The following is a 55,470-nucleotide window of genomic DNA, read 5'->3' as shown; positions in this document are numbered from 1 at the left end:
TGGATCATGCGGGGTTTCGGACCGCGCATTACGCGGCCGCCGCGTTCCGGGCGGTGCTGGCCGAGCTCAAGCGCGTGCGCGGCTTGTCCTCGGCCGGGATCGTGGATTTCGCCTGCGGCTACGGGATCGGCGGGGCCCTGACGCGACATGACCTGTCACTGGATGACGTGCTTCTGCGGTATCGCGACAGCTGGTTCGACGCGGCAAGCCCCGAGGCCGTGATCGCCGCCGACCGGGACTGGTTTCGCCCGCAGCGCCGTGCCGGGCAGGATGACCGCTATTACGGAATCGACATCGCGGACCAGGCGCTGACCTATGCCCGCGGGGTTGGAATCTTTGATGAGGTCTTTGCCGAGAACCTGCAGGCGGATGATCCTGGTCATGCCCTGCAACAGGTGCTGGCGATGACCGATCTGGTGATCGAATGTGGCAGCGTCGCCCATATGCTGCCTGCAGCGCTGGATCGTGTGCTGCGCGGCGCCGGCGGGCGGACGCCCTGGGTGATAACGGCACCGATCCGGGGCAATGACAGTGCCGAGGCGATCGAGATCATGGCGGATCACGGTCTGACGGTCGAGGCGCTGGAAGTGCCGCCGTTCCGCCATCGACGGTTCGCCGACGCGGATGAACAGGCCCGCGCCATCGCCAACGCCCGGGCGCGCGGGCATGACACGGACGGGTACGAGAGCACCGGCTATTTCCACGCTCAGCTGTTCCTGGCCCGCCCCGCAAGCGAGGTCACGCCGGTTGCCAACTGGCCGGTGTCGCCGGTGGCCGCTGCGTGACCTGTTGTTTCACAAGCGATAGACTGCGCGAACAAGACCGGGAGGGCGGATCATGCCGGACATCACCATTCTGACCGAAGCGGAGCTGCGGGCGCTGGTGCCTTTGGACCTGGCCGCAGTCGATTGTGTCGAACAGGGTTTTGCCGCGCTGGCAGGCGGGACTGTCGCAATGCCGCCGATCATGTCGATGGCCATCCCCGAAAACAACGGTGAGGTCGACGTCAAGACCGCCCATATCACCGGGGCGGAAAGTTTCGCCATCAAGGTGTCGCCGGGGTTTTTCGACAACCCCAAGCTTGGCCTGCCAACGACCAGCGGGCTGATGGTGGTGTTCTCCGCCCGCACCGGCCAGGTCGAGGCGGTATTGCTGGACAATGGCTATCTGACCGATATCCGCACCGCCGCTGCCGGGGCCGTGGCGGCGCGTCACCTGGCGCGCAAGGACGCCTCGACGGTGGCGGTCATCGGGGCGGGTATGCAGGCCCGGCTGCAGCTCAGGGCGCTGACGCTGGTGCGGCCGATCTCGCGCGCGGTGATCTGGGCGCGCGACGCCGACAAGGCCCGCGCAGCGGCGGACGCGCTTTGCCAGGAGTTGGGGATTGAGGTGCGCGCAGGCTCGGACGCGGCCGGGGCGGTAAGCCGCGCTGATATCGTGGTGACAACCACGCCCGCAACCGCACCGGTCCTGATGGCGGATTGGCTGCAGCCCGGACAGCATGTTACCGCGATGGGGTCCGATCAGGAGCACAAGAACGAGCTTGAGCCCGCCTGCCTGTCGCGTGCCACCCTCTATGTCCCGGACCGCCGCTCGCAGACCGAATTGCTGGGCGAATTGCGCGCCGCCCTGCAATGCGGCGTCTGCGCGCCAGAGCAGAGTTTCCCCGAGCTGGGCGATATCGTCACCGGCAGCCTGCCCGGGCGGCAGGCTGACAGTGACATCACCATCGCCGACCTGACCGGCACCGGGGTGCAGGATACCGCCATCGCAACCCTTGCCCGTCAGCGCGCCCAAGACCGCGGCAGCGGTGCGGTCATTTCCGCGTGAGTTAACCCGTCACGCCGGCAAGAGGCGTTCACCGACACCGGAATTCCGGCATTTCCGAAAATCCCGGGCAAGGGCCCGCCTTTGTATTGGCGTCATTCCAGCCAGCAACCGGTTCTATTCGTCGACATCGTCCATATCCGCCTGTCCCGAGAGATTGCGGCGCACGTGGCTCCAGCTTAGGCCGACGCCGAGCACCAGTGACAGCGCGGTGATCCCCAGCCACAGGTTGACGGAACGGTTTTCCAGTTTGAGCCAGCCCAGATCGTAGAGCACCCAAAGCAGCGCGGCGACGATGGCCAGCACCAGGCCCATGCCGAACGCCCCGATCGAGCGCAGCGTGGCGCGCAAGTAGATTATGTAGTCCACCAGCAGCAGAAGCCCCATCAACACCGCGACCGGCATCTGTTCGGCCCAGTTGGCGCGGGCCCAGCGGACATAGTTCCACTCGGTCGGGTTGAAGGTGGCCGCCAGCAGCACGAAGGCCACCAGCCAGCGCAGCACGAATCCCATCGGTGTCTCCCACGTAACTTTTGTCCACAACCTCTTCCAATCACATGGCCTCTGTCCAGTGCCTGCGGCGAATTAGCTGTTTCACATAACCGCCTGCACCGCTATACGGGCGCGGGTTCACCAGCATCGGAAGAGGAACAGCCGTGGCAAATGTCGTCGTCGTGGGCGCCCAATGGGGGGATGAGGGTAAAGGCAAGATCGTGGATTGGCTGAGCGAGCGCGCCGATGTGATCGCACGCTTTCAGGGCGGTCACAATGCCGGGCACACGCTGGTAATCGACGGCAAGGTCTACAAGCTGCACGCGCTGCCCTCGGGCGTTGTACGCGGCGGCAAGCTGAGCGTGATCGGCAATGGCGTGGTGCTGGACCCCTGGCACCTGATGGGCGAGATCGAGACCATTCGCGGGCAGGGGGTCGACATCACCCCCGACACGCTGATGATTGCCGAGAACACGCCGCTGATCCTGCCGATTCACGGTGAACTGGACCGCGCCCGCGAAGAGGCCGCCAGCAAGGGCACCAAGATCGGCACCACCGGGCGCGGCATCGGCCCGGCCTACGAGGACAAGGTCGGGCGCCGATCAGTCCGGGTGGCGGATCTGGCGGATGACGCGACGCTTGAGGCGCGGGTGGACCGCGCGCTGCAGCACCATGATCCGCTGCGCAAGGGCCTGGGGATCGACCCGGTGGACCGCGATGCACTGGTCGCACAGCTGCGCGAGATTGCGCCGCAGATCCTGCCCTTCGCGGCGCCGGTCTGGCAGGTGCTGAACGAAAAGCGCAAATCGGGCAGGCGGATCCTGTTCGAAGGCGCCCAAGGCGCGCTGCTGGATATTGATTTCGGCACTTATCCCTTTGTCACCTCCTCGAACGTCATTGCCGGGCAGGCGGCGACGGGCGTGGGCATCGGCCCCGGCGCCGTGGATTACGTGCTGGGCATCGTCAAGGCGTATACCACCCGCGTGGGCGAGGGGCCGTTCCCGACCGAGCTGCACGACGCGGACGGCCAGCGCCTGGGCGAGCGTGGCCACGAGTTTGGCACCACGACCGGCCGCCAGCGCCGTTGCGGCTGGTTCGATGCCTGCCTGCTGCGCCAGACCTGCGCCACCAGCGGTGTCAACGGCATTGCCCTGACCAAGCTGGATGTTCTGGACGGTTTCGAGACGCTCAAGGTTTGTGTCGGCTATGATCTGGACGGCAAGCGGCTGGATTACCTGCCGACCGCCGCCGACAATCAGGCCCGCTGCACGCCGATCTACGAGGAGCTTCCTGGCTGGAGCGAAAGCACCGAAGGCGCGCGCAGTTGGGCCGATCTGCCGGCCAATGCGATCAAATACGTGCGCCGGGTCGAGGAACTGATCGATTGCCCCGTCGCGATGGTGTCGACCTCGCCCGAACGCGAAGACACGATCCTTGTGACCGACCCGTTTGCGGATTGAGCACATGCCGCTCAGCTATAAATCCCGCCGGCGGTGGTCGCTTTTCATCCTGCTGATCGGATTGCCGGTCTATATCGTGGTGGCGGTCAGCGTGGTGAACATGCTGGACCGTCCGCCTATCTGGGCGGAACTGCTGGTCTATATCGGGCTGGGGTTTCTCTGGGCGCTGCCATTCAGGTTCATCTTCAAGGGTGTCGGGCAAGCCGACCCCCAGGAGAATGGCGAAGACCGCAACGGCTGAACTTTGACGATACGGGGTTCGGCGTTGCGCGAAAGGTGTTGAAGGCACCCGCTTTGCCGCTCTTGCCCTGCACCAAAGCGGCAGTGTCTGCCGCTGCCGCGGTCGAAACCAATCACTAGAGCGTTTGATACTTGGTCGTGATCCGGCTGCCGGCTGCCTTGGCGGGCTCGGCGACTGATGATCGTCCGGCCTTCGATGTTTGAGGCGTTGACTCACGAGTGGTGAACGGTTAAACAAACATTTGTTAGGTTAATAGTGAACACGGGAAACGAATGCGATGAAATCCGCCTTGCGAAGGTCAAACAACCGCAATGACATGCTGCTTGATGCCGCGGCCGAGCTGTTTGCCACGCAGGGGTTCCGCAACACGACGATGCGCGATATCGCCAAGAAATCCGGGATGCTGCCCGGGTCGATCTACTATCACTATCCTTCCAAGGAAGATCTTCTTCTTGCCGTCTACGAATCCGGCGTCGCGCAGATCGTCGAGGCCTTGGAAACGGCCATCGCACAAGCCGAAGACCCCTGGGAGCGCCTTGGCCTTGCGATTTCTACCCATATCGAGGCGATTACCCGCGACAGCCATTACATGCGCGTGATCAATCGCGTGTTGCCCGAACAGGTTCCCAATCACAGGGATATGCTGACCGATTTGCGCGGGAAGTACGAAAGATGCCTTCAGGCGCTTATCGAAGACCTGCCCGTAGCCCCGTCGGTTGACCGGAAACTGCTGAGGCTGATGGTTCTCGGGGCGGTAAACCATACGCAGTTCTGGTTTGATTCCGCCGGTCCGCTGACACCGGCTGAGGTCGGCCAGGCCTTTACCAGATTCCTGATCGAACCGGTTGGTTCGGACCAGGCTACAGCGAGATCTTCACGAAAGGAGGGCAGCAATGCAAGCTGAACAGCTACGTGTGCTGGTGACAAAGATCGGTTTTGATGGCCATGATCGCGGCAGCCGTGTCGTGGCGGCCTATCTGCGCGACGCCGGGATGGAGGTGATCTATACGCCGCCCTGGCAGGAGGTGGCCGCGGTCGTTGCACTGGCGATGCAGGAGGATGTCGATGTCATCGGCATTTCCAGCCTCGCGACCGATCATCTGATCATTCCCGAGCTGATGGACGCGCTGCGAGAGGCCGGTCTGGGGCATGTCACCGTCATCGTCGGCGGCATCGTCCCGGAAACCGAGATCCGGACGCTCAGCGAGGCGGGCGTCGCCCGGGTGTTCGGTCCGGGGGCATCCCGTGAGGACATTGTCGAGCAGGTCACCGCACTGGGCTCCGAGAGCCGGAAATCAAAACTTTCATCGGATGAGTTCGCAATATGACCCAGGTTCAGTTCAAGACACCCAATGATCCGCAAGAACAGCTGATGCTGCCCGGCTTTGACGAAGCACAGGCGGACTGGCGCCGCGACTATGACGGGCAAATCGGCAAAGATCGCCGGATCACCAACCGTTCGGGCATCGAGATCGCGCCCATTTATACGCCGCAGGACTGGAACGCGGACCGTCATATGGCCGATCTCGGGTTTCCGGGGCAGGCGCCGTATACGCGCGGCATCTATCCGACGATGCACCGGGGCAGAACCTGGAGCCAGCGACAGCTGATCGGGCTGGGAACACCGGCTGATTACAACAAGCGCGTGCGCAACATTCTTGAGCTTGGCGCGTCCGCGATCAGCCTGTTGCCGTGCAATTCCGGGTTCCGCGGGATCGATTGCGACGAGTCGCCGCTGGCACTGCTTGGCACCTGCGGCACGGTGGTCAATACCGTGGATCACATGGATCAGGCGCTGGACCAGGTACCCCTGGATGAAATCTCGACCGCGATGAACGACCCGTCGCCGTTCACGCTGTTTGCATTCCTTCTGGGGGTGGCGAAACGGCGCGGAATCCCCTGGACCAAGATCACCGGCACGTCGAACCAGTCGGACTATATCTCGCATTACGTGGCCAATCACATGTTCTACCGGTTGTCGCAGCCCGGATCGCGGCGGGTGCTTGTCGATCATGTCGCGTTCTGCCGCGCGAATGTGCCGAACTGGAACCCGGTTTCCGTGGTCGGCCAGCACATGCAGCAGGCCGGCGCGACCCCTGCCGAAACCATGGGTTTCGCCCTGTCGACGGCGATCCAATATGCCGAAGACTGCATGGCCAGGGGGATGGACCCAGATACGATCCTGCCGCGCTTTACGTTCTTCTTCGACATCTCGATTTCCTTTTTCGAGGAAGTGGCGAAATTCAGGGCTGGCCGTCGCATCTGGGCGCGTATCGCCAAGGAGAGGCTGGGCGCCAAGGATCCGCGTTCGTGGCGGTTCAAGTTCCACGGCCAGACATCGGGCGTTGACCTGACCGCGCAGCAGCCGCTCAACAACATCGCGCGTGTCGCCGTGCAGGCGACGGCCGGTATTTTCTCGGGCCTGCAATCGATGCATACCGATGCCTATGACGAGGCGATCAGCTGCCCGACCGAGGAAGCCGCCCGGATTGCCGTGGCAACCCAGAACATCCTGCGCGAAGAGGCGCATCTGTGCGATGTGATCGACCCCCTGGGCGGGTCGTATTATGTCGAGACCCTGACCAATCAGATGGAAGAGGATATTCTGAAGGTCATGGATCAGATCGACGCCGCTGGCGGGATGTACGAAGCGGTCGGCTCGGGTCTGGTGCAGACCATGATCGGCCAATCCGCACTTGCCGCGCAGGAAAAGATCGAGGACGGCACGGAAAAGATCGTCGGGGTCAATTGCTATCGCGAAGATGACGGCACTGTCGAACAGCCGCTGCCCTACCGGCCCGATGCCGGCGCGATGAAAGCCCATGTCAAGGCCTTCAGGAAATTCAAGCGAGAGCGCAGCCAACAGGAGGTCGACACGGCAATCTCCGAACTGCGCCGTGCATCCGACAATGAAGAGATCAACGTCTTTGAGAAAGTTGTCGATGCAGCCAGCGTCGGTGTCACCCACGGCGAAATCATCTCGACGCTGCGCGAAGAGCTCGGGTTCGGCCATCCGCTGATGGTGGCCTGACCGGATGCGCGGCGAGGCGATGGAAATGCCCAAGGTGTCGGCCTTTCAACGTCTTCTTGACGGCGATGTGGCGGCGTTGGCGCGGGCGATATCGCTCCTTGAAACGGGCGGGCCGGTTGGGGACGCTTTGGCTGACCGGCTGCGCGACCATGTGGGCTCGGCCGGAGTGGTGGCGTTCACCGGCCCACCGGGCGCGGGCAAGTCGACCCTGATCAATGCCTATGTAAGTGAACTGCGTCAGCGCGGCGAAAGCGTTGCCGTTCTGGCTGTCGATCCATCGAGCCCGCTTTCGGGGGGCGCGGTCCTGGGGGATCGTACCCGCATGGGAGAGCATAGCGCCGATGCCCGTGTGTTCATCCGTTCGGTCGCATCGCGTGGCCACCTTGGTGGGTTGGCGTTGTCGATCCCCGCAATCGTTGACGCGGTTGATGCCGCGGGCTGGTCGAACATCGTGCTGGAAACCGTCGGGGCAGGGCAGTCCGAAACCGAGATCGCTGAAATCGCGGACGTGAATATCGTGCTGAACGCACCGGGTCTGGGTGATGATGTTCAGGCGATCAAGGCCGGTATCCTGGAGATTGCGGACATTCTTGTCGTGAACAAATGCGACCTGCCGCTTGCGGATCGCACCATCCGCCAGCTCAAGGCGATGCTGCAGCTGCGCCGGGCCGAGGGGCGCAATGTGCCCATCCTGCCCACATCGGCGGAGCGCGGCGAAGGGATCGGGGCGCTGGCGGATGCAATCGCGGCCAAGATGGATGGCGCCAGGACCTGGATGGCCGATGCCGGCACGTCCCGGCGACTGCCCGGCCTGCTGCGCCTCCGGGCCGAGGCCGCGTTTCACCAGCAGCTCCATGCCCTTCCCGAAAGCGACATGGAATCGATCGTGGCCAAAATGACGATGGAAGGGCTGTCCGTGGAAAGCGCGACCAATATGCTTACCGCCAGGGCGGTTGCAGCAGGCCTTCACCGGCCCTTGCTGTCGGCTGTCGCGAACAGCGAGCGTGACCACTGGCATTGCGGGTTCTGAAACGGCCGTTGGTTACGCGCGGTCGCCAGCAACAGACATTGCCAGATCAGTCAGCATCGCCGCCGTTTCCTCGATCTGAAGCGGCAGTGACCGCGCCGTAATCGAATACCCCTCGAAAAACGGGACGAGCAATGATTTGAGCTTGTCGCGGCTGGCCTCGTCGATGTCCTGCTGAAACGCGAAGTCGATCATTACGTCCGAGAAGGTGCGGTAATATGCCATCAGGCACGCGTCGATCACCGCGTTTCTGCTGGAGATTGCCCAGATCTCCCGGAAGGCGCGACACATGTCCGAGATTTCCAGGCCGTGGGAAAGACCCGATAGAACCAGGAAATGGACCCGTTCGCGTGTTGTCCTGACCTCGCTCTCCTGGGTCAGGCGCACAAGGCTTGCGGTGCAGTCTTCGAAATACCGCCCAACCATGGCGGTCAGGATGTCGTCTCGGGACTTGAAGTAATATTGCACATTGCTGAGCCGCATCCCCGCGCAATCCGCAATCTTGCGCAGGGTCAGCCCGGCATCACCCGTTTCGATCAGCAGCTTCAATGCGCAATCAAGGATGAGCGTTTCCTTCGGAGATGGGGATTGATCGTTAATTGCCTGTTCCTCTTCGGTTTTTCGCATCTTGGCGGGTCTTCGGCCGCCGTTTCGCCAACAGCAATCATCATAGGGGCTTGACGGAATTGGTCAAGCGACCTAATTGTTGGTCAAGTGACCAAAACAAGATGAAGGACGCCACTTTGATAGACGCGCTGCGCACCCCGGACTCTCGTTTCGAAGGAATGTCAGAATATCCCTTTGCCTCCCATTACGTCGAAGATCTACAAGGCTATGAAGGGCTTCGCGGTCATTACGTCGACGAGGGCGATCCAGACGCTGACGAGGTTTTCCTGCTGCTGCACGGCGAACCCAGCTGGAGCTATCTCTATCGCAAGATGATCCCGGTTTTTGCCGATGCCGGCGCGCGGGTGATTGCCCCCGACTGGCTGGGATTCGGCAAATCCGACAAACCCGTCGATGACGGGGTCTATTCCTTCGACTTCCACCGCAACTACATGCTGGCGCTGATCAAGCGGCTTGATCTGCAGAACATCACCCTGGTGGTGCAGGACTGGGGCGGCGTGCTGGGCCTGACCTTGCCGATGGAGATGCCCGACCGGTTCAAGCGTTTGCTGATCATGAATACCGGTCTGATGGCCGGACCGGTCAACAGCCCCGCCTTCGATGCCTGGAAGGCCGATATCGATTCCAGCCCGGACGTGCCGATCCCGTTCATCATGCAAAAGAACGAACCGGTGATATCGGACGCCGAGGCCCTGGCCTACGAAGCACCCTTCCCGGATCAGCGCTACAAGGCAGGCGTCCGCAGGTTTCCCCACCTGATCGCGACGACTGCGGATGCGCCCGGTGTCGCAATCTCACAGCGCGCGGCACAGTTCTGGTCACACGACTGGGCGGGCGAAAGCTTCATGGCCATCGGCATGAAAGACAAGATGCTGGGCCCGGAGGTGATGAACTTCATGCGGACCGTCATCAAGGGCTGCCCAGAGCCGCTGGAAATCCCCGAGGGCGGGCATTTCGTGCAGGAATCCGGTGGTGCGCTGATTGCCGAGAAAGCGTTGGCGCATTTCGGCCTGACCAAAGGCTGAGTTCGGAAATAACCCGTCCATTTCGAAACCAAAACCCAAGGAAATCAACATGCAATCCGAAATTCTTGTCATCGGTGCCACCGGCAAGACCGGTAGACGTGTCGCCAAACGGCTCGCTGCCCGCGGCGTGCCGGTGCGGCCGGGCACGCGGCGCAGCGCCATCCCGTTTGACTGGGAAAGTCCCGAAACCTGGGGCGCGTCCCTCAAGGACATCAAGACGGCCTATGTCGCCTATTCGCCTGACCTCGCGGTGCCCTCCGCCCACGGTGTCATCGCGGCCTTTGTCGCGGCTGCGGAGCAGGCGGGCCTGCGCCGTGTCGTCCTGCTGTCCGAGCGCAACGAAGCGCGCGCGCAGGCCTGTGAAAAGCTGCTCATGGACTCCTCGCTGGACTGGACGATCCTACGGCCAAGCTGGTTCATGCAGAATTTCAGCGAAGGCGGCTTTCTTGAGAATGTCCTGGCGGGCGAGGTATCCGCCCCCGATTCAGGCGCGCCGGAGCCCTGGGTCGACCTCGATGATGTTGCCGATGTCGCGGTGGCGGCCCTGTTGGAAGATGGCCACACAGGCCAGGTCTATGAGATCACCGGTTCCGACCTGCTGACCTGGGACGAAGCCGTGGCCCGGATTGCAGCTGTCACGGGACGGGATGTGAGTTACCGGACGGCAACGCCGCAAGAGTTCGAAAACACGCTCGTCGCCGCAGGCTTTGCCAAGTCGGACGCCGAAACCGTCGCCACGCTTGTCGCCGAAATCCTCGATGGCAAGAATGCAAGCACCTCGGATGGCCTGCAGCGCGCCCTTGGACGACAGCCGAGATCCTTCGCGCAATTTGCCGGGGACGCCCACGCGCAGGGCTGCTGGCAGTAAGGTGAAAAGGTTGTGGGACGGGTGCGTCCCGCATCCGGTCCGTGCCGGGGCGAAACAGGCCAGCGCGTCACGCGGGCGGTGTCAGTCAGACCCCGATATACCGTTCGACGATCGAATGGTCCTGTCTCAGGGTTTCGGCATCCACCACCGCGCCGCCCTGGCCGTTTTCGATGAACGCGACCCGGTCCGCAACCGCAATCACCGCGTCGACGCGCTGTTCCACCAGCAATACGGCCACCCCTTGCGCGCGCATCCTGACGATCACCTGCCGGATCGCCTCGATCATCGAGGGTTGCAGCCCTTCGGTCGGCTCATCCAGCAACAGCGCCTTGGGCCGCAGGCAGAGCGCCCGCGCGGTGGCCAGCATCTGCTGTTCCCCGCCCGAGAGGGTCTCGGCCCGCTGGCGGAAGCGTTCGCGCAGGCGCGGGAACAGCTCCAGCACCTCGTCCAGCGTGTCCTGACCGTGGTTGCGGGCGCGCAGCCCGATCTCGAGATTCTGCGCCACGCTGAGCCCGGTGAACAGCCGCCGCCCCTGCGGCACATAGCCGATCCCGGCGCGCGGTACCTGGTGGGCGGGCAATGCGCCCACGTCCAGCCCGTCCAGCGTGATCCGGCCCGACATCAGTGGCAGCAGGCCCATGATCGTCTGCATCACCGTGGTCTTGCCCGCGCCGTTGCGGCCCAGAAGACAGAGGATTTCGCCGCTGTTCACGGTCAGCGACAGATCCCGCAGGATCTGTGCGCGGCCATAGCCCGAGTTGATCCGCTCCAGCACCAGCATCAGCCCGTCCCCAGATAGGCGGCCTGCACGCCCCTGTCGGCGCGGATTTCATCTGGTGTGCCTTCGGCCAGCACTTCTCCGAAATTCAGCACCGTGACCCGGTCGGCGGTTTCCATGACCACGCTCATGTTGTGTTCGATCAGCAGGATCGTGGTGTCGCCGGCCAGTTCGCGCACCAGCTGTTTGAAATTGCCGATCTCGCTGTCGGTCAGGCCCTGTGTCGGTTCGTCCAGGATCAGCAGTCGCGGGCGCTGCACCAGGCCCATCGCGATCTCCAACAGCCGCTGGTGGCCATAGGACAGATCGCCCGCCTCGTGATCCTTCAGCGCCAGCAGGCCGACACGGTCCAGCGCCTGCGCGGTGGCCTCGGCGACCTCGGCGCCCGTGAGGCGGCGGCGCGCGGCAAGGGCCACGTTTTCCCCGGCCGGCAGGCGTTCGAACACCGAGGTGATCTGGAAAGTGTAGGCTATGCCGCGCAGGATGCGTTTATGGGCGGGCAGGGCGGTCACATCTGCGCCGTCGAAATGCACCTGTCCCGAGGAGGGCGGGATGCGGCCGCTGATCATTCCCACCAGCGTCGTCTTGCCCGCGCCATTGGGGCCGATCAGCGCGCGCACCTGCCCGCGCGGCACCTCGATGCAGACATCCCGGGTGGCCTGAAGCCCGCCGAAATTCTTCGACAGGTCGCGGGTGGACAAGAGGCTCATGGCAGCCACCGCCAGAGGCGGTTGCGCAGCTCTCCGATCAGGCCCTGGGGTGCAAACAACGTCAGCAGCACCAGCACCACGCCAGCGATCAGCATGTAGGCGGTGGTGATGCCGGAACTGAGATCGATCAGGTAGAACATGAAAAGCGTGCCCACGAAGGGCCCCAGCACCGTGCCCGCGCCGCCCAGCAACACCCACAAGAGCGGAAAGATCGAGTATTGCACCGAGGCGAAGCTGGCCCCGGCATAGCCGAACAGCAGGCCATAACCCGCCCCTGCCGCGGCCGAGATCGTGCCCGAGATGACCATCGCCGCCAGCTTGAGCGCAAAGGTGTCATAGCCCAGCATCCGCACCCGCTCCTCGTTCTCGCGGATGGCCACCAGGGCCTTGCCGAAGGGCGCACGCACCAGCCAGAGCGAGGCCAGCAGGCTGGCGGCGAAAAGGGCAAGCGCCGCGAAATAGCGGTTGGTCGGGTCCGAAAGGTCGATGCCCCAAAGCATCCGCTGCGCCTGCTGGATCACGAAACCCTCGTCGCCACGGGTGAACTCTCCGAAATAGAGCACGGTCAGGTAGCCGGCCTGCGCAAACATCAGCGTGACGATCATGAAGGCCACGCCGGTGGTGCGCAGCGCGAGCAGCGCCAGCGCCAGGGATACGAGGGCCCCCGCCGCCACCCCGGCCAGCAGCGCGGGCGCGACCGACAGGCCCAGATGCTGGATGCCCAGCCCCATCCCGTACATGCCCGCGGCGAAGAACAGCGCATGGCCGAGGCTGAGAAGGCCGGTATAGCCGAACAGGATGTTGTAGCCGATGGCGTAGCTGGCCAGCACCATGATCCGCGCCAGGTTGCCGTGGTGATAGGCGGGCAGGATGAATTGCAGCGCAAACAGCATCAGCAGAACCGCGCCATGCAGCGCAATGACCTTCGCCCCGGCACTCATGCGCCGCGTTTCCCAGCCAGTCCTTCGGGGCGGAAGACCAGCACCAATCCGACCAGCAGCGTCGCCAGTATCTTGGCCAGCGTGGGCGAGAAGAAGACCGATATGATGCCGTCGCTCAGCCCGATCAGGACGGCGGCAAGGACCGTGCCCGGCAGGCTGCCCAGCCCGCCGATGATGACCACGATGAAGCTGAGCAGCAGCGGATCGGCCCCCATCAGGTAATGCGCCTGCTGGATCGGCACGATCAACACCGCCGCCAGGGCCGCCAGCGCCGCGCCCATGCCGAAGACCAGCGCATAGACCCTTTCGACCGGGATGCCGAAGGCCAGCGCCATGTCGCGGTCGGCCTGGGTGGCGCGCATCACCAGCCCGATGCGGGTGCGTTTCATCAGCAGCCAGACGCCCAGCAACACGGTGATGGCCGCGCCGATCACCGCCAGCTTGTAGGTGGTGGTGCCCAGCCCCCAGGGCCAGATCATCCGCCAGCCGTTTTCTCCATTCTCGATCCAGGGGATCGCGAGGCGGGTGTTGAACGGCGCTTCGACCGGGCGCGCATCGGGGCCATAGCTCATCAGTGCCAGTTGCTGGATGATGTAGAGCAGCCCGATCGTGGCGACGATGGTGCGCTCTGGGTCGTAGTTCACGCGCTTGAGAATGGTCATGTCGGCGGCCACGGCGATGGCACCGACCAGCAGCGGCGCGACGATCAGCGCGGCGGCGAAACCGATCGCCGGATGGCCGCCCAGGCTATGGGCGATGAACCAGGCGATGACCGCGCCCAGCATGAAGAACTCGCCATGCGCGATATTGACCACCCGCATCACCCCAAAGACCAGTGACAGCCCCACGGCGGTCAGCGCCAGCACGGCGGCGGTCACGGCGCCTTCGAGCGAGGCGAGGATGAGATAGGGACCCAGTTCCATTGCGTCCTACGCTGCCCTGACGCCTTGCCGGGGGCAAGCGCGGAACGCCGCGAAAGCGGATTTTGTTTGCCGGCGTGTCAGATGGGTGCGTTTGTGCGTCTCGCTATGCCTTGGAGGGCGCCTCGAGCGCGATCCGGCGGGCCAGTGCCGCAAGCACGGCAAGGGCAATCCCGCCAACGGCCACGTACCAGCCCAGCACGGCCTGAAGATCGGCATAAGGCAACGTGCCCGAGGCGGGGGTGGACAGCGAGGCCAGGTACAATGAGCCGGCAAAGAGCAACCGCGCGCAGAAGCTGCGCAGCGAGAGATAGGTGGCGCGGCTGTCATCGTCCAAGAGCGGCTGCGTGCGCGCCAGAATGAAGGGCTGCGAGAGGGAGTCCGGCACCATGCGGAAAAACAGCAGGGCAATCGCCGCCAGAGAGTTCGTCAGTGCCAGCACGCCGACCAGCGTGATCTGCATCGCGAAGGCCAGCAGCAGGATCGCGGGCAAGCCGATGGCGCGGCGCAGGTTCAGCGCGGCCAGCGATGTGGCGACCGAAAACAGCATCATCACCGCCGAGGTCGCGCCGCTGACGATAGGGGCTTCTGCGGCCAGTCCGACATCGTTCAGCGCCTCGAGGATGAAGGGCTGTCCGAAGACGAATGGCAGGTGGCTGAACCCGTACATCAACATGCTGAGCAGGAAGAGCCAGCTGAGTACCGGCTGGGTCAGTGCCGGCCTGAGCGAGGCCAGTCGTACCAGTTCGGATCCCTGCGGGCCGGTTTCGGGCCGGTGGGGCGGTTCGCCGAACTTCAGGCAGACGGCCACGACGCCCACCGCCGCAAGCGCGCTGGCCAGAAACGGCAGGACCGCGTCAACATATGACATCATGCCGCCCAGTACCGCCGAGAGCGCAAGACCGATGAAGCCGAACCGCCATGCCCGCAGCTCCTGCGTCTCGGTCTCGTCCTGGCGGCCTTCGGAAACGAGGGATTCGAACAGCAGCGCGCTGTCCGTCCCGGAATTGAACGCGGTGCTGGCGCCAAGGAACACCTGCGCCAGGGCAAATATGGCAAACCCGTCGCCGAAACTCAGCAAAGTCACGCCGATCAGTGTGGCGATACCCGAGACGATCAGGGTGAACCGCCGCCCGATCCGGTCTGACAGATAGCCCGACGGCACCTCGAGCGCGGTGGTGCCGATGTCGTAGATCGCGTAGAGCACGATCGCCTCGGCGGCGGACAGCCGCGCCTGGAAGAAAAGAAACCAGATCGCCTGCCAGAAGAGAAGGTTTCGGCCAAACTGGTACCAAGGATAGAGCGCGATGTTGCGGGCGGTTCCGGTTGTGGCACGGGACGGGGTCATGCGGCGTGTCCTTGGCGGGCATCCGCCCTGTCATCGCCTATCAGTGTGGGATCGCCCGGCGCCCGTCAATCCTTGCTGCGCAGGGGCGAGCGGTTGACGACCAGTATTGTCAGCAGCGGCAGCGCCACGGTCAGGGCCGAGACCGTCAGCAGCAGCCAGCCGAGTTCGCTGTAATCGGCCGTGACCTGCACCGCGCCGGTCACCGGGTCGCGCACCTCGCGCGCGACCTCGTAGACCTGGTTGAGATATTTGGTCAGCAGGGCGCTGCCCGACAGTGCAAGGTTGGTGAACGATGCCATGACCGCAAAGAAGGTGGCCTTCAGATGCGACGGCGCGGTCCGCGCGATCCAGGCCAGCATCGGGATCACCGCGACCTGGCCCAGGGGCGATTCGACCGCGGTATCGAGAATGGCGATGAAACGGGCATCGACGATCCCGCCGGTCAGGTCCGAGGTCCAGTGATGCACGCCGTAATAGAGCCCGATATTGGGCAGGGTCAGCGCGCCCGCCACCAGTGTCAGCATCACCACCAGCCAGGTGATCGAGCGGTTGGCCATCATCGGCCGCAGGATGACCATCCCGGCCAGCGTCAGCAGCGAGACGATCAGCGACAGCACGGACAGGAACCGCTGGTCGAAACCCAGGATGTCGATCTCGAACCAGGTCTGGCCCGGGCCGGGCAGGGGGACGGCGCGAAAGAAGAACAGGATCAGCGCCGTGCCGACAAGTGTGCGCGCCTGCGCCGGGCTGAGCACAGCCAGCAGCTGCCGCATCAGCAGAACGACGATGGCCATGGACCCCGCAAAGATGATTTCCTGCCCGTAGGCGATGTTCGACAACCCCACGCCCAGCGTCAGCGCGACGAACCCCGCGCCGCCGACGAAATACCAGTAATTCGGGGTTGTTTCCTCATCCGGGCGGTGCAGCGCGGCGATATCCTGCGCCGGCACGCCCTGCGCCCGCAAACGCCGGCGCTGCGCGTATTTCTGCAGCCCCGCCAGCACGACCCCTGACACCGAGAGCACCGGGATGACCAAGGCCATCAGGTAGATGCGCGCATAGGTTTCGGTCTTGTCCGCCTCGGTCATGGTCTGGATATCGGCGAACATGTAGATGTTCATCGCGGCAACCACGACCGTGCCGCCGATCAGGGCGAACCGGCCCAGCGTCTGCATGGTGACATGCATGGCCTTGGCCTGCTCCTCGGGGATCGGCTGGCCCGCGTCGTCGACCTTCGGCACCGCTTCGACCGACATCGCATCGGCCACCGCATCCTGGATGACCGCGCCGCAGGGCATCAGCAGGAACGAGGTGACATACCAGCTGCTGACCGGCATGATCGCCTGCATCATCTGCGGCTGCGTGATCACCAGATACATGGTCAGGAAACTTGCCGCGAACAGCGCCGCGCCCAGCCAGACCATCAGCCATTTCCATTTCCAGATGATGTCGACCAGATGCCCAAGCGGCATCTTCAGCGCCCAGGGCAGCCCGGCCCAGAACGCCAGCCCGGCCAGGTAGGCGGCAGAGAGATCCAGGTAATCCTTGACGAAGAACGTGCCGACGATCCCGGTCAGCGTGGCCACGCCGTAGGAGAAATAGATCATGATCGGCGGCACGAACGACCAGCGCAGCTGGCGCGCCAGATCGAACACGATGGCGTCGATCCCGCGGGAAAGGGCCCTGAACGCGTTCATCGCGCGCCGATCACAGGATATCCAGCACGTTTTCCGGCGGTCGCCCGATGGCGGCGCGGCCCTCCTTGAACACGATGGGCCGCTCGATAAGGGCCGGGTTTGCGGCCAGCGCCGCGATCAGCGTCTTGTCGTCATCGGATTTGCCAAGGCCCAGCTCCCGGAACAGTTTTTCGCCGGTGCGCGTGATATCGATCGCTCGCAGTCCCAGCTGGGCGAGCGCGGCCTGCAATTCCTCGGCGCTGGGGGCGTCATGCAGATAGGTCCGAATGGTGATCTTTTCGCCCTGTTCCTCCAGCAGCTTGAGCGTTTGCCGGGATTTCGAACAACGGGGATTGTGCCAGATGGTGGTCATAGCCATTCCTGTCTTTTTGAGCCGATTGCCTGGGAGATATCGGTAAATCCGTCGGCGTCAAGCAGCGGCTCCAGCCCGCGGGCGATGTCGGCTGCCAACGAAAGGCCGTTATAGACCAGCGCCGAGTAGAGTTGAACGGCGCTGGCGCCGGCGCAGATCTTTGCATAGGCGTCGCGGGCCGTGCTGATGCCGCCGACCCCGATCAGCGGTATCTTGCCGCCGGTCAGATCTGACAGCTGTGCCAGAACGCGGGTGGATTTTTCGAATAGAGGTGCGCCCGAGAGGCCGCCGGGCTCGTCCCTGTGCGGGCTGCTGAGCCCGTCGCGCGAGAGCGTGGTATTGGTGGCGATAATGCCATCAAGCTTGCAGGATTGGGCGACCTCGGCAATGTCGCCAAGCTCCTGCGTGGTGAGGTCGGGCGCGATCTTTAGGAATACCGGCACCGGGCGCTGCAGCCAGTTGCGCGCCTCGATCACGCCCCTTAGCAGCGCGTCTAGGGCTTCGGCGCCTTGCAGCTCGCGCAGCTTTTCGGTGTTGGGGCTGGAGACATTGACCGTGGCGAAATCGAGGTGGCGGCCGCAATGCGCCAGGACGCGGGCAAAATCCTCGGCGCGGTCATCGCTGTCCTTGTTGGCCCCGAGGTTGAGACCGATGACGGCTGTCCTTGGCCGTTTGGCAAGGCGGCGGAGCGCGGCCTCCATCCCATCGTTGTTGAAACCGAAGCGGTTGATGACCGCGCGGTCTTCGGACAGGCGGAAGAGGCGCGGGCGCGGGTTGCCCGACTGGGCGCGCGGGGTGATGGCACCCACCTCGATGAACCCGAATCCGGCGCGGCTGAGCGGACCCAGGGCGGTGGCATTCTTGTCGAATCCGGCGGCCAGGCCCACCGGGTTGGGCAGGGCAAGGCCGGCAAGATCGGTGCGCAGCCTTGGTGAACTGACAGGGCCGGGCAGGGGCACCAGCCCGGCGCGCAGCGCCCTGACGGCCAGCCCATGCGCCGTTTCGGGGTCAAGTCGATGCAGCGCCGCAAGGCCCAGACGCTCGAGAACCGTCATGTCAGGCCCGGCGGAAGCTGAGGCTGACCGTCCCGGAGCGGCAGCGGCTGTGCCCATGCGACATCGGCAAGCCGCAAGTTGCGGTAGAGATGCGGAAACAGCGCGCCGCCACGCGCAGGTTCCCATTTCAGCGCGTCGCCCAACCGGTCCGTTTCGACCGCCAGCAACATCAGGTCGGCTTTGCCGGGGAAATGTTTCGCAAGCGTCTCCGGTGCCTGTTCCGCTGTCGAGAAATGCACGTAGCCATCGGCCAGATCGACAGGAGCGCCGGCGGTTTCCTTTTTCGCTTTCAGCTCGGCCCATTCGGAAGGGCGGAAAATCTTGTAGATCAGCATGGATGCGTGATGCCCCGCGCCCGGCGGGCGGTCAAGCGCGAAGCAACCCGGTGCCGCCGAATTGAGTGCGCTGGCGCGCACAAGAGGTTCTCTCGTCGTTGCCCTCCGGGCGCCTCCTCGGGGCGCGGGGCGAAGGTGACGCACCAGTCTGGCGAGATGCTGGCGGCTGAGCCGTCTTCGGGCCGCTGCCTCAGCTTTCAAACGGCAGGCGGGTGATGTCGAACCCCTGTTTCTCCAGCAGGTTCAGCAGCCCGTATTCGCCCGGCAGGTGGGCAGCGCCGACCGCCAGGAACACGTTCTGGCCGGTCGCTTCATGCATCAGAACATCCAGCCAGCCGGTGTTGCGCTTGATCAGCAGCTGCCGCTCGAAGAGGTCGAAATCGGCCTCGGCGGTCGGCCCGCCGTATTTGAGCGAGATGAGCCGCGAAAACTCCCATATCAGCGCAACCTCCTGCGCGAGGTAGCGTTGGCGCAGCGTATAGGCCAGATCGTCCGCGTCCCCCGACCAAGAGAACATCAGGCGGATCATGTCCAGCTGTTCCTCTTGCGGGAAACTGTCGAACAGTGTGAGCAGTTGCCTGAAATCTTCCAGCGAGCGGCTGTCATTGCCGATTTCGCTGGCGTAGTTGCCGATCTGCGTGTCGATACCGTTGTCGCTTGTCAGGCTGCTGCGGGCCTCGCAAGGTCCGATGCCGAGCATCATCGCCGCCCAGAAGGGTTTGAACTTCGCCGCCATGAAGACGGGAATGGAGCGGGCGCGCATTTCCTCAGTAAGGCGCTGCCAATCCTCCTCGCCCAGCAGGTCCGGCAGGGTGGGGCCCCGCGTGATGAACATGATCGAAGGGTCGTCCGCAAGGTCGCGTTGCAGCCGGTCCTGATCGCCGTTGGACACTTCGAGATAGATCGCATCCGCAGCATCGAGCAGCGGCTTGAGCGCGGCCAGGTGGGCGGCGGTGCGGGCATGTTCGAAATGGTAGGTGCCAAACAGCGTGAGCGTGGTGTCGCCCCGCGTGGCGCGCCACATGAGCCCGTCCGGGTAAGGCGTAGCCGCAACGCGCGCATCAAGCGATGCGCGTTCGGTGTCGGACAGGTCTTGGATCAGATCCGAGCCGCCACATTCGGCGATGGCGGCAGCGGGAAGGAAAAGGCATAGGCCAAGGGCAAGGACACGTAACAACATGGCGCAACACTACGCACCCGCGGGAAGAGGGCAAGGGCAAAGCCGCGTCTGCCACGTTGTAAATTCGGTCAAAAATTTTTCGAAACCTTGTTGACACCGTTTTGCCGCGTCCTTAGCTATGCGCCGTTAGCACTCGATATGGGTGAGTGCTAACGGCCCCACCATGGAATTCTTGGGGAGGGGCCAAGAGGGAGTAACTTTGAGCTAAGGAGCCTCAGAGATGGCATTTAAACCGCTACATGATCGCGTCGTCGTGCGCCGCGTTGAAAGCGAAGAGAAAACAGCCGGCGGGCTGATCATTCCCGACAGCGCGAAAGAAAAGCCGAGCGAAGGCGAAGTCGTCGCCTGCGGTGAAGGCGCGCGCAAGGACAGCGGCGAGCTGATCGAGATGGCCGTTGCGGCCGGTGACCGGGTTCTGTTCGGCAAATGGTCGGGCACCGAGATCACGCTGGACGGTGAAGAGCTGCTGATCATGAAGGAAAGCGACATTCTGGGCGTGATCGCCTGAAGCCGCTGAGTGAAACACTAATTCAAAGGAAATCGAGAAATGGCTGCTAAAGACGTCAAATTCGATACCGATGCCCGTAACAAGATGATGCGCGGCGTCAACGTGCTGGCCGATGCGGTCCGCGTGACCCTGGGCCCGAAAGGCCGCAATGTTGTTCTGGACAAATCCTTCGGCGCCCCCCGCATCACCAAGGACGGTGTGTCGGTCGCCAAGGAAATCGAACTGGAAGACAAGTTCGAGAACATGGGCGCGCAGATGGTGAAGGAAGTCGCCCAGCGTACCAATGACGAAGCCGGTGACGGCACCACCACGGCGACCGTACTGGCCCAGGCCATCGTCAAGGAAGGCATGAAAGCCGTCGCCGCCGGCATGAACCCGATGGACCTGAAGCGCGGCATCGACCTGGCGACATCGAAAGTGGTTGCCGCGATCCGCGACGCCGCGCGCGAAGTCAAGGACAGCGCCGAGGTTGCACAGGTCGGCACCATCTCCGCGAACGGCGAGGCCGAAATCGGCCAGCAGATCGCCGACGCGATGCAGAAGGTCGGCAACGAGGGTGTAATCACCGTCGAGGAAAACAAGGGTCTTGAGACCGAAACCGACGTGGTTGAAGGCATGCAGTTCGACCGCGGCTACCTGAGCCCCTATTTCGTTACCAACAGCGACAAGATGATTGCAGAGCTCGAAGACTGCATGATCCTGCTGCACGAAAAGAAACTGTCGAGCCTTCAGCCGATGGTGCCGCTGCTCGAGCAGGTGATCCAGTCGCAGAAACCGCTGCTGATCATTGCCGAGGACGTCGAGGGCGAAGCGCTGGCGACCCTGGTGGTCAACAAGCTGCGTGGCGGCCTGAAAATCGCGGCCGTCAAGGCGCCGGGCTTCGGCGATCGCCGCAAGGCCATGCTGCAGGACATCGCGATCCTGACCGGCGGTCAGGTCATCAGCGAAGACCTGGGCATGAAGCTGGAATCGGTCACCATGGACATGCTGGGTTCGGCCAAGAAGGTGGATATTACCAAGGACGAAACCACTGTCATCGATGGTGCCGGCGAAAAAGCCGAGATCGAGGCGCGCGTCAGCCAGATTCGCACCCAGATCGAAGAAACCACCAGCGATTACGACCGTGAGAAGCTGCAGGAGCGCGTTGCCAAACTGGCCGGCGGTGTTGCAGTGATCCGCGTCGGTGGCATGACCGAAGTCGAAGTGAAAGAGCGTAAGGACCGTGTCGATGACGCGCTGAACGCCACCCGTGCCGCCGTTCAGGAAGGCATCGTTGTCGGTGGTGGTGTGTCGCTGGTGCAGGCCGCGAATGCGCTGGAAGGCCTGGAAGGCGCCAACAGCGACCAGAACAATGGTATCTCCATCGTTCGCCGCGCGCTGGAAGCACCGCTGCGTCAGATCGCGGAAAACGCCGGCGTGGACGGATCGGTTGTTGCCGGCAAGGTTCGCGAATCGAAAGACCTGAAGTTCGGCTTCAACGCGCAGACCGAAGAATATGGCGATATGTTCAAGTTCGGCGTCATCGACCCGGCCAAGGTTGTGCGTACCGCGCTGGAAGATGCGGCCTCGATCGCGGGCCTGCTGATCACCACCGAGGCGATGGTTGCCGACAAGCCGCAAAAAGATGCCCCCGCCGCAGGCGGCATGCCCGACATGGGCGGCATGGGCGGCATGATGTAATCATCCGCACTTTGCTGGATGCAAACACATTGAGGCCGCCTTCGGGCGGCCTCTCTGGTTTCTGACCAAGGGCCTGGCTGGCGCTGTAGACGTCGCCCGCAAGGGCAAAAAAGCCAACGAATGTGCCCCCGGCGCGGCTTATGCCTGCAGGGGGCGTTGCTGGTCTTGTCTCGCCGCGCGTTCCTTGGGCACCTGCATGTTCCAGGCCCGCGCGGCGCCGCGCTATTCTGTCAGACGAACAAGCGCATGGCGTTTCTTGCCGGCGCTCAGCTTGATCGGCGAGGCGAGCGCCGCCGCGTCGATCATCAGGCCGGCATCGGTCAGGGGCGCGTCGTCCAGCCGGGCGCCGTTTTCGGCGATCAGGCGTTTCGCCTCCTTGCCGGATTTTGCCAGCCCGGATTTGACGATCAACTGCACGACCGAGACGCCATCGCCCAGATCGGCGGGGCTGAGCTCGACAGTTGGCAGATCATCGCCCACACCGCCTTTTTCAAACACCTCCCGCGCGGTCGCCTCGGCGGCCTGCGCGGCCTCGGCCCCGTGCAGCAGCGTTGTGACCTCGTTGGCAAGAATGACCTTGGCCTCGTTGATCTCGGATCCTGCCAGCGCGCCGAGCCGGTCACATTCGTCGACCGGCAGCTCGGTATAGAGCTTGAGGAACCGGCCGGTATCGGCATCGGTGGTATTGCGCCAGAACTGCCAGAACTCGTAGGGGCTGAGCATCTCGGCATTGAGCCACATGGCGCCGCCCTGGCTCTTGCCCATCTTCTTGCCGTCCGAGGTGGTCAGAAGCGGTGAGGTGAGGCCAAAGACCTCCTGGTCGATCACCCGCCGCGTCAGGTCGATACCGTTGACGATATTGCCCCACTGATCGCTGCCGCCCATCTGCAGCCGGCAGCCATAGCGGCGGTTCAGTTCCATGAAGTCATAGGCCTGCAGGATCATGTAGTTGAACTCGAGGAATGACAGGGATTGCTCCCGGTCCAGCCGCGATTTCACCGATTCAAAGCTGAGCATCCGGTTGACCGAGAAATGCCGCCCGATATCGCGCAGGAAATCGAGGTAATTCAGGTCATCCAGCCATTCGGCATTGTTGAGCATGATCGCGTCGGTGGGCCCGTCGCCATAGGCGAGGTACTTGTCGAAGACCTGCTGCATCCCCGCGATGTTGCTGTCGATCTGGTCAGGGCCCAGCAGCGGGCGTTCGTCCGACCGGAACGAGGGGTCGCCCACCTTGGTCGTGCCACCGCCCATCAGGGTGATCGGCTTGTGCCCGGTCTTCTGCAGCCAGCGCAGCATCATGATATTGAGGAGATGCCCCACATGCAGCGACTGCGCGGTCGCGTCATAGCCGATATAGGTGGGTACGATGCCGGCGCTCAGCGCCTCGTCCAGCCCCTGATAGTCGGTGCAGTCGGCAAGATAGCCGCGGCTGATCATGGTGTTCATGAAATCCGATTTGGGGTGGTAGGTCATAGCGCTTGTCCGATGCTGATTTGCCGGGCATGTATAGGGAGGGATTTCAGGAAGGAAAAGGCCATGTTGAAGGCGGGGCGCATCTGGGCATTGGGGGCGATGTCGGGTACGTCGCTGGACGGGGTCGATGCGGCGATGATCGAGACCGATGGCGAAGAGATCTTCGGCTTTGGCGAGAGCCGCTACCGCCCCTACACACCCGACGAGCAGGCAGTGCTGAAGGCCGCCCTGGGCCGCTGGCATGGTGACGATGTTGCCGCGGCGCGCCAGGTGGTGCAGGCCGCGCATGAAGAGGTCTTTCAGGGGCTCGAGGGCGCCGCACTGGTCGGTTTTCACGGCCAGACCCTGGTGCATGAGCCGGGCGGGCGCGGCACGCATCAGGTGGGTGACGGTGCGGCGCTGGCGGCGGCGCTCAACCTGCCGGTGGTCTGGGATTTCCGCTCAGCCGATATGGACCTGGGCGGGCAGGGCGCACCGCTGGCGCCGTTCTATCATTTCGCCTGCGCGCGCCGGATCGGGGCCGATGCGCCGCTGGCGTTTCTGAACCTTGGCGGCGTCGGCAACCTGACCTGGGTGGACCCGCGCAAGTCACGGCCCGACGAGGAGGGGGCGCTGCTGGCGTTCGACACCGGGCCGGCAAATGCGCCGATCAACGACCTGATGATGGCCCGCCGTAAAGAGCCCTTTGACCGCGATGGCGCGCTGGCGCGGCAGGGCACGGTCGCGCAGGGCGCGCTCGAGTTGTTCCTGGAGGAGGGATACTTTGCGCGGATGCCGCCCAAATCGCTGGACCGTGACGCCTTTGACGACATGTTCGGGCTGGTGCACGAACTGCCGGATGCCGACGCGGTGGCGACACTGACGGGCATGAGCGCGGCGGCGGTGCTGAAGGGCATGGAGCATTGCCCGGCCCCCCCCGCCCGGCTGCTTGTCACCGGTGGCGGGCGGCACAACCCGGTGCTGATGGAGATGCTGCGCGTGGCGCTGGAATGCCCGGTCGACCCGGTCGAGGCCGCGGGTCTCGATGGCGATATGCTCGAAGCGCAGGCCTTTGCCCATCTGGCGGTGCGGGTGATGCGCGGCCTGCCCACTTCCTGCCCGGGCACGACCGGGGTGCGCGCCGCGGTTTCCGGCGGTATAGTCAGCAAACCGGGGACAATGGAAAGGATCGCGTGATGGGGAACGTGATGTTTGACAAGGGCGCGGGCGGGGGCCGGCGACTGGGTGTGATCGTGCTGAGCACGGATGAGACGCTGGAATACGAGGCACGCCAGATGCTGGAGGGGCGCGGGGTCAACCTGATGCACAACCGCATCGAATCGGATCCGAAGGTGACACCGGACAGCCTCAAGGCGATGGCGGCGCGGATACCAGAGGTGGCGCGATTGTTGCCCTCTCAACTGGGGGCGATCGCCTATGGCTGCACCTCGGCCTCGGTGTTCATCGGGCCGGAAGGGGTCGAAGGCCAGGTGCAGAGCGCGCAGCCGGAAGTGCCGGTGACCAATCCGATCAGCGCCGTGATTGCCGCGCTGGCCGCGCTCAGGGCGCGGCGCATCGGGCTGGTGACCCCCTATACCGCCGATGTCGCGGCGCCGATGCGCGGGTTCCTGGCCGATCACGGGATTGAAACCGTCGCCGAAGTCAGCTTTGGCGAAGGCGACGACCGGAAGGTGGCGCGGATTGCGCAGCGCTCGACCCTGAAGGCGATGCTGGAGGTTGGCCACGCGGACGGGGTCGAGGCTGTATTTGCCAGCTGTACCAATCTGGGCAGTTTCGAGGTGATCGACCAGGCCGAGGATGAATTGTCGATGCCGGTCATCAGCTCGAACCTGGCGCTGATCTGGCATCTGTTGAAAAAGGCAGGGATACCGGCCACGGGGTGGGGCCCGGGCCGGCTGTTTCAGATATAGGAGCGGGAATGAGTGACAGGACGCTGAAACCGGCCACGATTGCGGCGCGCGCCGCCGGCGCCACGGACACAGAGAGCGCCGGTGTTGTGCCGGGCATTCACCTGGCGACCACCTACATGCGCGGCAGCGATAATGCTCTGGCCCGCGAGGACAACCAGTATGGCCGCGATCAGAATGATACGGTGCGCGAGGCCGAAGAGGTGTTGCGGCAGCTCGAGGGTGCTGCCGCCACGCGGCTGTTTCCAAGCGGCATGGCGGCCATCACGGCCCTCTTTCGTACCGTGCCCAATGGCGGGCGCGTGGTGGTGCAATCGGGCATCTACTGGGGGGCCACCGCCTGGATCCGCGATTTCTGTGCGCGCCGTGCCGTCGAATTGACCGAGGTAGACGCCTCAGACATCGAGGCGCTGACAGCGGCCTGTGCGACGCCGGCGGATCTTGTCTGGATCGAGGTGCCGTCGAACCCCTGGCTGAAGGTGGCCGATATCGCTGTTGCGGCCCGGCTGGCCCATGATGCGGGGGCGCTTCTGGCGGTCGATGCCACGGCGGCCACGCCGGTTCTGATGCACCCGCTCGAGATGGGCGCGGATCTGGTGATGCACTCGGCCACCAAGGCGATCAATGGCCATACGGATGTGCTGGCGGGGGTACTCTCCTGTGCCGATCCGGACGGGGCAACGTGGCAACGGATCATCACTGACCGTCACGACGCCGGGGCGATCCTCGGCCCTTTCGAGGCCTGGCTCTTGACCCGCGGGATGCGGACCTTGCCGCTCAGGATGGAGCGGATGTGCGGCAATGCCCAGGCGGTGGCCGAATTTCTGGATGGCCACGCAGGCGTCGAGGCGGTGCTTTATCCCGGGCTCCCCGGCCATCCCGGTAATGCTCTGGCCGCGCGGCAGATGCAGGGCGGCTATGGCTATCTTATGTCGGTGCTGATCCGGGGCGGCCGCGCGGCGGCTCTGGCGGTGGCGGGACGCTTGCAGCTTTTCCACCGGGCAACATCGCTGGGCGGGGTCGAAAGCCTGGTCGAGCATCGCCACAGTGTCGAGCCGGATACCGGTATCCCCGAAAACCTGTTGCGCCTGTCCGTGGGAATCGAGGATGCAGAGGATCTGATCGCGGATCTTGAACAGGCACTGACCGGCTGAGGGCAACCGGATTGAGCGCGCTTTCGCGCACGCAGTATCTCTCGTTGTCGGCCTCCGGCCTCCTCCTCGGGGTGCTCGCCGCCGCGGTGACGCGTCTTTCCTGCCTGGCGCCTTGGACAGAAACGGTACTGCCTCCGGCAGGAGTATTTGCAGCAAGCTGAAGCAGGGCGTCCTTTTTCATCTTGCCCGAAATACTCCGGGGTTTGGGGCAGGGCCCCAAGGCCTGCGCGGCCCGAGCGCAGAACGCATCCGGGTGAGCGGCGCGAACGCCCTTTTTTCGGGGGGGTGCAGTTATTCGTCGCGGCCTTTCCAGATCCAGCCGCCGCCCAGGATGCGACTGCTGCCGCTTTCGTAGAAAACGCAGGCCTGGCCGGGGCTGACGCCTTCTTCGGGCGTCAGCAGTTCGACGTTGGCATGGGTATTGTCGATCGGGCGGATGATCGCTTCGCGCGGGGGGCGGGTCGAGCGGACCTTGACCGAAACGCGCCATTCCTCGCGGCTGGCAAGGGGCGCATCGCCCAGCCAGTTGATTTCGCGCACCGGTACCGTGCGCGTGGCCAGCAGGTCCTTGGGGCCGACGATCACCCGCTTGGCGTCGACATCGAGCTTGACCACGTAGAGCGGGTCGGCAAGCCCGCCGATCCCCAGCCCGCGGCGCTGGCCGATCGTGTAGTGGATGACTCCGGTATGGGTGCCCAGCACGCGCCCCTCGGTATCCACGATCTCTCCTGGTTCCGCGGCGCCGGGGCGAAGCTTTTCGATCACGCTGGCATAGTTGCCGTTGGGGACGAAGCAGATGTCCTGGCTGTCGGGCTTGTCGGCGACCGATAGCCCGTATCTTGCCGCCAATTCGCGTGTGGCGGCTTTCGACGGCAGGTGGCCAAGCGGGAAACGCAGATAATCAAGCTGCTCGGGCGTGGTCGAGAACAGGAAATAGCTCTGATCCCGCGCGGCATCGGCGGCGCAGTGCAGTTCGGGGCCATGGGCGCCGGACTTGCGTTGGATATAATGGCCGGTGGCCATGCAGTCGGCATCAAGGTCGCGGGCGGTTTCCAGCAGGTCCTTGAACTTCACCCGCTCGTTGCAGCGGATGCAGGGCACGGGGGTCGCGCCCGCAAGGTAACTGTCGGCAAACTCGTCGATCACGGCGTCCTTGAAGATATTCTCGTAATCCAGAACGTAATGGGGAAAGCCCATTTCCTCGGCCACGCGGCGGGCATCGTGGATGTCGACGCCGGCACAGCAGGCGCCTTTCTTGGCGAGCGCCGCGCCGTGATCGTAAAGCTGCAGCGTCACGCCCACCACGTCATAGCCTTCTTCGGCCAGAAGTGCCGCCACGACCGAGCTGTCGACGCCGCCGGACATTGCGACGACGACGCGGGTTTCCGCGGGCGGCTTTGCGAACCCGAGCGAGTTCAGGGGGTGGTCGAGGGGCATGAATGGGCTCCGGTTGAATTCCTGCGGAATATAGGAAAATCCTAACTACTCTCAAGGCCCAGTTTCACCGCGTGTTAAGCCGCAACCGCGACATTTGGTTTTCTTCAACATGAGGTGAGAGTGATGTTCTTGAAGAAAGTCGAAGGGCCGAGGGCAGTGACGTTGCCGGATGGCCAGATCATGACCCAGGCGGATCTGCCGCCTGCGGATACGAGGCGTTGGGTGGCCTCGCGGAAACTGGCGGTCGTGCGGGGCGTGGCCTATGGGTTGATTTCGCAATCGGATGCGCTGGTACGGTACGGTCTGAGCCGTGAGGAATTTCACGAGTGGATATCTGCCGTGGAAGCGCATGGAGAGGCGGGTCTGAAGGTCACACTTCTGAAAAGTTATAGACAACCATAAGTAGAATTCGCATTATGTTCTACATCAGTAACCTGTGGTTAACCAATTTTCGCCAGTGTCTGGTCAGGCAACAAAGATTTAACGGAGAATACCCATGCGCGTGCTTTTGGTCGAAGATGATCCCACAACGTCAAAAAGCATCGAGCTGATGCTGACCCATGCAAACCTGAATGTCTACACCACCGATTTGGGCGAGGAAGGGATCGACCTGGCGAAGCTCTATGACTATGACCTGATCCTCCTGGACCTGGGCCTGCCGGACATGAACGGCCATGACGTGCTGCGGCAGCTGCGCCTGGCACGGATCGAAACGCCGATCCTGATCCTCAGCGGTGCGGATGACACCGAAAGCAAGATCAAGGGTTTCGGTTTTGGCGCTGATGATTATCTGACCAAACCATTCCACCGCGAGGAACTGGTGGCGCGGATCCACGCGATCATCCGCCGGTCCAAGGGGCATTCGCAATCGGTCATCAAGACCGGAAAGATCAACGTCAACCTCGACGCCAAGACCGTGGATGTTGACAACAAGACCGTGCATCTGACCGGCAAGGAATACCAGATGCTGGAGCTGCTGAGCCTGCGCAAGGGGACGACACTGACCAAGGAGATGTTCCTGAACCATCTCTATGGCGGGATGGATGAGCCGGAATTGAAGATCATCGACGTGTTCATCTGCAAGCTGCGCAAGAAGCTGAGCGAGGCGACGGATGGCGATAATTACATCGAAACGGTCTGGGGGCGCGGTTATGTCCTGCGCGATCCCGAGCCCGGTGAGATGGACGACCAACGGGTAGCGGTAGGAGCCTGAGCAGAGCGCGCGGCCCGGGCGGGATGGCCCGGACCGCAGCGCCAAACAGAATGACCGAGAGAGCCGGGTGCCGAAGCGTGATCGCGCGGCGCCCGGTTTTTTGCAGGATAGGCAGTGATGAAGGCGCTTTTGGTCCCGGGCTCAGGTTGCGGCTGGTTTGAAGCCGGAGGCACATATGTGAGGTATTCGGCGAATGTTGGCCTTTCGACCACCTGGGTAATCGACGGGAGGGCAATGGTTCGCTAGTGATGCCACATGAATGAAATAGTCGTTACGACCTTCGACTGGGTTCCCGATCTTCCCCGTGGTTATGTCCGGGACATTCGCCTCCGTTGGGCGCTGGAGGAGGCAGGTTTGCCTTACCGGGTCGAAAGTGTCTCATTTGAAAATCGCAGCTCTGAACATTTCAGGCACCAGCCCTTTGGGCAGGTTCCCTGGATGACCGATGGCGAAATTTCGATCTTCGAAAGCGGTGCCGATCTGCTTTACATAGCCGAGAAGAGCGGACAGCTGATGCCCGCCGAGCCGATGAAGCGAAGCGACGTCATCAAATGGCTGTTCGCCGCGTTGAATTCGGTCGAGATGGCTGTTCTACCCTTCTCGATTTTCAAGTTCACCGGCGATGGCGCAGAGACCGCCGGGCGGCGGGCCCTCGACGGTTTCCTGAGCGCACGTCTTGGTCATATGGAGCAGTATCTGACGGATCGCCGCTGGCTGACCGAAGGTTTCTCGGTGGCCGATATTGCCATGTCCGACGTGCTGCGCCTCGCAGATCGCTTTGATGCGCTGGACCGGTACCCGATGTGCCGTGCTTATGTCGCGCGTGCAACCGAACGTCCGGCATTCAAGAAAGCGATGGCCGACCAGATCGCCCATTTTGCACGTTCGGATTGATGTGGGTTCGCAACGGGCAGCCGCGCCGCCCTGGCTGCGCTCGAATCGTCGGGAAGCTCGGAAACTGGTGCAGGCGATAAATGGCCGCTCTTGGCACCAATTTCCCCGAGCTGGTCTTTTGTACACCTGCCTGTTCGCGGGCGGTTGATCTCAGCGGTCATGCACCGTCTTCCAAGACTCTCGACTGGACCACGGTGTTCGTCGGGCCTATCACTTCGGTCAGGGCACCGGCCCACCAGATCCGGAACAGAAACGGGGGGATGCCGTGAACGATCAGATGGCCGTGGAGGCGTTGAGCGAAGAACAGGCGCAGGCGGAACTGGCGCGGCTGGCGGATATTCTGAGCCGGGCCAATACGGCCTATCACGCCGAGGACGCGCCCGAGATTTCCGACGCGGACTATGATGCGCTCAAGGCGCGCAACGCGGCGATCGAGGCCCGGTTTCCAGCATTGAAACGCGCCGACAGCCCCAGCGAACAGGTCGGCGCCGCGCCTGCCGAAAGCTTCGCCAAGGTCGCCCATGCGGTGCGGATGCTGAGCCTGGGAAATGCCTTTGACGATGACGACATCACCGAGTTTGACGCCCGTGTCCGCAAGTACCTGGGGCTGGGGGCCGAGGCCGCGCTGGCCTATACCGCCGAGCCCAAGATCGACGGGCTCAGCCTGAGCCTGCGCTACGAAGACGGCAAGCTGATCCAGGCCGCGACGCGCGGCGATGGCAGCGTCGGCGAAAACGTCACCGCCAATGCGCGCACCATCGACGACATTCCCGAAGAGATCACCGGTGCGCCCAAGGTGCTGGAAGTGCGCGGCGAGGTCTATATGAGCCATGCGGATTTCGAGGCGCTGAACAGCCGGCAGTCGGAAACGGGCGGCAAGACCTTCGCCAACCCGCGCAATGCCGCCGCCGGCTCGCTCCGGCAGCTTGCCGCGTCGATCACCCGCGCGCGGCCACTGCGATTCTTTGCCTATGCCTGGGGCGCGCTGTCCGAGCCGCTTGCAGACACGCAGAAAGGCGCGATTGACCGTCTGGGCGCGCTGGGGTTCTCGACCAACCGGCTGACCGCGCTCTGTGACGGGCCGGACGAAATGCTGGCGCATTACCGCAAGATAGAACAGCAGCGCGCAACGCTGGGCTATGACATTGACGGGGTGGTCTACAAGGTCAATGACCTGGGCCTGCAGGGGCGGCTTGGCTTTCGCTCGACCACGCCGCGCTGGGCGATCGCCCATAAATTCCCGGCGGAACTGGCCTGGACCAGGTTGGAGGCGATTGACATCCAGGTGGGCCGCACCGGCGCGCTGAGCCCTGTGGCACGGCTGACGCCGGTGACCGTGGGTGGTGTCGTGGTCAGCAATGCGACGCTGCATAACGAGGATTACATCCGGGGTCTCGACAGCAAGGGCAACACGATCCGCGAGGGCAAGGACATCCGCGTGGGCGATTGGGTACAGGTCTATCGCGCAGGTGACGTGATCCCGAAAGTGGCGGATGTTGACCTGTCGAAACGGCCCGCCGGGGCGGAGCCCTTTGAGTTTCCGGCGCGCTGCCCGGAATGCGACAGCGAGGCGATTCGCGAAGAGGGCGACGCGGTACGGCGCTGTACCGGCGGGCTTATCTGCCCGGCGCAGGCGGTGGAGAAGCTCAAGCATTTCGTCAGCCGGGCGGCCTTCGATATCGAGGGGCTGGGCGCCAAGCAGGTCGAACAGTTCTACCGCGACGAATGGATCGCCGAGCCCGCGGATATCTTCACCCTGAAGGACCGTTTCGGCAGCGGGATGCAGCAGCTGAAAAACCGCGAGGGCTGGGGCGAAAAGAGTGCCACCAACCTGTTCGAGGCGATCGACGAAAAGCGCCGCATAGCTTTCGGCCGGCTTCTGTTCGCCCTGGGAATACGCCATGTGGGCGAGGCTGCCAGCAACATGATCGCGCGGGTCTATGGTGAGTGGGAGGGTTTCACCGCGGCGATGGATGCGGCGGCGGATCAGGTCGGCCCCGAATGGGAGCGGCTTCTGAGTGTCGACGGGGTGGGCGAGGTCATGGCGCGGTCGCTGGTCACCGCCTTTGCCCAGGACCAGGAACGCGCCAGCATAGACCGGCTGACATCGCATCTGGACGTGCAGGCCGCCGAGCAGCCCGATACCGAGGGCAGCCCGGTGGCGGGCAAGACCGTGGTCTTTACCGGCACGCTGGAAAAGATGACCCGCGCCGAAGCCAAGGCGCGCGCCGAGGCACTGGGCGCCAAGGTTTCGGGATCGGTCAGCGCGCGAACGGACCTTCTGGTGGCGGGGCCGGGGGCCGGGTCCAAGGCGAAAAAGGCGGCGGAACTGGGCATCGAGACGATTGACGAAGATGGCTGGCTGGCCCTTATAGGCGACGCATGAGCGGCCGGCCCGAAATCCTGTTTCCGCTCTTTGCCGGGCTGGACACGCTGACAGGTGTCGGCCCGAAAACGGTACAGAACCTGTCGGCGATAGACGTTTCGCGCCCGCGCGACCTGATCTTTACCCTGCCGCAATCTGGCGTCGACCGGCGCAGGCGCGCGACGGTGCAGGGCGCTGACCTGCCCGGCGTTGTCACGGTCGAGGTGACCGTGGGCAATCACCGCGCGCCGTCGCGACGCGGCGGCGCCTACCGGGTCGAGGCCACCGATGCCGCGACAACATTCCAGATCGTGTTTTTCCATGCGCGCGACGATTACCTGCGGAAAATCCTGCCCACCGGCGCGCGGCGCGTGGTTTCGGGCAAGGTCGAGCTGTTCGACGGGGTGGCGCAGATGGTGCACCCGGATCATGTGCTGGAACCGGACGAGGCCGGCGACATCCCGGAGTATGAGCCTGTCTATCCGCTGACCGCAGGCGTCACGCAAAAGATGATGGGCAAGGCCGTGGCCTCGGCCCTGACGCGGGTGCCGGAACTGGCTGAATGGATCGACCCGGCGCAAAAGGCACAGGCCGGATGGCCGGACTGGCACAAGGCACTGGCGACCGCGCACAGCCCCGCGGATACCGGCGATCTGAGCGCGGCGCATCCGGCCCGCGAGAGGCTGGCCTATGACGAGTTCATGGCGCACCAGATGACGTTGGCACTGGCGCGAATGAAGCTGCGCCGCGCCAAGGGGCGCGAGACGGTGGGGACGGGGGAATTGCAGGCCCGCGTGCTTGACGCCTTGCCCTATGAACTGACCGGCGCGCAGACCCGCGCGATTGCCGAGATCGCCGCCGACATGGCCCGGCCCACGCGCATGAACCGCCTGCTGCAGGGTGATGTCGGCGCGGGCAAGACGCTGGTGGCGCTCAAGGCATTGCTGATCGCGGTCGAGGCAGGCGGGCAGGGGGTGATGATGGCTCCCACCGGCATCCTGGCGCAACAGCATCTTGAAGGGCTCAGGCCGCTGACGGATGCGGCGGGCGTGGCGATCGAGATCCTGACCGGGCGCGACAAGGGGGCCGAACGGCGGCGAAAGCTGGAGGCGCTGGCGCGCGGCGACATCCAGATCCTGGTCGGTACCCATGCCGTGTTTCAGGCGGATGTCGAATTTGCCGATCTGCGCCTGGCGATCGTCGATGAACAGCACCGGTTCGGCGTGCGCCAGCGGCTGGAACTGGGCAAGAAGGGCGCACGGACCGACGTGCTGGTGATGACGGCGACGCCGATCCCGCGCTCGCTGGAACTGGCGCAATATGGCGATATGGATGTCAGCGTGCTGGATGAAAAACCGCCGGGGCGCAAGCCGATCAAGACCGCGCTGGTGAACATGGGCCGGATGGACGAGGTGGTGGACCATCTGCGCAAGGCGGTTGCCGAGGGGCGGCAGGCCTATTGGGTCTGTCCGCTGGTCGAGGAAAGCGAGAGCATCGACCTGAGCAGCGCCGAGGAACGGTTCAAGAGGCTGCGCGCGGCGCTTGGCGAGGGCGTGGTGGGGCTGGTCCACGGCCAGATGCCGCCTGAACAGAAAGACGCGGCGATGGGCGCGTTTCAGCGCGGCGAGACCTCGGTGCTGGTTGCCACGACGGTGATCGAGGTGGGGGTGGATGTGCCCAATGCCTCGATCATGGTGATCGAACGCGCCGAAAGCTTCGGGCTGGCGCAGCTGCACCAGTTGCGGGGCCGGGTGGGGCGCGGAGAGGCGCAATCGACCTGCCTGATGATGTACCAGGCGCCGCTGAGCGAGGGCGGCGAGCGTCGCCTGACCACGATGCGCGATACCGAGGACGGGTTCAGGATTTCCGAGGTCGATCTGGAAATGCGCGGCGCCGGCGACCTGATCGGCACGGCGCAATCGGGCCTGCCGAAATTTCGCGTGGCGGATCTGGAGGCGCAGGCGGCGCTGATGGCGGTGGCACAAAGTGATGCGCGCAAACTGCTCAACGATGATCCCGACCTGACCGGCGAACGCGGCCAGGCGGCGCGGGTGCTGTTGTGGCTGATGGAACAGGATCAGGCGATCCGGCTGATCTCGGTCGGCTAGGCCCGGCGCCCGTTAACCAATGAGAACACGTGTCTAAGAAATTTTCCTATCCTATCAACGGGTTGGGATGATTGCCCCATGTTTGTTCACAAATGTTCTTAAAAAGTTCTTTACAAATCCTTTCCGGAATGAGAACAAAGAAGCAACAAGACCGACAGGACAGCCGCCGAGGAGATTGCCATGATGCACCAGATCAGAACCGCCGCCATCCGGTCCCGCCAGACATTGCTGGGCGATGCCATCGGGGCTGCCGCGTTGATGGTGATGCTGCTGGGCGCGCTGTATCTGCCCGGTCTGACCTGAGTTTCAAGTTTCTGCCTGCGACGTTCCGTCCCTGTTTGCGCCGCGCGCGTCCATCTGTCCCAACCCTGAGCGACGCGCCCGACAACTGCCTGTTCCACTGTCCCCGGGGCTTACCTCATCCCCCCGTCGGCGCCACAGGATTCCCCGGAACCCGCATTCCCTGACCGCCGCCGTTCTTGCCGGAACGTGCGGCGGTTTTTTTTACGTTGTGATGGTCCGATCTGCGGACTTTGCCGCCATTCGGTTGCGTTACCTCCGCGCGGAATCAAGGCCGCAGGCCGCCGCGCGATCGCCAGACCGCCCCCGGGCTGGCGATTGGCTGACACCGGCGCACCAGATTCAGGTTTTTCGAACTGGGCGGGCATAAACTGCGCAGAAAATGCCGATTGTCGCCACCCCGCGGTCTGGCGATCGCGCGGCTTACATCCGGGGTTTCGAATATCCGGTTCGGGCTCAGACCAGTCATATGAGGTAAACAGTCGGTGCATTAACGGCTCAACTGCAGTTGAGCAGAGAACGTATACATTTTTGCTACGCAGTCATTAGCTTGTTGATGGTTTGTAATTGCGAAACAGCGATGAAATCAAAGTTGGCGAAAAGGTACCTACTTCTTTGAGTTGCGAGTTCGGGCCCAAGAGCACTGGCAGGCCGGCCAAATGACTTTGGTTCGTACGAAGATGCAGAAGCGCGTCTCGAGGAAATTATGTCAAAGCACCTCAAGTCACATCACACCTATTTGGAGATTGTAGAATATTCCGGAGACAAAGTTTCGTTCATGCAATCCGAAGAAATTTTGTTCTGATGACCGGTGTAAGTCATCTTGGCAATACCGCGATGTACTCACACCGGTCGGATGAGTCGTGAACGCACCCGCTTGCAGCCATCAGTCCTTCCTGCCGGGGCGATGGATCCAGACCGGGACCAGGAAGATGATGCACGCGATCAGGAAGGCGAGGCTGGCGATGATGCCGATCACGTCGCCGGCCTTCCATGTTCCCCACAGGAAAAACACGGCCGAGACGGTGAACAGGATCCAGCCGGTAAAATTGAAGCTCCAGACCGTGCGTGGCGACATCGGCAGGCTCAGGCGCAGGAGGATCTGGCGCCGGCTTCCTCGAGCGCTTCGACGGTGGCTTCGAGCGTCAGCATGATCGAGGCATGGCGATTCTTGTAATCCTTGGCCGGTTGCAGCACCTCGAGCCCGTCAAACGGCGCGTCCGGCACCGGGCCATCATGTTTCAGCATCGCCTTGAGCTGATCGCGCGCCGCGGTAACCTCTGCCGCATTAAGCCCGACGATGCCCGCGCCCACGACGCTGGCCGCGGCCTGGCCCAGGGCACAGGCCTTGACTTCGGCGGCATAGTCGCTGATGCGGCCATCGTCGACGGCGATATCGACGGTGACGGTCGAGCCGCAGAGCGGCGCGCGGCGTTTCACCGTCGCGTCAGGGTTCGACAGCCGGCCATGGCGCGGAATATCAGCGGCCAGCGCGAGGATACGCGCCGAGTAGAGCTTGATGAGATCGTTTTCCGTACTCATGGCTTTTCCTTCACGGTCTGACCCCATAGATAGAGGCAGTGAAGAGAGTTGAAAAGGGTATCCGGCCATGAGCTTTGATCCGGCGACATTGACCTTTGACGCGGCCGGGCTGATCCCGGCGATTGCGCAGGACGCTGAGAACGGCGATGTGCTGATGATGGCGTGGATGAATGCCGAGGCCGTGGCAAGGACGCTGGAAACCGGGCGGGTGACCTATTGGAGCCGCTCGCGCCAGCAGTTCTGGATCAAGGGCGAGACATCGGGCCACGTGCAGGAACTGGTCGAGATGCGGGTGGATTGCGACCGCGATTGCCTGTTGCTGGCGATCCGCCAGACCGGGCCGGCCTGCCACACCAACCGGCGGAGTTGTTTCTACACGGCGATCCGGGACGGTGTGGAAGTGGTGACGATGGCGCCCGAGGCGGGCTGAGCGGCACCTGAGTATTTCTGGCAAGATGAAGGATCAGCCGAGCCCGACCATGTCGCGGATATCCTGCGGGCTTGCGCCGTCATCGCGGTAGCGGGCGATGGCGCGGGCATCGTCGCGTTTGGCCAGGCGCTTGCCGGCCTCGTCGCGGATCAGCCGGTGGTGATGGTAGACGGGTGTGGGCAGGCCGAGCAGGTGTTGCAGGACGACGTGGATCCTGGTCGCCTCGAACAGGTCCTGCCCGCGGATCACGTGGGTGATTTTCTGGGCGTCGTCGTCGATCACCACCGCCAGGTGATAGGCGGCGCCGACATCCTTGCGGGCGAGGACCACGTCGCCGACGCCGGCGCACATGTCCTCAGGAGTGAATTCGATCCGGCCGGTATCGCCCGCGGGGCCGGCGCCGGATTCGGTAAATCCGGCGACCCGGCGGCAGCCGCCCTCCGGAGTTTCGAGTTGGTGATCGAAAACCCCAGCCATGCGGCAGGCCTGGGCCATGTCGAGGCGCAGGGTGACATCGCGGGGCCGGTCGCCGGGCCGTGGGAAAGCGGCGCGTTTTTCGCGGCACGTACCGGGATAGATCAGACCGTCTGGGCCTTCCTGCGGGGCGGAGAGCGCCTCGCGAATGTCGCGGCGTGAGCAGGTGCAGGGGTAGAGCAGGCCCATGGACCACAGCCTGTCGAGCGCGGCGTCGTATTCGGCCATGGAGTCGGATTCGCGGCGGCAGGGGGTCGGCCACCTGAGCCCAAGCCAGGCGAGGTCGGATTTAAGCTGGTCTTCCCATTCGGGGCGCGATCGCGTGGCGTCAAGATCGTCGATCCGCAGCAGGAAGTCACCGCCTTCGGACATCGCCATGTCATGGGCCAGCAGCGCCGAATAGGCGTGGCCCAGATGCAGTGGGCCGGTTGGTGACGGGGCGAATCGGGTGGTGAAAGTCACGCTTTTTCAAGCACGTACACGGTGGCCTCAAGGTTCTGTTTCGGCAGATGGGCCCCGTGTCTCTGAAAGCGCAGCCGCGCCGCGCCACAATCCAGCCATTGGTTCAGGCGGCCGGTATATTGCCGGTCCGCAAGGGCGTGGTCGTTGAGGCTGAACGCCAGCAATCCGCCGGGATCGAGCGCGTTCATCAGCAGGTCCAGCGTGGTGGCGGGGGCCGCACCGGTGCCGATCACGCCGATCGCGGTGATGGCGCCATAGCTGCCCTTTCCGACAGGGGCTTCGTCGTCGATATCGATCAGCGTGAGATTGCGGTAGATGTTCTTTTTGCGCGCCAGGTCGAGCATTTCAGGGTTTGGGTCCATCCCGTCGATCACCTGGAAACCGCCCAGTTTCAGCGCCAGCCCCGACAGGCCCGTGCCGCAGCCGAAATCCAGAACCGGCATGTCCCTCTTCTTGAGTATTTCTGCAAGCGCCCTGGTCACGCGCTCGGGGGTTGCATAGCCGTTTTCGGCGATTTCAGCATCATAGCTGGCCGCCCAATCCCGATAGAGATTCTGGGTGTCCTCAGTTGTTTCGAGGCCATAGGCCTTGTCGAGAAACCTGTCCTGCATGGGGGTCAGAAGATCACACCGCTTGCGTTTCGTCCAGCGCGGTCTGCGCGAGCCATTCAGACCACGCGGCCTTGGCGCGGTCGGTATAGGCCTTGTAGCGGTCCTTGCGGCCGCGCCGCCCGCCCTTGAGGCCGTCGACCGGGCGGAAGAGGCCGAAATTCACGTTCATCGGCTGGAACGTCCTGGCATCCGCCCCGCCGGTGATGTGGTGGATCAACGCGCCCATGGCCGTGTCCTGCGGCGGGGCAGGCAGCGGGCGGTGCAGGATTTCCGCAGCGGCGAGCCGCCCGGCCAGCAGGCCCATCGCGGCGGATTCGACATAGCCCTCGACGCCGGTGATCTGGCCGGCAAAGCGGATGTTCGGACGCGAACGCAGGCGCATCCGGTCATCGAGCAGGGTGGGTGAATTCAGGAACGTGTTGCGGTGAATGCCCCCAAGGCGCGCGAATTGCGCATTTTCAAGGCCAGGAATCATTTTGAAAACAGCAGTTTGTGCGCCATATTTCATCTTGGTCTGAAAGCCCACGATATTGTAGAGCGTGCCAAGCGCGTTGTCGCGGCGCAGCTGCACCACCGCATAGGGTTTGTCATCCGGGCGGTGCGGGTTGGTCAGGCCGACGGGTTTCATCGGCCCGAAACGCAGGGTCTCGCGGCCGCGCTCGGCCATCACCTCGATCGGCAGGCAGCCGTCGAAATAGGTGGCGGTCTCGCCCTCGTGGAACTCGGTCTTGTCGGCGGCCAGCAGCGCGTCGATGAACGCCTCGTACTGATCGCGGTTCATCGGGCAATTGAGGTAGGCGGTGCGTTCCGCCTCGGTTTCGCCCTTGTCATAGCGCGACTGCATCCAGGCGCGGGTCATGTCGATGCTGTCATGATAGACGATGGGCGCGATCGCGTCGAAAAAGGCCAGGGCCTCGCTGCCGGTCTCGGCCGCGATGGCCTGTCCCAGCCCTTCGGATGTCAGCGGCCCGGTGGCGAAGATCCAGTGCCCCTGATCCGGCAGGGTGGTGATTTCGCCCTCTTCCACATTCACCAGCGGATGTGCTTTGAGCCGGGCGGTGACCGATGCCGCAAACGGGTCGCGGTCCACCGCCAGGGCGCCACCCGCGGGCAGGCGGTGTCGATCCGCGGTCTCGATGATCAGCCCGTTCGCCGCACGCATCTCCCAATGCAGGAGGCCCACGGCGTTCTGTTCATCGTCATCCGAGCGAAACGAGTTCGAGCAGACCATCTCGGCCAGGTCGCCGGTACGGTGGGCAAAGGTGCCGACAGCCGGGCGCATTTCGTGGATCACCACGCGCACGCCCATCTGCGCGGCCTGCCAGGCGGCCTCGGACCCGGCCATGCCGCCGCCAACGATATGCAATACCTCTGTCATGGCAGCGATGTAGGGTATCGGCGGGCGATTGAAAAGGTGCTTGCGCCGGTTCTGGCGCAAAGTCGAGCGGATCACCGGCCGAGGTAGTTGGCGGTCAGAGAGAGGCTGACCTGGAGGAACCAATTGGTGCCGGTGACCCATGCTCGTTGGGCAAAACGTGCCCCCATAACACCGTTCTAAACGTCGAATTGCGGCAGGAAAATGGCAAATGTGGAAAATATAAGGCGCGCAACCGGAAACAGTACGGTTGGGGCGTCAAGTGGTTGATTTCAAGGAGGTTCGTAGAGTTGGCACAATCGCGACGGGACTTTGACCGTTGAGAAAAGAGTTAATAATGAAAGGCAATCATGCCAACCCTGTCGGGATCATGGCAAAAAAGTGGCAGAGCTGAAAAGTAAAAGCTTGGAAACTTTCTGTAATCTCCGGGGAAACTATCCGCCAAGCGGTTGATTCCATTGCGTGATCAATGTGACCTCAGTCCTGTTGCCACTCGGGCGGGCGTTTTTCGATAAAGGCGCTGATACCCTCGGCGGTGTCCCGGTGCATCATGTTTTCAACCATGACTTGCCCGGTATAGTCATAGGCCCGTTCCAGCGGCATTTCGATCTGGTTGTAGAACGCTTCCTTGCCGATCTTGACCGCAACCCCCAGCTTCGCGGCAACGGTTTCGGCCAGTTCGTTGGCGGCGCCTTCAAGCTGCTCGGCCGGTACCGCCCGGTTGATAAGGCCCAGATCCCGCGCGCGGTCGGTGTCGATGAACGCGCCCGTCGTCAGCATCTCGAAGGCTTGTTTGCGGGGAATGTTACGGCTGAGCGCGACCATCGGGGTCGAGCAGAAAAGCCCGATGTTCACACCGTTGACGCCAAACCGCGTTCCCTCGGCGGCGACGGCCATGTCGCAGGTGGCCACCAGCTGGCAGCCGGCGGCGGTGGCGATGCCGTGCGGTTGGGCGATCACCGGCTGGGGCAGGGCGCGGATTGACAGCATGACTTGCGCACAGCGGGCGAAGAGATCGGCGAAATAGGCCTTGCCGCCATCCTCGGCCTGACGCCCCTGGGTCATTTCCTTGAGGTCATGGCCGGCACAGAAGGCCTTGCCGGCGCCTGCGATGATGACGGCGCGGATATGGGATTGCTCGCGCAGGCGGTCGAACTCCTCCTGCAGGGCGGCCAGCATCGCATCGCTGAGCGCGTTCAGCTTCTCGGGCGCGTTCAGTGTCAGCCGGGCGACAGCGCCGGTATCGTTACGTTCCAGAATTGCCATCTTGTGTCTCCGACTGTGTTGGGGTCATTGTTAGCGTCGAACGGGCACGGAGGGAAGCATGGCCTTGCAGATGGACACCGATGCGTTGATGGCGTTTCTGGACCGCGAGTTTCCACAGGTCAGCGGTGAATTTGCCATTGAGGATCTGGGCGAGATGCGCATTCGCACCCGCCTGAAGGTCGAAGAGCGCCATCTGCGTCCCGGCGGCACTGTGTCCGGCCCGTCGATCTTTGGCCTGGCGGATGTGTCCGTTTACCTGGCGGTGCTGGCGATGATTGGTCCGGTGGGTCTGGCGGTGACGACGAATTGTTCGATCGACTTCATGCGCAAGCCGGTGGCGGGGGTCGATCTGATCGCCGAATGCCGCCTGTTGAAGCTTGGCCGTGTTCTGGCGGTGGGCGAGGTGCTGATCTTTTCCGAGGGCATGGAAAAGCCGGTGGCCCGCGCCAGCCTGACCTATTCGATCCCGCCCGCCGCCTGACCGGGGTTGCCTGCCACCCAGGTCAGCCCGTGCCACATCCCGGCGACCGGATCGTCGATTGAAAAATCCCGCGCCGGGTCGCGCCGCAGCCCCAGCCGTCCGATCACGGCCTGCGAGGCCAGATTCTCGGCCTGGGTATAGGCCAGGATTTCGGCAAGGCCATAAGTTTCGAACGCATGGGCAAGCGTGGCGCGGGCGGCCTCGGTCGCATAGCCACTGCCCCAGGCGTCGGGGTGCAGGCGCCAGCCAATGTCGCTATGTGCGCCCAGCGGATGATCCGCACCATTCGGATATAGGCCGACATAGCCCAGAAAATCGCCATTCCTGTTGGAAACATGCCAACGAATGAATCCGTGGCGTTTGTACTGATCGCGGTAGTCGTTGAATTTCTTCTCGCTGACCTCGGCGCTGACCGGGCCGCGGTAGTCCCCCATTGCCTGCGGATCGGCGTGAAGGCGGGTGAAATCCTCCAGGTCATCACGACGCCACGAGCGCATCACCAGCCGTTCGGTCTCGAACCGGGTTTCACAGGGGGGCATGGGCGTACTCCAGTTCGGTTCCGGCAAAGGCCAAGGCAAAAAAGGGCCGGAGGCGCGCTCCGACCCTCAGGACATTCCGGCAATCAGGGATGGTCAATGCCAGAATGGGCGGCGGGCCTCCGTATCAGCCGCGCTGCGTTCGATGCCGATGTCGCGCAGCAGATGTGCGTCAAGCTTCAACAGCTGCTTTCGGGTGCGGTATTTCATGTCCCACGTGGTCACGATCACCGCGAACTGCATGGCAATGCGGGCCAGCAGGGGCAGGGGGTAGCCGCCCGAGGTCTTCAGGCTGTCGGCAAGGGTGATGACGTGAACGTGTGCCATGGTTCTCTCCTAAATTGTATTGACACAAAGCTAAGTTATCTTGTAACGAAGGGATACAATTTTCGGAACATTGCGTCGAGGAAAAGATTGTAATGAGTACAATGTGGCGGCCGGACCTGTCGAAAGCGGGCAAATCCAAATACCAGGCCCTGGCAAGCGCGCTGCGCAAGGGGATCGCCGACGGGGTGTTGGAAAAAGGCAGCAAGCTGCCGCCTGTTCGCGACCTGGCCTATCGCGCCTCGGTCACGCCGGGGACGGTCGCGCGGGCCTATACGCTGTTGAAGGACGAGGGCCTGCTGGAGGCCGGCGTGGGGCGGGGCACCTTTGTGGCGGACAAGCAGATGCAGTCCGATGAGCCGCATGACTGGCCGGAAACCGTGTCGTTCCGCAGCCCGTGGCTGCCGGATGTCGGGCAGACGGAACTGTTGCGCGATGCCATCCGCTCGGTTGGTGAACAGGCCTGTACGCGCAGCATGATGCGCTATCCCAACGATGTCGATGACCGTCCGCTGCGCGAGACGATGCGCGGCCATCTGGCCGGGCTGCCGATCGGCAATTTTGCCGCGGATGACATTGTATTGGCACATGGCGCCCAGAACGCGATGCTGGCGGTCTTGCAAACGGTGCTCGAAGGGCCCGAACCGGTTGTGCTGATCGAGCAGCACGCCTATCCGGGCTTTCGCCGCGCCGCCGAGCTGTGCCGGGCGCGGGTCGTGGCCGTGGAATGCGACGCCGAAGGGCCGCTGCCGGATGCGCTGGAGGAGGCCGCGCGGAGGCATCGCGCGCAGGTCTTCCTGACCTCGGCCGAGGTGAACAACCCGACCCTGCGCCGCACCACCCTGCGCCGCCGTCACGAGGTTGCCGAGGTGGCGCGCCGGCACGGGCTGCACGTCGTCGACGACGATTGCTACAAGCTGACACCCGCAAGCGCCGACAGCTACCGGGCATTGCTGCCGGACCTGGGGTGGTATGTGTCGTCCCTGTCGAAAACCCTGACCCCGGCGCTGAGGGTGGGATGGGCGATCGGGCCGAGGGTCAGGACCAAGGATCTGGTGCGCACGGTCAGCTTTACCTGTTTCGGGCTGGCGCGTCCCCTGACCGAGATCACCAACACCGTGCTGAACGATCCGCGCCTGCATCCGGTGTTGCGCCAGACCCGGGAAAAGCTGGCCGAACGCGTGCGCCTGGCGCTCAATCACCTGGGCGGGCATGACGTGACCTGGCAGGAGGATGTGCCCCTGCTGTGGATTTCGCTGCCCGGAGGCTGGCGGGCCAGCCGGTTTGTCCGCGCGGCGCAGGCCCGGGGCGTGTTGCTGAAATCCTCGGAAGATTTCGTGCTGCGCGACACCCGCGCGCCGCATTCGGTGCGTCTGGCCATCAACGCGCAGGTTGCCGAGGGCTGTTTCGAGGCGGCGGTGGACATCATCCGCGATCTTCTGGACAACCCGCAGGACGAGATATCGGTCTGAGCACCCGCACGGCCCGCGACGGCTTTGATCTTGCCTGGGGGCGGGGGGCGCGATATACCGCCGCGCGCCATGCGCGGCGCGGACAGATACCCAGTTTCGGATAGACGACAGCAGATGAAATACAGGCCGGAGATAGATGGGTTGCGGGCGGTCGCGGTCGTGCCGGTCATCCTGTTTCACGCAGGGTTCGCGGGTTTCAGCGGTGGCTATGTCGGGGTGGACGTGTTTTTCGTCATCAGCGGCTATCTGATCACCACCATCCTGATTTCCGAGCGCGAGGCGGGCACTTATTCGCTGCTTGGCTTCTACGAACGCCGGGCGCGGCGGATCCTGCCGGCGCTGTTTTTCGTGCTGCTCTGCACGGCGCCGCTGGCCTGGCGCTGGATTCCGCCGGACGCGTTCGAGGATTACGCGCGCAGCCTGGCCTTTGCCGCGCTTTTTGCCTCGAACATCCATTTCATCGAACATTCAGGATATTTCGACGCCGCCGCGCAGCTGCGACCGCTCTTGCACACCTGGAGCCTGGCGGTGGAAGAGCAGTATTACCTGCTGTTCCCGCTGGTGCTGTGGGCGCTTGGGCAGTTCGTGCGCATCAAGTTCCTGATCGTGTTTCTGGGTCTCTCGGCGGTCTCGCTGGGAATTGCCGAATGGGGGCTGCGCAACTATCCGCTGGAGAATTTCTTCTTCACCCCTTCGCGGCTGTGGGAACTGCTGGCGGGGTCGATCTGTGCCGTCCTTCTGATTGGCCGGGCGCAGCCGCGCAATGACCTGCTGGCCCTGGCCGGGCTGGCGATGATCCTGTTCTGCGTGGTCTCTTACGGTACCGGCGTCAGGTTTCCGTCGCTCTATACGCTGGTGCCGGTCGTTGGGTCGATGCTGATCATCCTCTTTGCCGATGGCCGTTCAGTGACCGGGCGTTTGCTGTCGCTGCGCCCGATGGTGGGGATCGGGCTGGTCAGCTACAGCGCCTATCTGTGGCACCAGCCGCTGTTCGTGTTCGCGCGTTTCCAGAGCGTGACGGAACCACCGGCATGGCTGATCTGGGCGCTGATCCTGCTGACGCTGGCGCTGGCCTGGCTGACCTGGAAATTCGTCGAGGCGCCGTTTCGCCGGCGGGCGCTGCTGGCGGGCCGGTCCCGGCTGTTCCTGGCATCTGCCCTGGGCATCGTCGCCTTTGCCGGTTTCGGATTCTGGGGGGATCTGAGCAAGGGGATGCCGGGACGGCTGAAGACCTTCGGCTCGGACGAGCTGATCGCGCTCAACGCGCAGCTTGGCGAGTGGCGCCAGCAGGATAATTGCATCGAGGACGCGCCGCTGCCGGGCCAGCTTTGCACCATCGTTGCGCCGGACAATCCACAAGGCCGGGTGGCCCTGCTGGGTGACAGCCACGCGCAGGCGATGCTGCCCGCCTTTGCCGACCTGGCGCGAGGCGCCGACCTGACCCTGTTGCGCGGGGTGGGCGCCGCCTGTCCGCCGCTCCTGGGGGTCTATCTGACCTATGCCCGCCACGACGCGCGGGATTGTTTCAATACCACGCAGGCCTTTGCCCAGGATGTCCTGGCGCGCGAGGTTGATACCGTGTTTCTGGTCGCCCGCTGGAGCCTTTATGCCAGCGGGAATTTCTCGGGCGAGGATGGCGGTTTCACGGTCAGCGAGACATTGGATAACCCGTCGCAGAGCCGGGAAGGATGGCAGGCCGCCTTCGAGGCGGGTGTGCACCGAATGCTGGCCCATTATCGCGCGGCCGGTCTGCGCGTGATCGTGATCCCGGAGGTGCCGCAGCAGAGGATCTTTCCCGAAAACATCCTGTGGCAGTCCATGCTGAGCGATGCCGGTCCTGATGCAGCAAAACATCGCTTCGCGCGGAGTTTCATCGAGCAAAACGAGTTCGACGCGCTTGCAGGCTATGCCAATCGGGTCCTGTCAGAGGCCGCCGCCGCACATGGCGCCGAAATCCTGCCCCTGAACGGGATCTTCGCGCAGGGCGCCCGTTATGCCTGGTTCAAGGATGGCGAAGTGCTGTTCCGCGATACCGATCACCTGACCCTGCGCGGTGCATTGCACGTCGTGCCACGGATTACCGACGGTTATTTGCGGCAATAGCAGGCGCAAATCGGCGCTCTGACGGGTTCGCATGAAAACGCCACAGAATTGGGGTAAAATGATACCTATTTCGCAAGCTGATGTTTTTAAACACTTTAAACGAACAAGGGGGACTTGACGTGACGATGTGACCCTTTATAACCCGCCCATCAAAAACAGGAATGGGCGCCCGTCCGTTCCGCCAAGTCAACCGATGGTTACACCTTATGAAAACATTCTCTGCAACTCCGGCAGATATCGACAAGAAATGGATCCTGATCGACGCCGAGGGCGTTGTTCTGGGCCGTCTTGCCTCGATCATCGCCATGCGCCTGCGCGGCAAGCACAAGGCGTCGTTCACGCCGAACATGGATATGGGCGACAACGTCATCGTCATCAATGCCGAAAAGGTCCAGCTGACCGGCGACAAGCGTGAAAAGCCGAACTACTGGCATACCGGCCATCCCGGCGGAATCAAATCACGCACCACCGGTGAGATCCTGGAAGGCGCCCATCCCGAGCGTGTCGTCATGCAGGCGGTCAAGCGGATGCTGCCGGGCAACCGCCTGGCGCGCAAGCAAATGACCAACCTGCGCGTCTATGCCGGCGCTGAGCATCCGCACGAGGCGCAAAGCCCCGAAGTGCTGGATGTGAAATCCATGAATTCCAAGAACACCCGGGTGGCAATCTGATGGCTGAAGAAATCAACTCTCTCGAAGGTCTGGAAGCGGTCGCCGAAGGTGTTACCGCCGAGGCCGTTGCTGAAACCGCCGAGCCGCGCGAGCCCGTCCGTGACGAACTGGGCCGGTCCTATGCCACTGGCAAGCGCAAGGACGCGGTGGCCCGCGTCTGGATCAAGCCCGGATCGGGCAAGGTCGAGGTCAACGGCAAGGAAATGGACGCGTATTTCGCGCGTCCCGTGCTGCAGATGATCCTGCGCCAGCCGTTCTCGGTCGCCGGTGTCGAGGATCAGTTCGACGTTCAGGCCACCGTCAAGGGTGGCGGTCTGTCGGGGCAGGCCGGTGCGGTCAAGCACGGCATCTCGAAGGCGCTGCAGCTATATGATCCGTCCCTGCGCGGTGCGCTCAAGGCGGCCGGTTTCCTGACCCGTGACAGCCGCGTCGTCGAGCGGAAGAAATACGGTAAGCGCAAGGCGCGCCGGAGCTTCCAGTTCTCGAAACGCTAAGGCGGGCGACTGCCAATGTGACTACGAGGAGGCGCCGAGGACAGACCCCGGCGCCTTCTTGTACTTCTGGCCCAAGGGTGTTCGGGGGGATCATCCAGCCAGTATTGTAGCTGAGACGTTTGATGAAGTACCGTCCAGAAATAGATGGCTTGCGCTCGGTCGCGGTTTTGCCGGTTATTCTGTTTCATGCCGGGTTTTCGCTGTTCAGCGGCGGCTATGTCGGCGTGGACGTGTTTTTTGTCATCAGCGGCTATCTGATTACCTCCATCCTGATCAACGAGCGCGAAAACGGCACCTATTCGCTGCTGGGGTTCTACGAGCGTCGGGCGCGGCGGATTCTGCCGGCGCTGTTCTTCGTGCTGATCTGCACCATCCCCTTCGCCTGGCGCTGGATCCCACCGGACCCGTTCGAGGACTACGCCCGCAGCCTGAGCTATGCGGCGATGTTCATATCGAACATCCACTTTCTTGAAAAATCGTCCTATTTCGATGTTGGCGCCGAGTTCCGCCCGCTCTTGCACACCTGGAGCCTGGCGGTGGAAGAGCAGTATTACCTGCTGTTCCCGCTGGTCCTGTGGGCGCTTGGGCAGTTCATGCGCACCAAGTTCCTGATCGTCTTTCTGATCCTCTCGGCCCTGTCGCTGGCGCTGGCGGAATGGGGGTGGCGCAACTACCCGACCGAGAACTTCTTTTTCTCGCCCTCGCGCCTGTGGGAGTTGCTGGCCGGGTCGATCTGTGCCGCGCTGCTGTTCAACCGCGCGCAGATGCGCAGCGAGCTGGGCGCGCTGCTGGGGCTGGGGCTGATCCTCTACAGCATCGTCTTTTTCGACGGGAGCCTGCCGTTTCCGTCGGTCTATACCGTGGTACCGGTTCTGGGGACGGCGCTGATCATCCTGTTCGCCGCGAAAGGCACCATGGTGGCGCGGTTCCTGTCGCTGGGGCCGATGGTGGCGGTAGGGCTGATCAGCTACAGCGCCTATCTGTGGCATCAGCCGCTTTTCGTCTTCGCGCGTATCCGCAGTGTATCCGAACCTTCGCTCTGGCTGATGAGCTCCCTCGCGGTGGCGTCGCTGCTGCTGGCCTGGTTCAGCTGGCGGTTTGTCGAAACCCCGTTCCGGCGCCGCGACTGGTTTCCCGAGCGCAGGCCGCTGCTGCTGGCCAGTGTCGCCGGGATCGTCGTCTTTGCCGGGTTCGGCACCTGGGGGGATGTCACCAAGGGATTGCCGTTTCGGGTCGAGGAAAGAGAACCGGGGCTGATGACGACCTGGCGCGAGCAGCTCTATGAAACCCGCCAGCGCGACATCTGCAAGGATAAGCAGGCAATTGTCGAAGGCCGGCTGTGCGCGGTCTACGATCCCGAGGCACCGGCCGCCAGGATCGCATTGCTGGGGGACAGCCACGCCCAATCCATTCTGGCGGCTTTCGACCAGGTCTCGCAGGATCATGACGTGACCGTGCTGCGCGGCGTGCGGGCGGCCTGTCCGCCGCTTCTGGGGGTTTACCTTTCCAGCGGCGGGGCCGAATCGCTGATCTGCAGCAACATCGCCCATCACCTGGCGAACCAGGCGGTGGTTCAGGGGGTCGAGACGGTCTTTATCGCCTCGCGCTGGAGCCTTTATGCCAGCGGCGATTACAGCGGGGAGGAGGACGAATTCGCGCTGACGCAGACTGCCGGTGTCAGGGTCAGCTCCGAGGAGGAGCGCCGCGCCAATTTCGAGGCCGGGCTGGAAAAGACCGTTGCCTTCTACCGCGAGGCCGGAATTCGCGTTATCCTGATCGCGCAGGTGCCGCAGCAATGGGTCCTGCCGGAAAACGTGTTGCTGCAGGCCATTCTGCAGGGCCTCACACCTGAACAGGCCCGCGAGAAATTCAAGGCCAGCTACATCAAGCGCGCGCAGCATGACGCATTGGTCGCCTATGCCGACAGCGTGTTGGCGCGCATGGCCCAGCAGGAGGGTGTCGAACTGTTGTCGCTGACCGACTTCTTCGTCGAGGGCGACAGCTATGCCTGGTTCCTCGGGGACACGGTGCTGTACCGCGACAGCGACCACCTTTCGACCCGGGGCGCGATCGCGGTCGGTCCGCTGGTCTCGGCAGGGTACGGCAGGCGTTAGCGCCGGGCGGCGCCGGTGATCACGCGTCGGGCGGCAGGATGCCCAGACCCCGCAGATAGACGCCGATCCCGGTTTCCAGAAGATCTTCGGGCGGGAACGGGCTTTGCGTGCCGGGGCTGTTGCGCGCGAAGAGTTCCACGACACCGTGGCTGAGCGCCCAGATATGGGCAGAAAACATCGCCGGGGGCGGGCGCTTTTCCGGCGGGATGTGCTGGCTCAGCTCTTCGGCGGCGCGTTCCAGCACCTTGCGCGCGCGGGCCGAGATCGCGGCCAGTTCGGGGGTGCGGTTTACCGAGATCCCGCTTTCGAACATGGCGATGTAATGGCCGGGATAGCGGCGGGCGAAGGCCAGGTAGGCGCGGCCCGTCGCCTCGAACGAGGCCAGCGCCGAGGGCTGGCCCGTCTCGTAGGCGTGCTGCATCAGGTCGGCAAAAACCTCATAGCCCTGGCGCGCGGCTTCGGCGATCAGGTCTTCGCGCCCCTCGAAATGCCGGTAGACCGCGGCGGGGGTGACCCCCGCCTGCTTGGCGGCCTCGGACAGGGTAAAGCCGGTCGGCCCCCGCGCCTCGATCAGCTTCAGCACGGCCTCGACCAGCGCCTGGCGCAGGTTGCCATGATGATAGCCGCGCTTAGGCATCCCAGATCTCGGGGCCGGCGCAGACGGAGCCATCTGTTTCACCGATCGCGCCCGTTTCCTTGTGCGCATAGTCGACCGACTGCAGCAGGTGCCGTATGGCTGACAGCCGCGCGCGGCGCTTGTCATCGGACCGGATCACCGTCCAGGGGGCGACGGATGTATGGGTGCGCTCCAGCGTTTCACGGATGGCGGCGCTGTATTCTTCCCATTTCTTAAGCCCCTCCACGTCAATCCGGCTGAGTTTCCACTGCTTCAGCGGATCGCTCTCGCGCCTGAGGAACCGGCGCAGCTGCTCGGCCCGCCCGACATTCAGCCAGAATTTGACAAGGATGATCCCCTCATCCACCAGCATCTTTTCGAAATCCGGCGCCTGGGTGAAGAAATGTTCGCGCTGGTCGTCGGTGCAGAACCCAAACACCTTTTCCACGACACCGCGATTATACCAGCTGCGATCATAGAACACGATTTCCCCGCCCGCGGGCAGGTGATCGATATAGCGTTGGAAATACCATTGGGTCGCTTCCGCCTCGGTTGGTTTCGACAGGGCCACCACGCGCGCGCCGCGCGGGTTGAGGTTTTCGCGGAAACGCTTGATCGTGCCGCCCTTGCCAGCAGCATCGCGGCCCTCGAACACCATCGCGACGCGCGCACCGCTTTGCTTGACCCAGGACTGCATCTTGACCAGTTCGATCTGCAGCCGGGCGATGTCGCGCTCGTAGGCCTTGCGTGGCATCCGTTCGGAATGGGGGTAGGAAGCATCCAGGACATCGCCTTTTTCCGCCCGCTGGATGGCGTTGCGCACATTTGCCGGTGCGTCATTCCTGAAATAGGCGCTGATGGCCCCGTCAAACGGCAGTTTCATGAGCCCCTCCTGTTTTCCGGGCACTATGGCGGGTCTGTGTGTCAGGTGCAATCTAACGACGCAACCCGGCGCGCGCAGCGGCACGGTCGATCGCGGCCAGCACCTCGGCCTTGGCCACGTGATGGGGCATATGGCCGATGCCCGGCAGGCGGGTCAGGCGGGCGCGCGGCGCCTGTGTCACCAGTTTCTCGGCATGGATCTCTATGGGTACGGTATCGTCCGCCGTGCCATGCACGATTTCCAGCGGCATCGTCAGCCGGGTGGCGTAGTGCTGCTCCATCTCGACGATATGCGGGCGCAGGCTTCGGACCTGCTGGCCGTTGGCGCGCAGGGCCTCGCGGCGCAGGCTGAGTTCGCCGCCGATATGATCGACATACCCTTCGGGCGGCTTCTGCGGGCCAAAGACCGAGGCCACGGCCGTATCGATGCGCGCCTCCGGCGCCAGCGCCGTAATCAACGGCACCACGGTTGCACCGCCCAGGGCAGAGCCGGTGACCTTGTAGAGCCGGTCCAGCTCTCCGGGCCAGGGGTTCGACACGCCGCCCAGCGTGACCAGCGCCGCTGTCTGCTCGGGCTGGCCGAGCCCCCAGGCAAGCGCCACCGCGCCGCCATAGGAATGACCCACGACGATGGGGCGCGTGACCCCCAGTTCGGCGGCGGCCTTTTGCAGCAGGGCGGCCTGTTCAGCGGGGCTTTCGCCCCTGGTGTTGCCCAGCCCGCCATAGCCCGGCAACCGGTCGGTCCAGCCGTGGCCCGGCCTGTCAAAGGCGATCACCCGATAGCGGCCGGCCAGCTGATCGGTCAGGGCAAAGGTGAAATCGCGCAGGTTGCCGCCCGCGCCGTGGATCAGCACCAGATCAGGCCCCGCCCCCTGTACCCAGGCGTGAACGCGGGTGCCGCCCACATCGATAAACTGTCCGACCGGCGGGTAGCTGCTGCGCGCCGTGGCCTCGCGCCGCTCTGCCAGAACCGAACATCCGGCGATCAGCGCGATCAGAAGAAGCAGCATGGCCTTGATCGCGAGGCTCATGGCTCAGGCCCGCAAATCGGTGCTTTCCAGCCCGATCTTCGAGATATCGAACGGCGTGGTCTCGTAGATCTCGGAAATCCAGTTGCCATAGAGCAGATGCGCATGGCTGCGCCAGCGGTTGAGCGGCGGCTTGGTCGGGTCATCCCCGGGATAATAGTTACACGGCACGTTGATCGGCGCACCGGCTGCGACATCACGATCATATTCCTGTTTTAGTGTGTCGCTGTCATATTCCAAGTGGTTGAAGATATAGAGCGCGCGATGGGCGGGGTCCTCGACCAGGCAGGGACCGACCTCATCGCTGAACAAAAGCGTGTTGAGGCCGCTGGCGGCGTCGATCTCGGGCTGAAGCATCTCGGTCCAGCGACTGACCGGGATCACGCAATCATCGGAAAACCCGCGCAGGTAAGGCGAGGCAGGCGCCATGTTGCGATGCCGGAAACAGCCGAACGCCTTGTGCGGCAGGATATGTTTCCTGACCCCGTGGAAATGGTTGATCATCCCCATCCCGCCCCAGCAGACACCGAAGGTGGAATGCACATGGGTCTGGGTCCAGTCGAACACCTGGCGAAGCTCGTCCCAGTAGGTGACCTTGTCGAATTCCAGATGTTCGATCGGCGCGCCGGTGATCAGCAGCCCGTCGAATTTCTCGCCGCTGGCGATGACCTCGGAAAACGGGCGATAGAAACTGGCCATATGTTCGGCCGCGGTGTTGCGGGTCCGATGCCCGCTCATGCGGATCAGGCTCAGCTCGATCTGCAGGGGCGTTGCACCGATCAGCCGGGCAAACTGGTTTTCCGTCTGGATTTTCTTGGGCATCAGGTTCAGCAGTCCGATGCGCAGGGGGCGGATGTCCTGGCGGGCGGCCTGATCCTCGTCCATCACCATGACGCCTTCGCGCGTGAGCACGTCATAGGCGGGCAGGTTGGCGGGGATCTTGATCGGCATTGAATCTGTCCTGTCTGGCTGAGCCGAAGAGATAGGCGTATTTCTGCCCGAGTTCCAGTGGCGGTGTTCGGGGCGTCAGCGCGCGTCAAGCGCGGCGGCGATCATCGCATCGAAATCTGCGGCGGTGTCGACGGCGGCAACCTGATCCGCCGTGACGCTGACCCCCCATTTGACCATCGCCTGATAACGCGGCTGGCGATGGGCAAGGGCGCGGGCATAGGTCCAGCGGATAAAGGAATTAGGGTCAACTTCATCTGGTGAGCATTTGTTTTCACTCAGATATTCATTCCAGGCGCCGATCAGGAATTCCGGTTGGTAGGCCATCGGCTTCGGGGCGCGGTCAAACCGGCGGATCAGCTCCTGGGTATGGGCCTCGGTGCCTTCGATATGCACCAGCAGGCAGTGCTGCGACAGTTCCGTCAGCAGCGGATCATCCGGATCGTCGCCGTCAGCCCATTCGCAGATCGACCCGCCCGTATCGCAGATGAAGTTCGGGTAGCCATAAAGTGATTGCGCGCGAGCGATGAAATGCCCGGTGTCGTTCAGCGCGGCAATCTCGGCGGTGCGGAACTGTTCCTGGCGCTGGCGGTATTCGTCGATCGGCATTCCGCCCTTGGCCGGATCACCGGGTTTGCCCAGGTAGGTCGAGACCGGCGAGAGATTGTTGAACGTGATGTTGGAGCCGATATAGATCGAATCCGACAGCAGCAGCTCGCGCAGGAACGGTACCTTCATCGCGTGCGCCTTGGCGTTGTCGGCGATCAGTTCCCCCATGTAGCGGGTGCCGATGCGATAATCTATCGAGTAGTGAAACCAGTCGCCCTGGGCGCGCAGCATGTTCGACAGGTGGGTCTTGCCCACGCCCGACATGCCATAAAAAAGCACGCGCTTATGCGGTGCGTTCAACCAGTCCTGTGCCGATTTGTAGATCATCGCCTGTCCCTTTTTGAGCTTTCGTACAAAGCAGGGCATGGTGGGTCAAATGCTTAGCGACGGCTGGCACGAAAAAACCCGCCCGGAAGCCAGGCGGGTTCTGATGCTGACATGTGACGGAGGTCAGAAGCGGAAGCCGACCTTGACGCCGGCGGCAATCGCATCGTTGTCCGTGAAATTGGCGCCGATGCTTGTGCGTGCCCCGCCGATATCAAAGTATTTGACACCGGTGGTCACTTCCCAGCCTTCTTTCTGGTATTTCATGGCAACGCCAACGCTGGTGAAACCGTCCTTGCCGGACAGGTTGCCGACGACATCGCCCTGATCTTCCTCGTAGCCGATCGTGAAAGCGCCCGACCAGTTCTCGTTGAAGCGCTGACCGATGCCCACTTCGTAGGTCCAGATATCGGAGGGTTCGCTGGCGATGGCCACGGCCCCGCCGAGGAAGTCCAGAGGACGAATTTCGAAGGCGGTCCATTCCTGCCAGCGGACCGAACCGAAGATCAGCGTGTTCTGCGCGATGCCGCTTTGCGCGTGAAGGGTCACGGCCTGCGGAATGGTCACGTCAAAATTCGTGCCGGTGTTGTCGATAAAGCTGTGCTCGATCTCGGATTCGTAGGTCAGGGCGACCTTCATCGCGATGGCGGGGATCTGATAGGCACCGCCGACGACATAGCCCAGGCGGAAATCCTGATCGACATTCAGGTTATAGACCGGCGGCAGCGGCAGACCAGCCGTACGAATTGCCAGATTGCCGGTCAGACCCTGCAGCCGCAGGCCGCCATATGCGCTGACACGTTCGCTGAAATTGTACTTCACGTAACCGGTGACAGCGACCGAGTCGATCGAGGCGCTGGAGCCGGAAAACGGATAGGGTGTACCCGCGACATAGGAGACGTCAGCCCCTACCGGTTCGTTGGCGACAATGGCAAAGGCCCATTGGTCATTGGGCTGGAATTTATAGGCGCCCGAAAAGTTGAGATAGCTCTTCTGAATGCCACCCGAGCCCAACGCTCCACCCAGGAGCGAACCGCTGACATTCGGGCTGACCGACGCTGCGGTGAATTCGACGTAGTTGCGGCCTTCTTCGAACAGGATCTGCGAACGATCCCCATCCCGCATGATACCGCCGGCGTTGGCGGCTCCCGTCGCGGCAATGGTCAGCGCGGTGGCTGCCAGAGCATGTTTCCTCATGTTTCCTCTCCTCCGAAAAACATTGAGGGGATGCTTATAGGCTGTCACGCATTCGTCAAATAATAACGCAGCGTCACAACTAGTTCGGATGTGATAGGTGCTCTGTGCGACACACTTTTAGCGGGAAAAACGGGCAGAATGTGGATTATTTCCTGGTCTCTGACCAGATGTTCAAATAGTTCGCGCCAAAGATTATCATCGCCCCGAAGATGACCAGGGCGTCGATCGGTTCATTGTAGAACAGTGCGCCGATGATCGCGATTACCGGCAGGCGGGCGAAATCCACGGGCGTGACCACGGTGGCCGGCGCGATGGACAGCGCGGTGGTCATGCAGAAATGCGCCACCAGCCCGGCGATGCCGATCACGATCAGCCAGGGTATCGTGGAGGCAGAGGGCAGGGCGATATTGCCATCCGCCCCGGCAAAGACCATCCCAAACACGCTTTGCGTTACGGTCAGGTAGAAAAGGATGCTTGCCAGCGTCGTCAGGCGGGTCAGTTTCTTGGTGAACATGATCGCCCCGGCAAACCCGATGGCGGCGGCGGCGGCTGCCA

57 protein-coding genes (2 of these 57 cut by a window edge) are annotated in these 55,470 nt (G+C 63.3%); 28 read left to right on the top strand and 29 right to left on the bottom strand.

All coding sequences use genetic code 11. The annotated features are described in order from the left end of the window. Together AAFO92_RS11995 and eutC are read left to right on the top strand one after the other, a co-directional pair. A protein-coding gene (locus tag AAFO92_RS11995; protein ID WP_347535367.1) for a hypothetical protein crosses the window boundary here: on the top strand, positions 1-785 show its 3' portion. 94 nt of this gene lie to the left of the window's left edge; the window shows 785 of its 879 coding nt (coding positions 95-879); the start codon falls outside the window, past its left edge; the stop codon is at positions 783-785. A gap of 52 nt (positions 786-837) precedes the next feature. Then, entirely contained in the window at positions 838-1,830 is a 993-nt protein-coding gene (gene eutC, locus AAFO92_RS11990; protein WP_347535365.1) for an ectoine utilization protein EutC, read from the top strand. Positions 1,831-1,944: 114 nt separating this feature from the next. On the opposite strand, the gene AAFO92_RS11985 is transcribed toward eutC, so the two are convergent. Further along, positions 1,945-2,340, bottom strand: a complete 396-nt coding sequence (locus AAFO92_RS11985) for a DUF6524 family protein (protein ID WP_347535363.1) — start codon at positions 2,338-2,340, stop codon at positions 1,945-1,947. A gap of 143 nt (positions 2,341-2,483) precedes the next feature. On the opposite strand from AAFO92_RS11985, the gene AAFO92_RS11980 reads away from it, so the two are divergent. From AAFO92_RS11980 to meaB, 6 genes are all read left to right on the top strand, one after another. After that, positions 2,484-3,779: an adenylosuccinate synthase gene (locus AAFO92_RS11980; protein ID WP_347535361.1), complete on the top strand. Its 1,296-nt coding sequence runs from the start codon at positions 2,484-2,486 to the stop codon at positions 3,777-3,779. A gap of 4 nt (positions 3,780-3,783) precedes the next feature. Beyond that, positions 3,784-4,020: a DUF2842 domain-containing protein gene (locus AAFO92_RS11975; protein ID WP_347535359.1), complete on the top strand. Its 237-nt coding sequence runs from the start codon at positions 3,784-3,786 to the stop codon at positions 4,018-4,020. A 277-nt stretch (positions 4,021-4,297) separates the two neighbouring features. After that, positions 4,298-4,924, top strand: coding sequence for a TetR/AcrR family transcriptional regulator (locus tag AAFO92_RS11970; protein WP_347535357.1), 627 nt, complete (start codon positions 4,298-4,300; stop codon positions 4,922-4,924). Next, positions 4,914-5,348 (top strand): cobalamin-dependent protein, encoded by a 435-nt coding sequence (locus AAFO92_RS11965; RefSeq protein ID WP_347535355.1) that lies wholly within the window; start codon positions 4,914-4,916, stop codon positions 5,346-5,348. The genes AAFO92_RS11970 and AAFO92_RS11965 overlap by 11 nt, the downstream gene beginning before the upstream one ends. Then, on the top strand, positions 5,345-7,051 hold the full coding sequence (locus tag AAFO92_RS11960) for an acyl-CoA mutase large subunit family protein (RefSeq protein WP_347535353.1): 1,707 nt from the start codon (positions 5,345-5,347) through the stop codon (positions 7,049-7,051). The genes AAFO92_RS11965 and AAFO92_RS11960 overlap by 4 nt, the downstream gene beginning before the upstream one ends. Before the next feature lie 4 nt (positions 7,052-7,055). Further along, a complete protein-coding gene (gene meaB, locus AAFO92_RS11955) occupies positions 7,056-8,081 on the top strand; it encodes a methylmalonyl Co-A mutase-associated GTPase MeaB (RefSeq protein ID WP_347535351.1) in 1,026 nt (341 codons plus the stop codon). A gap of 12 nt (positions 8,082-8,093) precedes the next feature. On the opposite strand, the gene AAFO92_RS11950 is transcribed toward meaB, so the two are convergent. Continuing rightward, complete coding sequence (locus AAFO92_RS11950) at positions 8,094-8,705, bottom strand: TetR/AcrR family transcriptional regulator (RefSeq protein WP_347535349.1); 612 nt, start codon at positions 8,703-8,705, stop codon at positions 8,094-8,096. Between the two features lie 101 nt (positions 8,706-8,806). Between AAFO92_RS11950 and AAFO92_RS11945 the strand changes: the two genes are divergently transcribed. Continuing rightward, positions 8,807-9,730, top strand: a complete 924-nt coding sequence (locus tag AAFO92_RS11945; protein ID WP_347535347.1) for a haloalkane dehalogenase — start codon at positions 8,807-8,809, stop codon at positions 9,728-9,730. Between the two features lie 49 nt (positions 9,731-9,779). Then, positions 9,780-10,598: an NAD(P)H-binding protein gene (locus AAFO92_RS11940; RefSeq protein ID WP_347535345.1), complete on the top strand. Its 819-nt coding sequence runs from the start codon at positions 9,780-9,782 to the stop codon at positions 10,596-10,598. Positions 10,599-10,683: 85 nt separating this feature from the next. On the opposite strand, the gene AAFO92_RS11935 is transcribed toward AAFO92_RS11940, so the two are convergent. The 10 genes from AAFO92_RS11935 to AAFO92_RS11890 all read right to left on the bottom strand — a co-directional run bounded on the left by AAFO92_RS11935 (position 10,684) and on the right by AAFO92_RS11890 (position 19,914). Beyond that, positions 10,684-11,379: an ABC transporter ATP-binding protein gene (locus tag AAFO92_RS11935; RefSeq protein ID WP_347535343.1), complete on the bottom strand. Its 696-nt coding sequence runs from the start codon at positions 11,377-11,379 to the stop codon at positions 10,684-10,686. After that, entirely contained in the window at positions 11,379-12,086 is a 708-nt protein-coding gene (locus AAFO92_RS11930; protein ID WP_347535341.1) for an ABC transporter ATP-binding protein, read from the bottom strand. The genes AAFO92_RS11935 and AAFO92_RS11930 overlap by 1 nt, the downstream gene beginning before the upstream one ends. Next, the gene (locus AAFO92_RS11925) at positions 12,083-13,027 is read right to left on the bottom strand and encodes a branched-chain amino acid ABC transporter permease (RefSeq protein ID WP_347535339.1); all 945 of its coding nucleotides are present in this window, start codon (positions 13,025-13,027) and stop codon (positions 12,083-12,085) included. The genes AAFO92_RS11930 and AAFO92_RS11925 overlap by 4 nt, the downstream gene beginning before the upstream one ends. Beyond that, positions 13,024-13,950, bottom strand: a complete 927-nt coding sequence (locus AAFO92_RS11920; RefSeq protein ID WP_347535337.1) for a branched-chain amino acid ABC transporter permease — start codon at positions 13,948-13,950, stop codon at positions 13,024-13,026. Before AAFO92_RS11920 ends, AAFO92_RS11925 begins: the two co-directional genes overlap by 4 nt. A 103-nt stretch (positions 13,951-14,053) precedes the next feature. After that, positions 14,054-15,295, bottom strand: coding sequence for an MFS transporter (locus AAFO92_RS11915; RefSeq protein ID WP_347535335.1), 1,242 nt, complete (start codon positions 15,293-15,295; stop codon positions 14,054-14,056). A gap of 65 nt (positions 15,296-15,360) precedes the next feature. After that, positions 15,361-16,992 (bottom strand): hypothetical protein, encoded by a 1,632-nt coding sequence (locus AAFO92_RS11910; protein ID WP_347535332.1) that lies wholly within the window; start codon positions 16,990-16,992, stop codon positions 15,361-15,363. 10 nt (positions 16,993-17,002) lie between these two features. Then, positions 17,003-17,344: an arsenate reductase (glutaredoxin) gene (arsC, locus tag AAFO92_RS11905; RefSeq protein WP_347535330.1), complete on the bottom strand. Its 342-nt coding sequence runs from the start codon at positions 17,342-17,344 to the stop codon at positions 17,003-17,005. Further along, on the bottom strand, positions 17,341-18,399 hold the full coding sequence (locus AAFO92_RS11900) for a quinone-dependent dihydroorotate dehydrogenase (RefSeq protein WP_347535328.1): 1,059 nt from the start codon (positions 18,397-18,399) through the stop codon (positions 17,341-17,343). The genes arsC and AAFO92_RS11900 overlap by 4 nt, the downstream gene beginning before the upstream one ends. Then, entirely contained in the window at positions 18,396-18,734 is a 339-nt protein-coding gene (locus tag AAFO92_RS11895) for a DUF952 domain-containing protein (protein WP_347535675.1), read from the bottom strand. The genes AAFO92_RS11900 and AAFO92_RS11895 overlap by 4 nt, the downstream gene beginning before the upstream one ends. Before the next feature lie 190 nt (positions 18,735-18,924). After that, a complete protein-coding gene (locus AAFO92_RS11890) occupies positions 18,925-19,914 on the bottom strand; it encodes a TraB/GumN family protein (RefSeq protein WP_347535326.1) in 990 nt (329 codons plus the stop codon). A gap of 220 nt (positions 19,915-20,134) precedes the next feature. On the opposite strand from AAFO92_RS11890, the gene groES reads away from it, so the two are divergent. Together groES and groL are read left to right on the top strand one after the other, a co-directional pair. Beyond that, positions 20,135-20,422: a co-chaperone GroES gene (gene groES, locus AAFO92_RS11885; RefSeq protein ID WP_347535324.1), complete on the top strand. Its 288-nt coding sequence runs from the start codon at positions 20,135-20,137 to the stop codon at positions 20,420-20,422. Positions 20,423-20,461: 39 nt separating this feature from the next. Then, a complete protein-coding gene (gene groL, locus AAFO92_RS11880; protein ID WP_347535322.1) occupies positions 20,462-22,102 on the top strand; it encodes a chaperonin GroEL in 1,641 nt (546 codons plus the stop codon). Between the two features lie 222 nt (positions 22,103-22,324). On the opposite strand, the gene tyrS is transcribed toward groL, so the two are convergent. Further along, positions 22,325-23,578 (bottom strand): tyrosine--tRNA ligase, encoded by a 1,254-nt coding sequence (gene tyrS, locus AAFO92_RS11875; RefSeq protein WP_347535320.1) that lies wholly within the window; start codon positions 23,576-23,578, stop codon positions 22,325-22,327. A 63-nt stretch (positions 23,579-23,641) separates the two neighbouring features. On the opposite strand from tyrS, the gene AAFO92_RS11870 reads away from it, so the two are divergent. Genes AAFO92_RS11870 through AAFO92_RS11860 form a run of 3 tightly spaced genes read left to right on the top strand, consistent with a single transcriptional unit; the run spans position 23,642 to position 26,639 of the window. Further along, positions 23,642-24,754, top strand: a complete 1,113-nt coding sequence (locus AAFO92_RS11870; RefSeq protein WP_347535318.1) for an anhydro-N-acetylmuramic acid kinase — start codon at positions 23,642-23,644, stop codon at positions 24,752-24,754. Further along, entirely contained in the window at positions 24,754-25,488 is a 735-nt protein-coding gene (locus AAFO92_RS11865; RefSeq protein WP_347535316.1) for an aspartate/glutamate racemase family protein, read from the top strand. The genes AAFO92_RS11870 and AAFO92_RS11865 overlap by 1 nt, the downstream gene beginning before the upstream one ends. Positions 25,489-25,496: 8 nt before the next feature. After that, positions 25,497-26,639, top strand: coding sequence for an aminotransferase class I/II-fold pyridoxal phosphate-dependent enzyme (locus AAFO92_RS11860; protein ID WP_347535314.1), 1,143 nt, complete (start codon positions 25,497-25,499; stop codon positions 26,637-26,639). A gap of 291 nt (positions 26,640-26,930) precedes the next feature. On the opposite strand, the gene mnmA is transcribed toward AAFO92_RS11860, so the two are convergent. Next, positions 26,931-28,076 (bottom strand): tRNA 2-thiouridine(34) synthase MnmA, encoded by a 1,146-nt coding sequence (mnmA, locus tag AAFO92_RS11855; protein ID WP_347535312.1) that lies wholly within the window; start codon positions 28,074-28,076, stop codon positions 26,931-26,933. Positions 28,077-28,199: 123 nt separating this feature from the next. On the opposite strand from mnmA, the gene AAFO92_RS11850 reads away from it, so the two are divergent. From AAFO92_RS11850 to AAFO92_RS11825, 6 genes are all read left to right on the top strand, one after another. Continuing rightward, positions 28,200-28,478 (top strand): DUF1153 domain-containing protein, encoded by a 279-nt coding sequence (locus AAFO92_RS11850; RefSeq protein WP_347535310.1) that lies wholly within the window; start codon positions 28,200-28,202, stop codon positions 28,476-28,478. A gap of 94 nt (positions 28,479-28,572) precedes the next feature. Beyond that, positions 28,573-29,289 carry a response regulator transcription factor gene (locus tag AAFO92_RS11845; protein WP_347535308.1) on the top strand — a complete coding sequence of 239 codons (717 nt, stop codon included), beginning with the start codon at positions 28,573-28,575 and terminating at the stop codon, positions 29,287-29,289. A 255-nt stretch (positions 29,290-29,544) separates the two neighbouring features. Next, on the top strand, positions 29,545-30,183 hold the full coding sequence (locus AAFO92_RS11840) for a glutathione S-transferase family protein (RefSeq protein WP_347535306.1): 639 nt from the start codon (positions 29,545-29,547) through the stop codon (positions 30,181-30,183). Positions 30,184-30,460: 277 nt separating this feature from the next. Next, positions 30,461-32,569: an NAD-dependent DNA ligase LigA gene (ligA, locus tag AAFO92_RS11835; RefSeq protein ID WP_347535673.1), complete on the top strand. Its 2,109-nt coding sequence runs from the start codon at positions 30,461-30,463 to the stop codon at positions 32,567-32,569. Next, positions 32,566-34,656, top strand: coding sequence for an ATP-dependent DNA helicase RecG (gene recG / locus AAFO92_RS11830; RefSeq protein WP_347535304.1), 2,091 nt, complete (start codon positions 32,566-32,568; stop codon positions 34,654-34,656). Before ligA ends, recG begins: the two co-directional genes overlap by 4 nt. 180 nt (positions 34,657-34,836) lie before the next feature. Next, the gene (locus tag AAFO92_RS11825; RefSeq protein ID WP_347535302.1) at positions 34,837-34,959 is read left to right on the top strand and encodes a hypothetical protein; all 123 of its coding nucleotides are present in this window, start codon (positions 34,837-34,839) and stop codon (positions 34,957-34,959) included. A gap of 883 nt (positions 34,960-35,842) precedes the next feature. Here the strand turns inward: AAFO92_RS11825 and AAFO92_RS11820 are convergent. Together AAFO92_RS11820 and AAFO92_RS11815 are read right to left on the bottom strand one after the other, a co-directional pair. Beyond that, positions 35,843-36,034, bottom strand: coding sequence for a hypothetical protein (locus AAFO92_RS11820; protein WP_347535300.1), 192 nt, complete (start codon positions 36,032-36,034; stop codon positions 35,843-35,845). Positions 36,035-36,042: 8 nt separating this feature from the next. Then, the gene (locus AAFO92_RS11815; RefSeq protein WP_347535298.1) at positions 36,043-36,498 is read right to left on the bottom strand and encodes an iron-sulfur cluster assembly scaffold protein; all 456 of its coding nucleotides are present in this window, start codon (positions 36,496-36,498) and stop codon (positions 36,043-36,045) included. A 67-nt stretch (positions 36,499-36,565) separates the two neighbouring features. Between AAFO92_RS11815 and hisI the strand changes: the two genes are divergently transcribed. Beyond that, positions 36,566-36,928: a phosphoribosyl-AMP cyclohydrolase gene (gene hisI, locus AAFO92_RS11810; protein WP_347535296.1), complete on the top strand. Its 363-nt coding sequence runs from the start codon at positions 36,566-36,568 to the stop codon at positions 36,926-36,928. A 33-nt stretch (positions 36,929-36,961) separates the two neighbouring features. Here hisI and gluQRS read toward each other — a convergent pair whose 3' ends face one another. The 4 genes from gluQRS to AAFO92_RS11790 all read right to left on the bottom strand — a co-directional run bounded on the left by gluQRS (position 36,962) and on the right by AAFO92_RS11790 (position 41,116). Then, positions 36,962-37,864, bottom strand: a complete 903-nt coding sequence (gene gluQRS, locus AAFO92_RS11805) for a tRNA glutamyl-Q(34) synthetase GluQRS (protein WP_347535294.1) — start codon at positions 37,862-37,864, stop codon at positions 36,962-36,964. Next, positions 37,861-38,475 carry a class I SAM-dependent methyltransferase gene (locus AAFO92_RS11800; RefSeq protein WP_347535292.1) on the bottom strand — a complete coding sequence of 205 codons (615 nt, stop codon included), beginning with the start codon at positions 38,473-38,475 and terminating at the stop codon, positions 37,861-37,863. Before AAFO92_RS11800 ends, gluQRS begins: the two co-directional genes overlap by 4 nt. Before the next feature lie 13 nt (positions 38,476-38,488). Next, the gene (trmFO, locus tag AAFO92_RS11795; RefSeq protein WP_347535290.1) at positions 38,489-39,853 is read right to left on the bottom strand and encodes a methylenetetrahydrofolate--tRNA-(uracil(54)-C(5))-methyltransferase (FADH(2)-oxidizing) TrmFO; all 1,365 of its coding nucleotides are present in this window, start codon (positions 39,851-39,853) and stop codon (positions 38,489-38,491) included. 474 nt (positions 39,854-40,327) lie between these two features. After that, a complete protein-coding gene (locus AAFO92_RS11790) occupies positions 40,328-41,116 on the bottom strand; it encodes an enoyl-CoA hydratase (RefSeq protein WP_347535288.1) in 789 nt (262 codons plus the stop codon). 58 nt (positions 41,117-41,174) lie between these two features. Here AAFO92_RS11790 and AAFO92_RS11785 point away from each other — a divergent pair, with 58 nt between their 5' ends. Continuing rightward, the gene (locus tag AAFO92_RS11785) at positions 41,175-41,597 is read left to right on the top strand and encodes a PaaI family thioesterase (protein ID WP_347535287.1); all 423 of its coding nucleotides are present in this window, start codon (positions 41,175-41,177) and stop codon (positions 41,595-41,597) included. On the opposite strand, the gene AAFO92_RS11780 is transcribed toward AAFO92_RS11785, so the two are convergent. Further along, a complete protein-coding gene (locus tag AAFO92_RS11780; RefSeq protein WP_347535285.1) occupies positions 41,573-42,136 on the bottom strand; it encodes a GNAT family N-acetyltransferase in 564 nt (187 codons plus the stop codon). The genes AAFO92_RS11785 and AAFO92_RS11780 overlap by 25 nt on opposite strands. Positions 42,137-42,229: 93 nt before the next feature. Beyond that, positions 42,230-42,460 carry a DUF1127 domain-containing protein gene (locus tag AAFO92_RS11775; RefSeq protein WP_347535283.1) on the bottom strand — a complete coding sequence of 77 codons (231 nt, stop codon included), beginning with the start codon at positions 42,458-42,460 and terminating at the stop codon, positions 42,230-42,232. 92 nt (positions 42,461-42,552) lie between these two features. Here AAFO92_RS11775 and AAFO92_RS11770 point away from each other — a divergent pair, with 92 nt between their 5' ends. From AAFO92_RS11770 to AAFO92_RS11750, 5 genes are all read left to right on the top strand, one after another. Beyond that, a complete protein-coding gene (locus AAFO92_RS11770) occupies positions 42,553-43,929 on the top strand; it encodes a PLP-dependent aminotransferase family protein (RefSeq protein WP_347535281.1) in 1,377 nt (458 codons plus the stop codon). Between the two features lie 114 nt (positions 43,930-44,043). Then, positions 44,044-46,032 (top strand): acyltransferase family protein, encoded by a 1,989-nt coding sequence (locus tag AAFO92_RS11765; RefSeq protein WP_347535279.1) that lies wholly within the window; start codon positions 44,044-44,046, stop codon positions 46,030-46,032. A 206-nt stretch (positions 46,033-46,238) separates the two neighbouring features. Next, positions 46,239-46,703 carry a 50S ribosomal protein L13 gene (rplM, locus tag AAFO92_RS11760; protein ID WP_347535277.1) on the top strand — a complete coding sequence of 155 codons (465 nt, stop codon included), beginning with the start codon at positions 46,239-46,241 and terminating at the stop codon, positions 46,701-46,703. Then, complete coding sequence (rpsI, locus tag AAFO92_RS11755) at positions 46,703-47,197, top strand: 30S ribosomal protein S9 (protein WP_347535275.1); 495 nt, start codon at positions 46,703-46,705, stop codon at positions 47,195-47,197. The genes rplM and rpsI overlap by 1 nt, the downstream gene beginning before the upstream one ends. 122 nt (positions 47,198-47,319) lie before the next feature. Then, entirely contained in the window at positions 47,320-49,311 is a 1,992-nt protein-coding gene (locus AAFO92_RS11750) for an acyltransferase family protein (protein ID WP_347535273.1), read from the top strand. 19 nt (positions 49,312-49,330) lie between these two features. Here the strand turns inward: AAFO92_RS11750 and AAFO92_RS11745 are convergent, their stop codons facing one another. The 7 genes from AAFO92_RS11745 to AAFO92_RS11715 form a co-directional block, all read right to left on the bottom strand. Beyond that, a complete protein-coding gene (locus tag AAFO92_RS11745; protein WP_347535271.1) occupies positions 49,331-49,948 on the bottom strand; it encodes a TetR/AcrR family transcriptional regulator in 618 nt (205 codons plus the stop codon). Continuing rightward, entirely contained in the window at positions 49,941-50,810 is an 870-nt protein-coding gene (gene ppk2 / locus AAFO92_RS11740; RefSeq protein ID WP_347535269.1) for a polyphosphate kinase 2, read from the bottom strand. Before ppk2 ends, AAFO92_RS11745 begins: the two co-directional genes overlap by 8 nt. A gap of 52 nt (positions 50,811-50,862) precedes the next feature. Further along, the gene (locus AAFO92_RS11735; protein WP_347535267.1) at positions 50,863-51,840 is read right to left on the bottom strand and encodes an alpha/beta hydrolase; all 978 of its coding nucleotides are present in this window, start codon (positions 51,838-51,840) and stop codon (positions 50,863-50,865) included. Positions 51,841-51,843: 3 nt separating this feature from the next. Continuing rightward, positions 51,844-52,788, bottom strand: coding sequence for a homoserine O-succinyltransferase (gene metA, locus AAFO92_RS11730; protein ID WP_347535265.1), 945 nt, complete (start codon positions 52,786-52,788; stop codon positions 51,844-51,846). 75 nt (positions 52,789-52,863) lie between these two features. After that, the gene (locus tag AAFO92_RS11725; protein WP_347535263.1) at positions 52,864-53,721 is read right to left on the bottom strand and encodes an ATPase; all 858 of its coding nucleotides are present in this window, start codon (positions 53,719-53,721) and stop codon (positions 52,864-52,866) included. Positions 53,722-53,844: 123 nt separating this feature from the next. Then, complete coding sequence (locus tag AAFO92_RS11720) at positions 53,845-54,915, bottom strand: hypothetical protein (RefSeq protein WP_347535261.1); 1,071 nt, start codon at positions 54,913-54,915, stop codon at positions 53,845-53,847. 145 nt (positions 54,916-55,060) lie between these two features. Continuing rightward, positions 55,061-55,470, bottom strand: partial view of a DMT family transporter gene (locus AAFO92_RS11715; protein WP_347535671.1) — the 3' portion only. Its footprint extends 418 nt past the window's final position; only the last 410 of its 828 coding nucleotides appear in the window; its start codon lies beyond the right edge, outside the window; it ends in the stop codon at positions 55,061-55,063.

The sequence above is a fragment of the Roseovarius sp. CAU 1744 genome, assembly GCF_039839345.1.
GTDB lineage: Bacteria > Pseudomonadota > Alphaproteobacteria > Rhodobacterales > Rhodobacteraceae > Roseovarius.
This window is presented reverse-complemented; position numbering and strand designations above follow the sequence as displayed.

Coding starts and splice junctions, on each gene's coding strand:
- eutC (WP_347535365.1), top strand. CDS start 838: ATGCCGGACATCACCATTCTGACCGAAGCGGAGCTGCGGGCGCTGGTG.
- AAFO92_RS11985 (WP_347535363.1), bottom strand. CDS start 2,340: ATGGGATTCGTGCTGCGCTGGCTGGTGGCCTTCGTGCTGCTGGCGGCC.
- AAFO92_RS11975 (WP_347535359.1), top strand. CDS start 3,784: ATGCCGCTCAGCTATAAATCCCGCCGGCGGTGGTCGCTTTTCATCCTG.
- AAFO92_RS11970 (WP_347535357.1), top strand. CDS start 4,298: ATGAAATCCGCCTTGCGAAGGTCAAACAACCGCAATGACATGCTGCTT.
- AAFO92_RS11965 (WP_347535355.1), top strand. CDS start 4,914: ATGCAAGCTGAACAGCTACGTGTGCTGGTGACAAAGATCGGTTTTGAT.
- AAFO92_RS11960 (WP_347535353.1), top strand. CDS start 5,345: ATGACCCAGGTTCAGTTCAAGACACCCAATGATCCGCAAGAACAGCTG.
- meaB (WP_347535351.1), top strand. CDS start 7,056: ATGCGCGGCGAGGCGATGGAAATGCCCAAGGTGTCGGCCTTTCAACGT.
- AAFO92_RS11950 (WP_347535349.1), bottom strand. CDS start 8,705: ATGCGAAAAACCGAAGAGGAACAGGCAATTAACGATCAATCCCCATCT.
- AAFO92_RS11945 (WP_347535347.1), top strand. CDS start 8,807: ATGAAGGACGCCACTTTGATAGACGCGCTGCGCACCCCGGACTCTCGT.
- AAFO92_RS11940 (WP_347535345.1), top strand. CDS start 9,780: ATGCAATCCGAAATTCTTGTCATCGGTGCCACCGGCAAGACCGGTAGA.
- AAFO92_RS11935 (WP_347535343.1), bottom strand. CDS start 11,379: ATGCTGGTGCTGGAGCGGATCAACTCGGGCTATGGCCGCGCACAGATC.
- AAFO92_RS11930 (WP_347535341.1), bottom strand. CDS start 12,086: ATGAGCCTCTTGTCCACCCGCGACCTGTCGAAGAATTTCGGCGGGCTT.
- AAFO92_RS11925 (WP_347535339.1), bottom strand. CDS start 13,027: ATGAGTGCCGGGGCGAAGGTCATTGCGCTGCATGGCGCGGTTCTGCTG.
- AAFO92_RS11920 (WP_347535337.1), bottom strand. CDS start 13,950: ATGGAACTGGGTCCCTATCTCATCCTCGCCTCGCTCGAAGGCGCCGTG.
- AAFO92_RS11915 (WP_347535335.1), bottom strand. CDS start 15,295: ATGACCCCGTCCCGTGCCACAACCGGAACCGCCCGCAACATCGCGCTC.
- AAFO92_RS11910 (WP_347535332.1), bottom strand. CDS start 16,992: ATGAACGCGTTCAGGGCCCTTTCCCGCGGGATCGACGCCATCGTGTTC.
- arsC (WP_347535330.1), bottom strand. CDS start 17,344: ATGACCACCATCTGGCACAATCCCCGTTGTTCGAAATCCCGGCAAACG.
- AAFO92_RS11900 (WP_347535328.1), bottom strand. CDS start 18,399: ATGACGGTTCTCGAGCGTCTGGGCCTTGCGGCGCTGCATCGACTTGAC.
- AAFO92_RS11895 (WP_347535675.1), bottom strand. CDS start 18,734: ATGCTGATCTACAAGATTTTCCGCCCTTCCGAATGGGCCGAGCTGAAA.
- AAFO92_RS11890 (WP_347535326.1), bottom strand. CDS start 19,914: ATGTTGTTACGTGTCCTTGCCCTTGGCCTATGCCTTTTCCTTCCCGCT.
- groES (WP_347535324.1), top strand. CDS start 20,135: ATGGCATTTAAACCGCTACATGATCGCGTCGTCGTGCGCCGCGTTGAA.
- groL (WP_347535322.1), top strand. CDS start 20,462: ATGGCTGCTAAAGACGTCAAATTCGATACCGATGCCCGTAACAAGATG.
- tyrS (WP_347535320.1), bottom strand. CDS start 23,578: ATGACCTACCACCCCAAATCGGATTTCATGAACACCATGATCAGCCGC.
- AAFO92_RS11870 (WP_347535318.1), top strand. CDS start 23,642: ATGTTGAAGGCGGGGCGCATCTGGGCATTGGGGGCGATGTCGGGTACG.
- AAFO92_RS11865 (WP_347535316.1), top strand. CDS start 24,754: ATGGGGAACGTGATGTTTGACAAGGGCGCGGGCGGGGGCCGGCGACTG.
- AAFO92_RS11860 (WP_347535314.1), top strand. CDS start 25,497: ATGAGTGACAGGACGCTGAAACCGGCCACGATTGCGGCGCGCGCCGCC.
- mnmA (WP_347535312.1), bottom strand. CDS start 28,076: ATGCCCCTCGACCACCCCCTGAACTCGCTCGGGTTCGCAAAGCCGCCC.
- AAFO92_RS11850 (WP_347535310.1), top strand. CDS start 28,200: ATGTTCTTGAAGAAAGTCGAAGGGCCGAGGGCAGTGACGTTGCCGGAT.
- AAFO92_RS11845 (WP_347535308.1), top strand. CDS start 28,573: ATGCGCGTGCTTTTGGTCGAAGATGATCCCACAACGTCAAAAAGCATC.
- AAFO92_RS11840 (WP_347535306.1), top strand. CDS start 29,545: ATGAATGAAATAGTCGTTACGACCTTCGACTGGGTTCCCGATCTTCCC.
- ligA (WP_347535673.1), top strand. CDS start 30,461: ATGGCCGTGGAGGCGTTGAGCGAAGAACAGGCGCAGGCGGAACTGGCG.
- recG (WP_347535304.1), top strand. CDS start 32,566: ATGAGCGGCCGGCCCGAAATCCTGTTTCCGCTCTTTGCCGGGCTGGAC.
- AAFO92_RS11825 (WP_347535302.1), top strand. CDS start 34,837: ATGATGCACCAGATCAGAACCGCCGCCATCCGGTCCCGCCAGACATTG.
- AAFO92_RS11820 (WP_347535300.1), bottom strand. CDS start 36,034: ATGTCGCCACGCACGGTCTGGAGCTTCAATTTTACCGGCTGGATCCTG.
- AAFO92_RS11815 (WP_347535298.1), bottom strand. CDS start 36,498: ATGAGTACGGAAAACGATCTCATCAAGCTCTACTCGGCGCGTATCCTC.
- hisI (WP_347535296.1), top strand. CDS start 36,566: ATGAGCTTTGATCCGGCGACATTGACCTTTGACGCGGCCGGGCTGATC.
- AAFO92_RS11800 (WP_347535292.1), bottom strand. CDS start 38,475: ATGCAGGACAGGTTTCTCGACAAGGCCTATGGCCTCGAAACAACTGAG.
- trmFO (WP_347535290.1), bottom strand. CDS start 39,853: ATGACAGAGGTATTGCATATCGTTGGCGGCGGCATGGCCGGGTCCGAG.
- AAFO92_RS11790 (WP_347535288.1), bottom strand. CDS start 41,116: ATGGCAATTCTGGAACGTAACGATACCGGCGCTGTCGCCCGGCTGACA.
- AAFO92_RS11785 (WP_347535287.1), top strand. CDS start 41,175: ATGGCCTTGCAGATGGACACCGATGCGTTGATGGCGTTTCTGGACCGC.
- AAFO92_RS11780 (WP_347535285.1), bottom strand. CDS start 42,136: ATGCCCCCCTGTGAAACCCGGTTCGAGACCGAACGGCTGGTGATGCGC.
- AAFO92_RS11775 (WP_347535283.1), bottom strand. CDS start 42,460: ATGGCACACGTTCACGTCATCACCCTTGCCGACAGCCTGAAGACCTCG.
- AAFO92_RS11770 (WP_347535281.1), top strand. CDS start 42,553: ATGAGTACAATGTGGCGGCCGGACCTGTCGAAAGCGGGCAAATCCAAA.
- AAFO92_RS11765 (WP_347535279.1), top strand. CDS start 44,044: ATGAAATACAGGCCGGAGATAGATGGGTTGCGGGCGGTCGCGGTCGTG.
- rplM (WP_347535277.1), top strand. CDS start 46,239: ATGAAAACATTCTCTGCAACTCCGGCAGATATCGACAAGAAATGGATC.
- rpsI (WP_347535275.1), top strand. CDS start 46,703: ATGGCTGAAGAAATCAACTCTCTCGAAGGTCTGGAAGCGGTCGCCGAA.
- AAFO92_RS11750 (WP_347535273.1), top strand. CDS start 47,320: ATGAAGTACCGTCCAGAAATAGATGGCTTGCGCTCGGTCGCGGTTTTG.
- AAFO92_RS11745 (WP_347535271.1), bottom strand. CDS start 49,948: ATGCCTAAGCGCGGCTATCATCATGGCAACCTGCGCCAGGCGCTGGTC.
- ppk2 (WP_347535269.1), bottom strand. CDS start 50,810: ATGAAACTGCCGTTTGACGGGGCCATCAGCGCCTATTTCAGGAATGAC.
- AAFO92_RS11735 (WP_347535267.1), bottom strand. CDS start 51,840: ATGAGCCTCGCGATCAAGGCCATGCTGCTTCTTCTGATCGCGCTGATC.
- metA (WP_347535265.1), bottom strand. CDS start 52,788: ATGCCGATCAAGATCCCCGCCAACCTGCCCGCCTATGACGTGCTCACG.
- AAFO92_RS11725 (WP_347535263.1), bottom strand. CDS start 53,721: ATGATCTACAAATCGGCACAGGACTGGTTGAACGCACCGCATAAGCGC.
- AAFO92_RS11720 (WP_347535261.1), bottom strand. CDS start 54,915: ATGAGGAAACATGCTCTGGCAGCCACCGCGCTGACCATTGCCGCGACG.